The 45,184-nt window shown below is 40.9% G+C and carries 52 protein-coding genes; 26 read left to right on the top strand and 26 right to left on the bottom strand.

Annotated elements, in window-relative coordinates; all coding sequences use genetic code 11:
- Nucleotides 1-218 precede the first annotated feature (218 nt).
- Complete coding sequence (locus WBM98_RS14750; protein ID WP_424366790.1) at nt 219-656, bottom strand: hypothetical protein; 438 nt, start codon at nt 654-656, stop codon at nt 219-221.
- 111 nt (nt 657-767) lie between these two features.
- Between WBM98_RS14750 and greA the strand changes: the two genes are divergently transcribed.
- Nucleotides 768-1,244, top strand: a complete 477-nt coding sequence (gene greA / locus WBM98_RS14745) for a transcription elongation factor GreA (protein ID WP_424366789.1) — start codon at nt 768-770, stop codon at nt 1,242-1,244.
- An 85-nt stretch (nt 1,245-1,329) separates the two neighbouring features.
- A complete protein-coding gene (locus WBM98_RS14740; RefSeq protein WP_424366788.1) occupies nt 1,330-1,722 on the top strand; it encodes an HIT family protein in 393 nt (130 codons plus the stop codon).
- On the opposite strand, the gene WBM98_RS14735 is transcribed toward WBM98_RS14740, so the two are convergent.
- A complete protein-coding gene (locus WBM98_RS14735) occupies nt 1,709-2,065 on the bottom strand; it encodes a hypothetical protein (RefSeq protein WP_424366787.1) in 357 nt (118 codons plus the stop codon). The genes WBM98_RS14740 and WBM98_RS14735 overlap by 14 nt on opposite strands.
- 3 nt (nt 2,066-2,068) lie before the next feature.
- Nucleotides 2,069-3,217, bottom strand: a complete 1,149-nt coding sequence (locus WBM98_RS14730) for a sensor histidine kinase (RefSeq protein WP_424366786.1) — start codon at nt 3,215-3,217, stop codon at nt 2,069-2,071.
- A gap of 108 nt (nt 3,218-3,325) precedes the next feature.
- Between WBM98_RS14730 and WBM98_RS14725 the strand changes: the two genes are divergently transcribed.
- The 4 genes from WBM98_RS14725 to aat all read left to right on the top strand — a co-directional run bounded on the left by WBM98_RS14725 (nt 3,326) and on the right by aat (nt 6,208).
- On the top strand, nt 3,326-4,207 hold the full coding sequence (locus WBM98_RS14725; protein ID WP_424366785.1) for a flavin reductase family protein: 882 nt from the start codon (nt 3,326-3,328) through the stop codon (nt 4,205-4,207).
- Nucleotides 4,204-5,007 carry a hypothetical protein gene (locus tag WBM98_RS14720; RefSeq protein WP_424366784.1) on the top strand — a complete coding sequence of 268 codons (804 nt, stop codon included), beginning with the start codon at nt 4,204-4,206 and terminating at the stop codon, nt 5,005-5,007. Before WBM98_RS14725 ends, WBM98_RS14720 begins: the two co-directional genes overlap by 4 nt.
- A 47-nt stretch (nt 5,008-5,054) precedes the next feature.
- Entirely contained in the window at nt 5,055-5,432 is a 378-nt protein-coding gene (locus tag WBM98_RS14715) for a DUF3127 domain-containing protein (RefSeq protein WP_424366783.1), read from the top strand.
- Between the two features lie 110 nt (nt 5,433-5,542).
- On the top strand, nt 5,543-6,208 hold the full coding sequence (gene aat / locus WBM98_RS14710; protein WP_424366782.1) for a leucyl/phenylalanyl-tRNA--protein transferase: 666 nt from the start codon (nt 5,543-5,545) through the stop codon (nt 6,206-6,208).
- A gap of 1 nt (nt 6,209) precedes the next feature.
- On the opposite strand, the gene WBM98_RS14705 is transcribed toward aat, so the two are convergent.
- The 6 genes from WBM98_RS14705 to WBM98_RS14680 all read right to left on the bottom strand — a co-directional run bounded on the left by WBM98_RS14705 (nt 6,210) and on the right by WBM98_RS14680 (nt 9,334).
- Complete coding sequence (locus WBM98_RS14705; RefSeq protein ID WP_424366781.1) at nt 6,210-6,878, bottom strand: DNA alkylation repair protein; 669 nt, start codon at nt 6,876-6,878, stop codon at nt 6,210-6,212.
- Nucleotides 6,879-6,899: 21 nt separating this feature from the next.
- Nucleotides 6,900-7,481, bottom strand: a complete 582-nt coding sequence (locus tag WBM98_RS14700) for a hypothetical protein (RefSeq protein ID WP_424366780.1) — start codon at nt 7,479-7,481, stop codon at nt 6,900-6,902.
- 86 nt (nt 7,482-7,567) lie between these two features.
- Entirely contained in the window at nt 7,568-8,131 is a 564-nt protein-coding gene (locus WBM98_RS14695) for a DNA-3-methyladenine glycosylase I (protein WP_424366779.1), read from the bottom strand.
- Nucleotides 8,132-8,193: 62 nt separating this feature from the next.
- Nucleotides 8,194-8,511 carry a hypothetical protein gene (locus WBM98_RS14690; protein ID WP_424366778.1) on the bottom strand — a complete coding sequence of 106 codons (318 nt, stop codon included), beginning with the start codon at nt 8,509-8,511 and terminating at the stop codon, nt 8,194-8,196.
- Nucleotides 8,512-8,518: 7 nt separating this feature from the next.
- A complete protein-coding gene (locus WBM98_RS14685; RefSeq protein WP_424366777.1) occupies nt 8,519-8,836 on the bottom strand; it encodes a hypothetical protein in 318 nt (105 codons plus the stop codon).
- A 108-nt stretch (nt 8,837-8,944) separates the two neighbouring features.
- Nucleotides 8,945-9,334 carry a hypothetical protein gene (locus tag WBM98_RS14680; protein WP_424366776.1) on the bottom strand — a complete coding sequence of 130 codons (390 nt, stop codon included), beginning with the start codon at nt 9,332-9,334 and terminating at the stop codon, nt 8,945-8,947.
- 152 nt (nt 9,335-9,486) lie between these two features.
- Here WBM98_RS14680 and WBM98_RS14675 point away from each other — a divergent pair, with 152 nt between their 5' ends.
- From WBM98_RS14675 to WBM98_RS14655, 5 genes are read left to right on the top strand one after another with little or no spacing between them, the layout of a single operon-like run.
- The gene (locus WBM98_RS14675; protein ID WP_424366775.1) at nt 9,487-10,161 is read left to right on the top strand and encodes a TetR/AcrR family transcriptional regulator; all 675 of its coding nucleotides are present in this window, start codon (nt 9,487-9,489) and stop codon (nt 10,159-10,161) included.
- A 3-nt stretch (nt 10,162-10,164) separates the two neighbouring features.
- Nucleotides 10,165-11,838 carry a peptidase domain-containing ABC transporter gene (locus WBM98_RS14670; RefSeq protein ID WP_424366774.1) on the top strand — a complete coding sequence of 558 codons (1,674 nt, stop codon included), beginning with the start codon at nt 10,165-10,167 and terminating at the stop codon, nt 11,836-11,838.
- Nucleotide 11,839: 1 nt separating this feature from the next.
- On the top strand, nt 11,840-13,192 hold the full coding sequence (locus tag WBM98_RS14665; RefSeq protein ID WP_424366773.1) for an HlyD family secretion protein: 1,353 nt from the start codon (nt 11,840-11,842) through the stop codon (nt 13,190-13,192).
- A gap of 2 nt (nt 13,193-13,194) precedes the next feature.
- The gene (locus tag WBM98_RS14660; RefSeq protein WP_424366772.1) at nt 13,195-14,598 is read left to right on the top strand and encodes a TolC family protein; all 1,404 of its coding nucleotides are present in this window, start codon (nt 13,195-13,197) and stop codon (nt 14,596-14,598) included.
- Nucleotides 14,599-14,641: 43 nt separating this feature from the next.
- On the top strand, nt 14,642-15,346 hold the full coding sequence (locus tag WBM98_RS14655; RefSeq protein WP_424366771.1) for a thioredoxin family protein: 705 nt from the start codon (nt 14,642-14,644) through the stop codon (nt 15,344-15,346).
- Here WBM98_RS14655 and WBM98_RS14650 read toward each other — a convergent pair.
- The 5 genes from WBM98_RS14650 to WBM98_RS14630 form a co-directional block, all read right to left on the bottom strand.
- Nucleotides 15,329-16,057 (bottom strand): hypothetical protein, encoded by a 729-nt coding sequence (locus WBM98_RS14650; RefSeq protein ID WP_424366770.1) that lies wholly within the window; start codon nt 16,055-16,057, stop codon nt 15,329-15,331. The genes WBM98_RS14655 and WBM98_RS14650 overlap by 18 nt on opposite strands.
- Nucleotides 16,058-16,128: 71 nt before the next feature.
- Nucleotides 16,129-16,839, bottom strand: coding sequence for a tRNA pseudouridine(55) synthase TruB (gene truB / locus WBM98_RS14645; RefSeq protein ID WP_424366769.1), 711 nt, complete (start codon nt 16,837-16,839; stop codon nt 16,129-16,131).
- A gap of 40 nt (nt 16,840-16,879) precedes the next feature.
- Complete coding sequence (locus WBM98_RS14640) at nt 16,880-17,674, bottom strand: undecaprenyl-diphosphate phosphatase (RefSeq protein ID WP_424366768.1); 795 nt, start codon at nt 17,672-17,674, stop codon at nt 16,880-16,882.
- The gene (locus tag WBM98_RS14635) at nt 17,675-17,944 is read right to left on the bottom strand and encodes a DUF3098 domain-containing protein (protein WP_424366767.1); all 270 of its coding nucleotides are present in this window, start codon (nt 17,942-17,944) and stop codon (nt 17,675-17,677) included.
- A gap of 157 nt (nt 17,945-18,101) precedes the next feature.
- Nucleotides 18,102-18,980, bottom strand: a complete 879-nt coding sequence (locus WBM98_RS14630) for a cell division protein FtsX (RefSeq protein WP_424366766.1) — start codon at nt 18,978-18,980, stop codon at nt 18,102-18,104.
- Between the two features lie 118 nt (nt 18,981-19,098).
- Between WBM98_RS14630 and leuS the strand changes: the two genes are divergently transcribed.
- The 3 genes from leuS to WBM98_RS14615 all read left to right on the top strand — a co-directional run bounded on the left by leuS (nt 19,099) and on the right by WBM98_RS14615 (nt 24,124).
- Nucleotides 19,099-21,912, top strand: coding sequence for a leucine--tRNA ligase (leuS, locus tag WBM98_RS14625; protein WP_424366765.1), 2,814 nt, complete (start codon nt 19,099-19,101; stop codon nt 21,910-21,912).
- Nucleotides 21,913-22,181: 269 nt separating this feature from the next.
- Nucleotides 22,182-23,282 carry an alanine dehydrogenase gene (gene ald, locus WBM98_RS14620; RefSeq protein WP_424366764.1) on the top strand — a complete coding sequence of 367 codons (1,101 nt, stop codon included), beginning with the start codon at nt 22,182-22,184 and terminating at the stop codon, nt 23,280-23,282.
- Between the two features lie 146 nt (nt 23,283-23,428).
- Complete coding sequence (locus WBM98_RS14615) at nt 23,429-24,124, top strand: zinc metallopeptidase (RefSeq protein ID WP_424366763.1); 696 nt, start codon at nt 23,429-23,431, stop codon at nt 24,122-24,124.
- 158 nt (nt 24,125-24,282) lie between these two features.
- Here the strand turns inward: WBM98_RS14615 and WBM98_RS14610 are convergent, their stop codons facing one another.
- Together WBM98_RS14610 and WBM98_RS14605 are read right to left on the bottom strand one after the other, a co-directional pair.
- Nucleotides 24,283-24,753: an Lrp/AsnC ligand binding domain-containing protein gene (locus tag WBM98_RS14610; RefSeq protein ID WP_424366762.1), complete on the bottom strand. Its 471-nt coding sequence runs from the start codon at nt 24,751-24,753 to the stop codon at nt 24,283-24,285.
- A gap of 47 nt (nt 24,754-24,800) precedes the next feature.
- Nucleotides 24,801-26,174 carry a saccharopine dehydrogenase family protein gene (locus tag WBM98_RS14605; protein WP_424366761.1) on the bottom strand — a complete coding sequence of 458 codons (1,374 nt, stop codon included), beginning with the start codon at nt 26,172-26,174 and terminating at the stop codon, nt 24,801-24,803.
- 84 nt (nt 26,175-26,258) lie between these two features.
- Between WBM98_RS14605 and WBM98_RS14600 the strand changes: the two genes are divergently transcribed.
- On the top strand, nt 26,259-26,657 hold the full coding sequence (locus tag WBM98_RS14600; protein WP_424366760.1) for a DUF423 domain-containing protein: 399 nt from the start codon (nt 26,259-26,261) through the stop codon (nt 26,655-26,657).
- 49 nt (nt 26,658-26,706) lie between these two features.
- Here WBM98_RS14600 and WBM98_RS14595 read toward each other — a convergent pair whose 3' ends face one another.
- Genes WBM98_RS14595 through WBM98_RS14585 form a run of 3 tightly spaced genes read right to left on the bottom strand, consistent with a single transcriptional unit; the run spans nt 26,707 to nt 29,776 of the window.
- Entirely contained in the window at nt 26,707-27,453 is a 747-nt protein-coding gene (locus tag WBM98_RS14595) for a uroporphyrinogen-III synthase (protein ID WP_424366759.1), read from the bottom strand.
- Nucleotides 27,454-27,458: 5 nt separating this feature from the next.
- Nucleotides 27,459-28,115 carry a DUF4271 domain-containing protein gene (locus WBM98_RS14590; RefSeq protein ID WP_424366758.1) on the bottom strand — a complete coding sequence of 219 codons (657 nt, stop codon included), beginning with the start codon at nt 28,113-28,115 and terminating at the stop codon, nt 27,459-27,461.
- Entirely contained in the window at nt 28,115-29,776 is a 1,662-nt protein-coding gene (locus WBM98_RS14585; RefSeq protein WP_424366757.1) for an ArnT family glycosyltransferase, read from the bottom strand. The genes WBM98_RS14590 and WBM98_RS14585 overlap by 1 nt, the downstream gene beginning before the upstream one ends.
- Nucleotides 29,777-29,915: 139 nt before the next feature.
- On the opposite strand from WBM98_RS14585, the gene WBM98_RS14580 reads away from it, so the two are divergent.
- Genes WBM98_RS14580 through WBM98_RS14570 form a run of 3 tightly spaced genes read left to right on the top strand, consistent with a single transcriptional unit; the run spans nt 29,916 to nt 32,412 of the window.
- Nucleotides 29,916-30,644, top strand: coding sequence for a polyprenol monophosphomannose synthase (locus tag WBM98_RS14580; protein ID WP_424366756.1), 729 nt, complete (start codon nt 29,916-29,918; stop codon nt 30,642-30,644).
- A 2-nt stretch (nt 30,645-30,646) separates the two neighbouring features.
- The gene (locus WBM98_RS14575) at nt 30,647-31,981 is read left to right on the top strand and encodes a dihydroorotase (RefSeq protein WP_424366755.1); all 1,335 of its coding nucleotides are present in this window, start codon (nt 30,647-30,649) and stop codon (nt 31,979-31,981) included.
- 2 nt (nt 31,982-31,983) lie between these two features.
- On the top strand, nt 31,984-32,412 hold the full coding sequence (locus WBM98_RS14570; protein ID WP_424366754.1) for a DUF4296 domain-containing protein: 429 nt from the start codon (nt 31,984-31,986) through the stop codon (nt 32,410-32,412).
- Here the strand turns inward: WBM98_RS14570 and WBM98_RS14565 are convergent.
- Nucleotides 32,393-33,400, bottom strand: coding sequence for an NAD-dependent epimerase/dehydratase family protein (locus WBM98_RS14565; RefSeq protein ID WP_424366753.1), 1,008 nt, complete (start codon nt 33,398-33,400; stop codon nt 32,393-32,395). The genes WBM98_RS14570 and WBM98_RS14565 overlap by 20 nt on opposite strands.
- Before the next feature lie 102 nt (nt 33,401-33,502).
- Here WBM98_RS14565 and tyrS point away from each other — a divergent pair, with 102 nt between their 5' ends.
- A complete protein-coding gene (gene tyrS, locus WBM98_RS14560; RefSeq protein WP_424366752.1) occupies nt 33,503-34,798 on the top strand; it encodes a tyrosine--tRNA ligase in 1,296 nt (431 codons plus the stop codon).
- 35 nt (nt 34,799-34,833) lie between these two features.
- Here the strand turns inward: tyrS and WBM98_RS14555 are convergent, their stop codons facing one another.
- The 3 genes from WBM98_RS14555 to WBM98_RS14545 all read right to left on the bottom strand — a co-directional run bounded on the left by WBM98_RS14555 (nt 34,834) and on the right by WBM98_RS14545 (nt 36,678).
- Nucleotides 34,834-35,814 carry an acyl transferase gene (locus tag WBM98_RS14555; protein ID WP_424366791.1) on the bottom strand — a complete coding sequence of 327 codons (981 nt, stop codon included), beginning with the start codon at nt 35,812-35,814 and terminating at the stop codon, nt 34,834-34,836.
- A gap of 57 nt (nt 35,815-35,871) precedes the next feature.
- Nucleotides 35,872-36,195, bottom strand: a complete 324-nt coding sequence (locus WBM98_RS14550) for a T9SS type A sorting domain-containing protein (RefSeq protein ID WP_424366751.1) — start codon at nt 36,193-36,195, stop codon at nt 35,872-35,874.
- Nucleotides 36,196-36,369: 174 nt separating this feature from the next.
- Nucleotides 36,370-36,678 carry a T9SS type A sorting domain-containing protein gene (locus WBM98_RS14545; protein ID WP_424366750.1) on the bottom strand — a complete coding sequence of 103 codons (309 nt, stop codon included), beginning with the start codon at nt 36,676-36,678 and terminating at the stop codon, nt 36,370-36,372.
- 242 nt (nt 36,679-36,920) lie between these two features.
- Here WBM98_RS14545 and WBM98_RS14540 point away from each other — a divergent pair, with 242 nt between their 5' ends.
- The 7 genes from WBM98_RS14540 (at nt 36,921) to WBM98_RS14510 (ending at nt 41,922) form a co-directional block, all read left to right on the top strand.
- Nucleotides 36,921-37,607 (top strand): response regulator transcription factor, encoded by a 687-nt coding sequence (locus WBM98_RS14540; RefSeq protein ID WP_424366749.1) that lies wholly within the window; start codon nt 36,921-36,923, stop codon nt 37,605-37,607.
- Nucleotides 37,607-38,656 carry a sensor histidine kinase gene (locus WBM98_RS14535; protein ID WP_424366748.1) on the top strand — a complete coding sequence of 350 codons (1,050 nt, stop codon included), beginning with the start codon at nt 37,607-37,609 and terminating at the stop codon, nt 38,654-38,656. The genes WBM98_RS14540 and WBM98_RS14535 overlap by 1 nt, the downstream gene beginning before the upstream one ends.
- Before the next feature lie 65 nt (nt 38,657-38,721).
- Nucleotides 38,722-39,393, top strand: coding sequence for a tRNA (guanosine(46)-N7)-methyltransferase TrmB (trmB, locus tag WBM98_RS14530; protein WP_424366747.1), 672 nt, complete (start codon nt 38,722-38,724; stop codon nt 39,391-39,393).
- Between the two features lie 3 nt (nt 39,394-39,396).
- Nucleotides 39,397-40,026, top strand: a complete 630-nt coding sequence (locus tag WBM98_RS14525; protein WP_424366746.1) for a LysE family translocator — start codon at nt 39,397-39,399, stop codon at nt 40,024-40,026.
- Between the two features lie 61 nt (nt 40,027-40,087).
- Nucleotides 40,088-40,423 (top strand): MGMT family protein, encoded by a 336-nt coding sequence (locus WBM98_RS14520; protein ID WP_424366745.1) that lies wholly within the window; start codon nt 40,088-40,090, stop codon nt 40,421-40,423.
- A gap of 117 nt (nt 40,424-40,540) precedes the next feature.
- Nucleotides 40,541-41,677, top strand: a complete 1,137-nt coding sequence (locus WBM98_RS14515; RefSeq protein ID WP_424366744.1) for a P-loop NTPase — start codon at nt 40,541-40,543, stop codon at nt 41,675-41,677.
- Nucleotides 41,678-41,682: 5 nt separating this feature from the next.
- Nucleotides 41,683-41,922 carry a NifU family protein gene (locus tag WBM98_RS14510; RefSeq protein ID WP_424366743.1) on the top strand — a complete coding sequence of 80 codons (240 nt, stop codon included), beginning with the start codon at nt 41,683-41,685 and terminating at the stop codon, nt 41,920-41,922.
- A 29-nt stretch (nt 41,923-41,951) separates the two neighbouring features.
- Here WBM98_RS14510 and WBM98_RS14505 read toward each other — a convergent pair whose 3' ends face one another.
- The 3 genes from WBM98_RS14505 to WBM98_RS14495 all read right to left on the bottom strand — a co-directional run.
- Nucleotides 41,952-43,739, bottom strand: a complete 1,788-nt coding sequence (locus tag WBM98_RS14505; RefSeq protein WP_424366742.1) for a glycoside hydrolase family 9 protein — start codon at nt 43,737-43,739, stop codon at nt 41,952-41,954.
- 40 nt (nt 43,740-43,779) lie between these two features.
- Nucleotides 43,780-44,568 carry a polysaccharide deacetylase family protein gene (locus tag WBM98_RS14500; RefSeq protein WP_424366741.1) on the bottom strand — a complete coding sequence of 263 codons (789 nt, stop codon included), beginning with the start codon at nt 44,566-44,568 and terminating at the stop codon, nt 43,780-43,782.
- A gap of 34 nt (nt 44,569-44,602) precedes the next feature.
- A partial coding sequence (locus WBM98_RS14495) for an ABC transporter ATP-binding protein (RefSeq protein ID WP_424366740.1) occupies nt 44,603-45,184 on the bottom strand: 582 nt, incomplete at its 5' end.

The raw sequence follows: 45,184 nt of genomic DNA, 5'->3' as shown, positions 1-45,184 counted from the left end.
TTGTGAACGTTTTAAAGAAGATGCTCCAGCTAGATAAGCGTTATTGTCAAAATCGCTGGTACGTGTACGAAAGTAAATTAAAATACGGATTTATACCAGTGGATTTTAGAGGAAACACCACAAATTGTTGGATGCTTTTTACTGATGCATGAAGGACGATACGAGGATCAAATGGATGGCCTGCCGTTATCTTCGATACTCGTCCGATATCCAAGTCCCTAATTGTAGACACTCAATATATTACCACTAAAGGTGTTGCGGTAAATGAGCATATCATAATAGCGTTTTCCATCATCAGGCCTGTTCAACATTTGACCTGTATATAAACTGTATTCATAATCATCGCACATGCACGTGGCCGTCTGTCCATTGAGTACCATGGTAGAACAATCATTGGGTGCATGGTTGGGACAGCTAGCTTCGGAGGCAACAAATTCATTGAAACCTATATTGATAACAAATATCCCGGCGGTTCCCACGCCTTTTGTGCCGACATAAATTGCTGAGCCGGTATTGGTCAAAGGACTATATAAGGGTAGGTTGAGGTTCATGTCATACCTAAAACCAATTTCCTGCAAATACGGATTTCGATTGGTAGCGTCATTGCTACATGCAAACACCAGGAACACTAAAAATAGGGCACAGATACGGTTCATAATACAATTTGTAATACATTGGACAGGAGCAAAAGTGAATAAAAAATATGTATCTTTGCGTTAAATCCTCTTTAAAAAAGGGGATTTTCCTATTTATTAAACGATGAAGCTATGAGTAACGTATCTTATTACACGGCAGAAGGCTTAAAAAAATTAAAGGATGAGTTGAATCAACTTAGGGATATTGAACGCCCTAAGGCGTCGCAGGCGATAGCCGAGGCCCGAGACAAAGGGGATTTATCCGAAAATGCCGAATATGACGCTGCTAAGGAAGCACAAGGACTTTTGGAATTGAAGATAGCAAAGTTGGAAGGAACTTTGGCCAATGCCAGATTGATCGATGAGACCCAATTGGATACTTCAAAGGTATTGGTCCTGTCTACCGTAAAATTGAAGAACCAAACCAATGGTATGGAGATGAAATATAAATTGGTGGCCGAGAGTGAAGCCGATCTCAAATCCGGAAAGATTTCGGTAAGCTCCCCGATTGGGAAGGGGCTGTTGGGTAAAAAAGTGGGGGATACGGCTGAGATTTCCATACCCAATGGTAAAATCACTTTTGAGATTTTAGGGATTACCCGGGAATAGATTACGATAAATCTTTATATTTAATCCTATCATTATTGATAGGATTTTTTTTGCTTTAAAACGAGTCTAGTAAAACAAAACGACCATGGCCAGTATTTTCACCAAAATCATCAATGGGGAAATCCCGTGTTACAAAATAGCCGAAGACGACCATTTCTTTGCCTTTTTGGATATCAACCCCAATGCCAAAGGGCATACCTTATGTATTCCCAAAAAGGAGGTGGATAAGATTATGGATCTGGATGAGGAAACCTATATGGGACTTATGACTTTCTCAAGAAAGGTTGGCAAGGCCATTGAAGCCACTGTCGATTGTAAACGGGTGGGCATCACGGTAATCGGTCTTGAAGTGCCCCATGTGCACGTGCATTTAATTCCTCTGAATGTCATGAAGGAGGCTACTTTTCAACATAAAGTATCACTTTCGAAGGAAGAGTTTGAGTCTATTGCTGCAAAAATCCGTTCTAGAATAGAATAACCCCGGATTGCCATAGGTAGATACCGACCCCTATGACTACTAAAAGAGAGACCACCAGAATATAAAACAGGGATGTAAATCGAATCGAGGCCTTTTCAGGTTCGACCATTTTTTTATAATAATTGAAGATGCGTTCTATATCCTCGGTCCAATTCACCGGATAGATAATCGATTCACAGGTATTGCATTTGATGGTATGGGTCACCTCATTGGTGGTTCGATCATATAATTTCCCATATTTGTGTTTTTGTTTAAAGGTGATTTTCATATCCTGATTAAAACATTCAGGGCAATTATTGGTAATATTCGCCTCTTTGAGCACTACTAACTTCTCCTTCGACATGACTTATGTTTTTACTTTTAATGATATTTGCATGATGGTACCCTCCTTGCCTGAAGAAAGGACTTTTATCTTTCCTTTATGATATTCTTCCACGATCCTTTTAACGAGTGACAAGCCTAGGCCCCATCCTCTTTTTTTGGTCGTTACCCCAGGATTGAAAATGGTTTTGTGATTACTTTTTGGAATGCCACTTCCCGTATCGGCTATGAGGATATTTACGTATCTCCCTGCCGGGATAATATCGATGGCGATACTCCCTTTACCCTTCATGGCATCAATGCCATTCTTGACCAGGTTCTCGATGGTCCAATTATATAAGGCATGATTTAAAAGCACGGGCAATTTCTCTACTTTTGTATTGAACGAAAAATGAATCAGTTTAGAACTTCTAAGTTTTAAATAGTCATAGGCTTCCTTCGTTTCCTTTACAATGTCAACTTCTTTGAGCTCCGGTAAAGAGCCTATTTTCGAGAATCGCTCTGTAATGGTTTCCAACCGCGAAATATCCTTTTGGATTTCCTTGGTGATCTCTGGATTTATTTTTTCCGCTTTCAAAAGTTCGTTCCATCCCAAGAGGGAGGATAAGGGTGTGCCGATCTGATGGGCTGTCTCTTTTGCCATGCCCGCCCATAATTTGTTTTGTTCTGACGCTTTGTTGGTTTTGAAGAAAAAGAAAATGACGGCCCCGAAAAGAAAAATAATCAACAAGAGGGCTATGGGATAATATTTTAATTTGTTCAACATCTCTGAGTTCCCATAGTATAATGTCGCTAAATGCTCGCCTTGTTGGTCGATGGATATTGGCGTGTTTTCACTTTCAAATTTTCGAATGTTCCGCTGCACGTATAAGGAGTCCTCCACTTTTTCCTTCGGTATATTATTGGTCTTGATAGATCCATCCTTATTCATTAGAATCATTGGGGTAGAAGTATTGTTTTGAAGTACTTTAATGGTAAGATTACCCATATCCATGTCCTCGGAATATTGCAAAAGCTCAGATTGGGCCGTGGCCCAAATCTCCATTTTCAAACGTTCCTCCTCCTTGAACTTTTTAAAGAAACTGTTCGTGTTCCACAAAATCAAACTCACAATGGCAAAGGCAATTGCCAGTAAAACAAAGTTCGAAGTCTTCTTTTTGGGATTAAAATCCATCTGGCCGATTTGTTGCTTTAAAGATAACGTAAAATGAACATAAATGGTGTATGGTATACAAGACCATCTGTTTTTAATGGGAGCCAAATTGACTACATTTGTTAGACTATGGCCAATACTATCTCAATAGATCCAAAAGATATCTCCATACCAGAATTACATGGGTATCTTTTAGGGGCAATCGGACCAAGACCTATTGCCTTTGCCAGCACCATTGATGAAAAGGGCAGGCCCAATCTATCGCCCTATAGTTTTTTCAATGTGTTCAGTGCCAATCCGCCTATATTGATTTTTTCGCCGGCGCGTAGGGTTAGGGATAACACCACAAAGCATACCTTGGCGAACGTTGAAACAGTCAAGGAAGTTGTTATCAATGTCGTGAATTTTGACATAGTACAGCAAATGTCGCTTTCAAGTACCGAATATCCGGAAGGGGTAAACGAGTTTTTGAAAGCCGGACTTACCATGGTGAAATCAGATTTGGTACAACCATTTCGGGTAGCGGAATCGCCCGTTCAGTTTGAATGCAAAGTAACCAAGATCGAACCTCTCGGGAGTGGGGGTGGAGCTGGGAATTTGATTTTTTCAGAAGTGCTTAAAATACATATTAATCCCGCTATTCTAGATGAAAACGGAAGTATAGACCCCATTAAGATAGACCAGGTGGCCCGTATGGGAGGCAATTGGTATGCAAGGGCCAACAAAGGTTTGTTCGAAGTGCCCAAACCCTTAACAAGTATGGGAATTGGTGTCGATGCCATACCTGAAGAAATCAGGTTAAGCCGTGTCTTGACCGGGAATGATCTCGGAATGTTGGGTAATGTTGCGGCATTGCCAACGACCGCTGAAATAAACGAATTTATAAATTCGAACAAGGAGCTGAGAACTTTGGTCGGTTTAAATGATATCGATCTGTTGCATCGCAGTGCCCAGGAATATATTAACCGAAACGAAGTGTATTTGGCATGGAAACTACTTTTGGCAAAATGAAACGAATACAGTTATTCGAATTTGAGGATTTTGGGTGGTTTCCGACCTGGTTGCGTGTCTGTATGACCAATTTAATCGTAATCATTCAAAAGATGATCGGGGTACCCGAACTGTTGGCCACCATGATTGCGGACATTCTAAGGTCTAAAAAACTGGACACGATTGTTGATTTAGGCTCTGGTTCCGGAGGTGCTATGCCCGAGGTTTTGGCTTCGATCCATAAAATCAATGGTCTTGAACATGTCGCTTTGATCATGACCGATTTATTCCCCAGTCCAGAAATGTTGAAAAAATTCAATTTGAATACTTCGGACAGAATCAGTTATTGCGATACATCGGTTGATGCAACCAATATCTCAACGGCTCCCATGGGTTTAAAGACCATGATGAACAGTTTTCATCATATGCGGCCGGCGAAGGCAAAAGCAATCCTTGAATCTGCCCAAAGGACCCATCAACCCTTATTGATCTACGAGATGGGCGATAATAATATACCGCTGCTTCTTTGGTGGTTGCTATTACCCATATCATTGATTATATTAATTATTATGGTTCTTTTTATGACACCATTTGTAAAACCCTTAACTTGGCGGCAAATAGTTTTTACCTATTTCATTCCGATTATCCCAATATGTTATGCTTGGGACGGTCAGGCATCATTGCCACGAATGTATACGCTCAAGGATTTGGATCTTTTGTTAGATGGACTGGGTTCTGAGAATTATACGTGGAAAAAAGGACATGCCAAAAAGAATAACGGCAAAAAACAGGGAACCTACCTTTTGGGGCTCCCAAATTGAAAATGCATATATTAAACATTAAACGCAGATAGCATAATTATTGAAACATGGAATTACAAGGAAAAATCAAGATGATTGATGAAACCAAGACTTTTGGAAGCAATGGTTTTAGAAAGAGGGAAGTGGTAGTGACCACTGAGGAACAATACCCACAACATATACTTGTTGAGTTTGTACAGGATAAATGCGATTTACTGAATAGCTATCAAGTTGGCCAAGAGGTAAAGATCAGTATTAATCTAAGGGGCCGCGAATGGACCAACCCACAGGGAGAAGTAAAATACTTCAATGCCATACAAGGTTGGCGTATCGAGAATCTTCAGACCGCGGAAGGTTCTTCCAATATACCGCCAGTGCCACCTATGGAGGCCTTTGAACCTGCGGATAACATCAATGACGAAGATCACGATGACCTTCCGTTTTAAGGAGACCACAAAAACGAGTAAAAAAGACCCTTTTGGGTCTTTTTTTTATCCTTGATAGTGGCATGGCCATTATTTTTTTTGAATTGTCTAATTTTAGGAAAACTTGATCTATGAAAAAGGATAGTCCATATAGACCCTTGACCTTTCTTACCGATGCCATTTATTTTCCTCCGATAGAAGATGCAAATGCTGAGGGATTACTGGCCGTGGGGGGTGATCTTTCACCAGAACGGCTTATGCTTGCTTATAGAAGCGGTATTTTTCCATGGTTTAACGAAGGATCTTTAATGTTATGGTGGAGTCCAGATCCTAGAATGGTCCTATTCCCAGAACATATCAAGATTTCGAAAAGTATGTGCAAGGTTTTAAAAAGCGACCAATTTACACTTACCAAAAATACCTGCTTCGAACAGGTCATCGATCACTGTGCAAACGTAAAAAGAAAACATCAGGATGGTACTTGGATAACCCAGGAAATGAAGGAGGCCTATATGAAATTACACCGATTGGGGCATGCAAAATCGTATGAGGTTTGGGAAGACGGTGCGTTGGTCGGGGGGCTCTATGGTATCGATTTAGGCCATGTTTTCTGTGGGGAAAGCATGTTTAGTGCGGTAAACAATGCCTCAAAATTCGCTTTTATCAAATTGGCTGAGGAACTTCATCAAAAAAAATACAGATTGATCGATTGTCAATTGTATACCACGCATTTAGAAAGTCTAGGAGCAAGGGAAATCCCAAGATCTGAATTCATTGATATTCTAAAAAGGAACTAAGTCAATCCAGTAACCGAAGTGCTTCGCGCTGACTTAAGCTGGATAGATCATTGTGTTCGACAAAGTTTTTTACCCATTTGGGATTGGTTCCACTATACTCACGTAACACCCAGCCAATGGCCTTGTTGATAAAGAATTCCTTGGATCCCAAGAGTTTTTTTATAATGTATTCCAACCTTTGGGTATCTATTTTATCCTTTCGTTTCAATTGATAAAGCAAACAGCAACGCTGTAACCAAATGTTGTCAGAGGCCAACCACTTTTCGATATAGGTGTCTAATTGCCTAGGATAGCACTCAAAATACGGGCCAATTAATTTAACGGCAATATAATCTACGGTATCCCACCAAGACTTGTTCGTTACCATATATTCCAATAGGTCAATATCGTTTTGATCGAAGTGGCGGCTATATTTAAATACCAATTCCTGGGCAAAGAATTGGTATTCACGTTGGGGTCTTTGCCAAAGCGTTTTTACTATGTGTTCCAATTCGACCTTGGGAGGTAAATAAGTTTTTTCAAAAAAGGGTCGTTGGAGCGCCCTTCTTTTCGGGGTTTTGATGCCGTAAAATTCAAATTGGTTCCGCATATAAGCCTTTTGACCGGCTGCAGTTTCTGAATCTGCGTTCGTCTCAAATTCAAGTTCCAATGTTCGTAAGAAATCGGTCATTCTTTCTTTTGTTCGAGATGGTCAATATAAAATACGGTCGTGGTTCATTGGCAACGCTGGCCGTTTGCGAAGAAGACTTCCATCTGCGCTGAACCAAAGATCGAGCTCGCGATTCCTTTTGTTATTCTTCATAATCATAATGAGCTTATACACATTGCTAGGGAGGATAAGATTTTGAAATGTGTCGGTTAACTTTGGGGTATCGTTTTCGGTGTTGGTTGCGGGATACTCTTGAAAAATGCGCTTCACCCTGAACTTTTCAAAAGAATCGGATAGATATCCTTTTATTTCTTGGTAGGTTTCTTCGGGGATGTCGACCTCAGTAACCCGGAATCCTGAATTTACTAAGCTGCCAGCCTCGTCAAAGGATAAAAAATAGTGTAAGCGATCCTTTTTGAATTTTAAAAAATATGTGGTTCCGAGACTATCGACTTCTTTGTAATATCGTTTTTGTTTGATTTTTGGGCCAAGTACCATACTGTTCAGTTGCATTGTTGGAAATTGGGATTTCCTGATGCGATGCTCACGTTCCTTTATGTCCTGGCCTTGACATAAATAAGTGACAAGAAACAAAATCAAACCGAACCACAAACCATATCTCATACGTGACTTACTTTTTAATCCTCGGTAAATTAACGATTTATGCCAAGATACTTTTCAAGCGTCAAAATTGGAAGACTGCTGTCCCATTAAACCTCGTTATATCTGAAACAACCGACTTCATGGTCATTGACCATGCCTGTCGCTTGCATGTGTGCATACACCACAGTACTCCCAACAAATTTAAAACCTCTTTTTTTAAGGTCGTTGCTCAAGGCATCTGAAATTTTGGTATTCGCAGGGGCTTCCTTATAATGTATGACTTTGTTCTTGATAGGCTTTCCATCCACAAAACTCCAGATGTACTCGCTGAAACTTCCGAATTCTTCCTGGACTTTCATAAAGGCATGGGCATTGGTTACCGTGGCCCTAATTTTTAATTTGTTTCGTATGATGCCTTTGTCCTGAAGTAATGCTTCTATTTTCGCTGCATCGTACGCAGCGATTTTTTTATAATCAAATTGATCAAAGGCGCTCCTGAAATTTTCCCGTTTGCGAAGAATGGTAATCCAACTTAATCCTGCTTGAAAGGTTTCCAGAATAAGAAATTCAAATAAAGTAGCATCATCTTGGACCGGTACGCCCCATTCCTGGTCGTGATACGCTTCATAGAGGTCATCGCCAACGCACCATCCACATTTGTGTCTATCCATATAAGCGAACTTTGGATTAAAGATATAGATAAATTCAAACTTGGATCGAACGGCAAACCATTTTAGATCTTGGCTGTTTTCTCGCGAATGGCATCGCTTTGATCATCGTTCATATACACAATGGGTACAGCATAGAGACTGGGCATATTGTTTGGGTAATATTTTTGTAGTACTTGATCGATCGATTGGAAAAGTAGGGCTTTGGTTCTGCCTATTATCAATATATTGGATTTTGATTCCAATTTATGGGAGCTTTCGTTTTTGAAATAGGTGGTCTTTTCAGATAGTGAGGCATCCAACAATAGTTTTTTATCCAGTAGGATATCAATGCAATTCAAAGCTTGTTCTTTAGTATCGGTAAGGATATGGGTCAAAACCATAGATGGACTATTTAGAATCGTTCAGCTTTTTCAAGGAATGAATAAAATCGATAAGATCGGTGTTTGCGTAAATACCGTAGGCACTGCTCAAATACCCTTTGCGGCCATCGCCACACTGAATCAAGAACAGGATCGATGCATCCCCAGGGTCGGTCATGCCTTCATGCCTGCAATATTCCACCAAAAAACAAGATTCATGACCATAAGTGTCATTGGTACCCCTACAATTAATTTTTCCATTCCTGAAATAAAAATCGCTATTATAGCCTTCCTTACGAGCGGCATCGATGTCTTGCGTCAGTGTATTACTTTGCGATAATATCATTTCAATTGTATTAAGTATCAAAAAAACACCGGCCTCAGAGTTCCCATATTACTAGCGAAACAAACATAGGCGGACCGGTGTTGAGAGAACAAAATTAAAAACTAACCATTATTCATTGTCTGCAATCGAATCTTCCCTTTTTGTATTTGGCATTTTCAATTCGCCCTTCGCTAGCGCCATTTCGATATCGGAGGTTACTGTAGGCCAGAACCTGAAAAAGTTACGTCCGTCTTTTCGTTTAAGGGTTACTTTGGTTTTGCCATTTGCGGTTACGATTTCTTCAACAAATACTTTTCGGCCTTCCAGATTATTGAAATCGGCGATAGCCCCTCTTTTGATAATGATATTTTTTCTTGGAAAATCAATGTGCTGATAGCTTGATGCGGTAACATTTCCCAATGTTAAGACAGTCCCTTTTTCAATTACACTTGAGTTATCCTGTGCGTGCAGCATTCCAATAGAGAATAAGAATGCAATCATTATTGCTGATTTTCTCATAACTATATTATTTTATTATCGATTATTGGCAATTATTTTACGAATTTAATAATTATAAATAAAAAGTTAGTATTGCAATCGTTAAATAGTTGTTAAACTATTATATGTTGATAGTAATACTATTATATTTGTCTTCCAAAAACACAAAGAGCATGGAACGTTTATTACGATCTGTTAAAATAAACATCAACGAAAAGATTTATGTCAAGGATCCGGAATCATCGGATTTGGGAAAACGTATTGTTGAGGAAAGCATTTTACTGATCCATGAGATTGGCTTTGAGAGTTTTACATTCAAAAAACTGGGAATCAAGATCGGTTCCAATGAAAGTTCGATTTACCGCTATTTTGAAAATAAGCATAAACTGTTATTATACTTGACATCCTGGTATTGGGGGTGGTTGGAGTATCAATTGGTTTTCGAGACCAATAGTATGGGTGATCCCATAGAAAAGCTTAAAAAGGCCATTGAAATTGTTACTAAGGTGACTGAGGTCGATTCCGCATTTTCACATATCAATGAGGTGTTCTTGAACAAAATCGTTGTCAACGAATATTCAAAATCCTATTTGACCAAAGAGGTCGATGCTGAAAACAAAGAGGGTTATTTTATAATCTATAAAAGATTGGTTATGAGGATAAGTGATATGATAAAGACGATTCATCCCGATTACCCTTTCCCTTCTAGCCTGGCCAGTACTATATTAGAAGGATCGCTTCACCAATATTTTTTGCGGGACCATTTCCCTTCGTTGACGGACTGTCACGAGAAAAACGACCCTACGGTTTACTTTCAAAACCTTGTGTTCTGCATCCTTAAATCATAGAGAATGACGAAAATAATGATGACCTCATGGCAGCGGCTAATAGGTTTGTTGCGTTTGGACAAAAGGGATATTACCCAAGTGTTTTATTACGCCATATTCGCTGGCGTTGTAAATTTGTCCCTCCCCCTAGGTATTCAGGCTATAATCAACCTATTGCAAGGGGCGCGTATCAGCACCTCTTGGATTGTACTGGTTGTCCTCGTGACACTGGGCGTGGCATTTGTGGGCGTACTACAGTTAATGCAGATCAGAATCATAGAAAATGTACAACAGAAAATCTTCACACGCTCCTCTTTTGAATTTGCGTACAGGTTCCCCAAAATTAAAATGAGTGAATTAAGCAATTACTATCCGCCGGAGTTGGCAAATCGGTTTTTCGATACCCTCACCATTCAAAAGGGACTTTCAAAGATTTTGATTGATTTTCCTGCCGCTTTATTGCAGATAATTCTTGGGCTTTTATTGCTTTCTTTCTACCATCCGTTTTTCATTGTTTATGGCATTTTATTGCTCTTGCTTGTTTATGTGGTTTTTAAGTTTACGGCCCAAAAAGGACTTGACACGAGTCTTAATGAATCCAAAAGCAAATACAAAGTGGCGCATTGGTTACAGGAGATAGCCCGGTCGATTGTAAGCTTCAAGCTTTCAGGAAAGACCTCGCTTGCCCTGGATAAAAATGATGAACTGGTCACTGAGTATCTTAATGCGCGAGAGGGTCATTTTAAGGTATTGGTATTACAGTTTGTCCAAATGATAGGGTTTAAGGTTCTCGTAACGGCAGGGCTTTTGCTCATTGGGGGTTTACTGGTACTGAACCAGGAAATGAACATCGGACAGTTTGTGGCTGCCGAGATCATTATTCTTTTGGTCATAAGTTCTGTAGAGAAATTGATTCTGGGATTAGAGACCTTTTATGATCTATTGACATCCTTGGAAAAATTGGGCCAAGTTGTCGATAAGGAGTTGGAAACACAAGAAGGTGAGATTTCCTTAGAGGGAAATGCCCCTCTTTTTGTCGAGTTGGAAGGTGTCTCGTATAGCGTACCCGGCAGTAATAAGAAAATAATTGATAATGTCAGCTTAAAGATTACCCCCAATAGTCGCATTCTCATGAAGGGGGGAAGTGGTTCAGGAAAGACCACCTTGTTGCGCATTATTTCGGGTATTTTGGAACCCGATTCGGGAGGTGTATATGTCAATGAACATTCCCTAAACGGTATAAGTCTTAACCACTATCGTTCCCAATTAGGTCAATGCTTACCTGAGGAAACCCCTTTTGAAGGGTCCATTTTGAACAACATAACTTTTGGTGATAAAACTATTTCACAGGAACAAGTGAATTGGGCTCTTAAAAACGTAGGCCTGACCGAGTTCGTAAAAGAGCAGCCTCGAGGTTTACAAACGATTCTCTATCCTGAAGGAAAGCAGATTCCCTATACAGTAGCCAAAAAAATAGTTTTGGCGCGAAGTATCGTTAGAAAGCCCAAGTTACTACTTCTTAAAAATCCCTTGGATCAATTTGAAAAGTCGGAAGCAACTAAACTTATAAATTTCCTGAGTGACCCGGGTAACGGGTGGGCCTTATTGGTAGTGGGTGAAAACAAGCGATGGATTGAACATTGTACACGTGTTATCACCATGGAAAAAGGAAGAATAATCGATGAAAAAGTAACGTAGTATGTTGAATATTTCGCATAACAAATTGAACCAAAAGGTTTCGCTAGAACGATTTACTTCTGCCCAAAAGGTATTCCATCAAAGACATTATAAGCATTTTAATCGCTTTTTATTGGCCTTTGCACTCGTGGCGTTTCTTATCCTTTTTCTACCGTGGACACAGAACATCAATAGCAAGGGATATTTAACGACCTTAAAGCCCGATCAACGTCCCCAGACGATTCAATCGCCCATTCCTGGTCGAATCGAAAAGTGGTATGTTCAAGAAGGGGATTATGTAAAAAAAGGCGATACCATTCTGTTTATCTCTGAAATCAAAAACGAATATCAGGATCCGAGATTGGTCGAAAGAACGGGGCAGCAAATTAAGGCCAAGGAATCCTCGGTCACCTCCTATGAGGGCAAAGTAAAGGCTTTGAACAGTCAAATAGCCGCACTTACTAGTGAGCGGGGTTTAAAGTTGGAGCAAGCCAAGAATAAATTGTTACAGTCAAAATTAAAGGTAAAGAGCGATAGTATTGATTTAGAGGCGGCGAAGACAAATATTAGCATAGCCCAACGACAATATGATCGCATTGTACAACTACAGTCAGAGGGTCTAAAAGCCTTGACCGATGTAGAAGAAAAACGCCTAAAATTTCAAGAGACCCAGGCCAAATTGATTTCACAGGAAAACAAGGTATTGGCTTCCAGAAATGAAATTTTGAACGCCCAGATGGAAATCAGTCGTGTTATGGCCGAATACACAGATAAAATAGCAAAGACAAGGGGTGATATGTTCACGGCACAGTCGAATCAATTCGACTCTGAAGCACAAGTCACAAAATTAGAGAGCGCGTTTACGAACTACCAGATGCGTAATGACCTCTATTACATACGTGCGCCCCAGAATGGCTATATCAACAAGGCCATAAAAGGAGGTATAGGAGAAACCTTCAAGGAAGGTGACCGTTTGGTGGGTATTATGCCTTCAGATGTAGATTTGGCCGTTGAAACCTATGTTGAACCTTTGGATCTACCGCTGTTACATCTTGGCGAAAAGGTACGCATTCAATTTGATGGATGGCCGGCTATAGTGTTCAGTGGCTGGCCTAATGTTTCATACGGTACGTATGGCAGTGAAATCGTGGCCATAGAAAACTTCATCAGTGAAAATGGAATGTATAGGGTTTTGCTGGCCCCTGACCCCAATGATCATCCATGGCCATCAGCGATTCGTGTAGGTTCAGGTGCCAATACCATCGCACTATTGGAAGATGTACCTATTTGGTATGAGTTATGGCGGCAATTGAATGGTTTCCCACCAAATTATTACCAACCCAATAATGTCAAAACCGACGCTAAAAAGAAGTAGTGATGCGCACCTATAGTTTCTTCCTATTCTTCATCTTGTGCTTGGCACTTCAGGGTCAGGTACAAGATACCGTGGTCTTGCGGTTCAATGAATATCTGGGGTATGTAAAAAAATACCATCCGATTGCAAAACAAGCTGAATTGCAAATAGGTGTGGGCCAGGCAAATTTAATGAAAGCCAGGGGCGGATTTGACCCGAAGATCGAGGTTGATTATGACCAAAAGAAATTCAAGGGGACTGAATATTACGATCGTTTGAATACCACCTTCAAGATACCTACGTGGTACGGTATTGAGCTCAAAGGCAATTTTGAACAGAATAGTGGGGAATATCTAAACCCTGCAGAGACGCTTCCCCCCGATGGTTTGTACAGTGCAGGAATGTCAATGTCGCTCGGACAAGGCTTATGGATCAACGATCGCATGGCAACCCTTAAAAAGGCAAAATATTTCAGGAATCAGTCCAAGGTGGATCGTGACTTGTTGGTGAACCAAATTCTTTATGAGGCTTCCCTTGCTTATTTTGATTGGTTGAAAGCATATAACGAGGCCTTGATTTATCAGCATTTTTTGGATAACGCCAAAATGAGGTTTGAGGGCATAAAACGCAATGCGAGCACTGGTGATATTGCGGCAATCGATACCGTAGAGGCGAAAATTGCCATGCAATCCAGGGCATTGGGCCTAGAACAGGTAAAAGTGGGATTAATGAAACAAGCGTTGGTCCTTTCGAATTTTTTATGGATAAATGAGGGCATCCCCATGGAATTGCAACCCAATGTAATCCCTGAAACAGCGATTGAAGCGGAGATTGACATTACCCTTGAAATTTTGGGAAAACCATTGGATAGTTTTTCCATTGAAAATCATCCAAAATTAAAATCTTTGGGTTATAAAATTGATGGATTACGGGTTGAAAAACAATTAAAGACAAATCGCCTATTGCCTAAGATAGACGTACAGTATAATTTTTTGACCGAAACACCTGAGTACATAAATTCCTTTGAAACAGGGCAGTACAAAGGAGGTATTAGTTTTCAATTACCGCTTTTTCTGCGAAAGGAAAGGGGGGATCTGCGATTGGCGAAATACAAAGTGCAAGAGGCACAATATGAGCTTGATAATGCCCAAATACAGATTAAGAACAAGATTTTGTCGGTATATCGGGAATTGGAATCCTTTGAATCCCAAAACCTAATGATCAATGAAATAGTAGATAATTACACGTTACTTTTAAATGCGGAGGAACGCAAATTCAGTTTTGGGGAAAGTTCCTTGTTTTTGATTAATTCCCGGGAAAGCAAACTCATTGATGCAGAATTAAAAAAGATCGAAGTGCGTAACAAATACTATATGGCCAAGGCAAAACTATTCGAAAGCCTTTCGGTGAACCCCCAGAATTTATGATAAAAATAAGAATAGTGTAAGGTTTGGCGTAAAATAGCCACCTATGTCACCTAAGTTACCAATGGAATTGATTTTCGATGGTAACTTTGTCGTTTTAATCGCAATATTTATGGACGCAATCGTTTTGGAAAATGTAGAGGTTACCACGGAAGCACTGGTACAAAAAGGAATGGATAAAGGAATGTCATATGAAGACTATAGGTTTTTGATGGATACGCTAGCCCAAGAAGGAAGGGCCACTGGGCAAGAAACATCCGAAGCTGAGGTCAATTATACGCTCTTGAACCAACGACGTATGAAACGTTTGGACAAAACCTTGAAAATCAATGAAGAATTCACTGAAAGAATTCTGGGTTTTGATCAAGTCAAAGTAACCTGGCTGGTGTTGACCGAAAGTTGGTGTGGGGATGCGGCGCAGGTCTTGCCCATGATCAATAAAGTGGCAGCACTCAACGACAATATAACCTTAAAAATAATCCTACGGGATGAAAACCTCGACATCATGAATCGGTTTTTGACCCAAGGTGCCATGAGTATCCCAAAATTGATCATGGTGAATAATGCGTCAGGCGAAATACTGGGCGAGTGGGGTTCCCGACCAAAAATCGCAGAACAGTTGGTTAGTGACTTTAAAAATCAATATGGTGCATTGACACCCGAATTCAAGGAAGAACTACAGGTTTGGTATAATGCCGACAAAGGGCAAAGCATACTTACCGATCTCTTAGACTTACTTTCCTTGGAATAAGTAGGTGATGGTCCCTTTTTGAAATGCTTTTGAAGAGGCATCGAACTTGGCCTGGAGGGCATAGGTGATAGCGTTGTCGACCAGGCAACCATTCGAGGTGCCAGAGCTTTTTGAATTAAAGCTTGCATCGATAACATTTCCCAATGCATCGACTTCAATATTTATAACCACTTTTCCACCTTCAATACAGGTATAGATTGGGGGCGGTAATTTGTAATTGTTTCTATCGATCAGGGAGTAGGAGACCGATGTTCTTCTCGCGGCCAGATTATTCGTGCGCTCTTCTTTTTGGGCTTCCCTTTCACCCAGCAATTGTTTTTTCTCCTCCCTTTGCTTTGCCAATTCCTTTACCTTGGCTACATAGTCTGTGTCTTCAGTATCATAATCAGAATTGTCATCGGAAGTGGCAGTGGCTTTCTCCTCTAAAAGCTCTTCTAGGGTCTTAAGCGGTTCGGGATTCCCAAAACTGGGTTTGGCCGTTTCATTGTACGCCATATGGCTTTTTATGGGATCCTGTTGCTGCAATTCTTCCAACATCTTTTCCTCTTCCTGAATCAACTCCTCGAGATCTTCCTGGTCCAGAACCAACTCAACTACATACTCATCTTCCTCTTGGTTTCCACCAAGATGAATACTATACAACCCCAAGACCACTATGGCCATAGCGAAGATGGTAATGAGCAAAGCCAATTGTTGACGATTTAGTTGCATAAGTCTATAACCCGTATTTTGTCGAAATATTTTAATTTTTCGTTGAAATGGGATCCATGGCGTTTTCCACCCTAAATACTCCCGGTTTCTAGCAATATATCTGCAAAAACGTTGGGATCCATGGCTATATTTACGTTGTAATCACCTATTTTGGTTCTTCGCAATGCCGATAAATGGCTTCCTGAATGTAATGCTTTCCCAAAATCATGGGCCAATGAACGAATGTAGGTGCCCTTGCTACAGACAATCCTGAAATCAACGTTAGGCAAATCTATATTGGTGATTTCAAATTCAGAAATTGTTACACGTCGTTTTTTTATAGCAACTTCCTTGCCTTCCCGGGCATATTCATACAATCGTTTCCCATCTTTTTTAAGCGCTGAAAATACAGGCGGTGTCTGTTCAATATTCCCGATAAATCCTGTTGTGGTTTTTTGAATCAATGCATCCGAGATATGCGCTATGGAAAAGGTTTCATCCACAGCGGTTTCAAGATCATAGGAGGGTGTGGTTGCTCCCAAGGTGATAGTTCCTGTATACTCTTTTGCCTGCCCCTGAAGGTCATTTATTTTTTTGGTGAACTTGCCTGTGCAAATCAGTAAAAGGCCAGTTGCCAATGGATCAAGGGTACCTGCATGGCCAATCTTTATTTTTTTTAGGTGGAATTTCTTACGAATGGCCCATTTGAGTTTGTTCACGGCTTGAAACGATGACCAGCGCAAGGGCTTATCGATCAAAAGCAACTGTCCTTCCAAAAAATCCTCTTTTGATAATGATTCCATTAAAGGGTCTTTTTTTAGTCTTTTTAGGGGTGTATGGAAATTAGCTCCAAAAGCTATATCCAATCGCAATGAGCCCTACGATCAAACAGTACACCGCAAAGTAGGTGAGTTTGCTTTTTTTTACCAGTTGGATCATCCATGTACATGCAGCCAATCCTGCAATGAATGCTGCAATGAAACCGGCACCCATGGCAAAAGTGTTTTCGCTGTGGAAGCTGAGTTCCCCACTCATGATATCCTTGCCTATTTTACCGAAAATCAAAGGAACCACCATTAAAAATGAAAAACGGGCGGCCTTGGTCTTGTCAACACCCATTATAACCGAGGTAGATATGGTTGCTCCTGACCTTGAGATACCGGGGAGCATGGCAATGGCTTGGGAAACACCTACAATAAAGGCATTTTTGTACGAGACTTTCTTATCAGTATCCTTGGCCTTATCGGCAAAATAGAGCAAAACGGCCGTTACCAATAACATAAAGCCAACAAAGCGGACATCCCCGCCAAAAAAGGCTTCCAATTGTTTTTCAAAAAACAGGCCTACAAAGACCGCTGGAAGCATGGAAATGATGATTTTTAATGTAAATCGGGTTTCCTCGTTCCATGTGAATTGAAAAAGGCCTCGAAGTATTTCCCAAACATCCTTTCTGAATACCACTAGCGTGCTCAATGCCGTGGCAAAATGAAGTACTACGGTAAACAAAAGACTTTCCTCAGGGACGGTGCTATCCCCCAATATGGCTTTGCCCAATTCTAAATGTCCACTGGATGAAACGGGAAGAAATTCGGTAAGACCCTGTACGATTCCAAGGATTATGGCATCAATGGTTTCCAATTAATTGCGCTTCTTATGGGGATTCAACAAAATAGCATAGATTTCTATTCCAAGACCGATCAGTACTAAGGTCGGCGCCAATCGAATTCTACGAAAATTAAAAATATCAGGATTAAAAACGTTGGGATCATCACTGCCTCCCCCGGTCATAAGAATGAACCCTAAGGTAATAAAGGCAATGCCCAAGAACATGAACATATAATTCTTTTTATGAAATATGAATTCAGGCTTTACAGGTTGCCCATTCGAATTGTGCTGCTTTTTAGACATGGCGCAAATGTAATGAAGTCCGTCGTATTTATTTTTATATAAACGCGATTTTATGTTTTTATTACATATTGCGTACTTTTTGAACTATTGGGTAAAACCAAGGGTACCCATTTTATAATTTGAAGAAATGCGTGCCTGATAGAAACCAAAGACTGAACTAATAATACAACTCGTCTGTCCTTAGGTTTAAAAAGCGTTGGGTTGCGAAGTAGGTACTTATCAATGAGATCAAAACGCCTAACACAAAAACCCCTACGAATAGAATAATCAATTGCGTACTGTCTTGTAAGATATCGAATTCGGTAAAATTATTGTGCAAATAGATCAACACCCCTCCCAAGGCCAATAGGGCAATGACAGCGCCCAGCATGCCCAGTTTAATGTTTGTCCAAAGAAAAGGCTTTCGAATGAATATTTTTGTGGCCCCTACCATTTGCATGGTCTTTATGATAAAGCGTTTGGAGTAGATAGACAATCGTATGGAACTGTTGATAAGCAAAACCGCGATGAACGTAAAAATAGCACTGGCCACAAGGATCCAGAAACTGATTTTTTTTACATTGTCACTGAGAAGTCCGACCAATGGCTTGTCATAACTTACTTCATCGACATAATTCTTTTTGGAGATCCCTGTCGCAATTTCCTCAATCTGTTCGGGGGAAACAAAGTCTGCGTTCAATTGTACATCAATGGAATTCTTCAACGGATTGTACCCTAGGAAATCAATAAAATTCTCCCCGATTTCCTGACTGTGTTGTTCCGCTGCCTCTTCTTTGGATACATAGGTGGCAGATTTGGTATATTCTGCCATGGCCAGGCTTTTTTGCAGTTGATCCACTTCGACCTCCTTGGCATTTTCCTTTAGAAAGACCGAAATCGTAATCTGCTCTTTAAAATGATCGGCCATTTTTTTGGTGTTCAGTACCAATAAACCGAGGATGCCCAAAAGAAAAAGCACCAGCCCAATACTTAAGACCACTGAGAAATACGAAGAAATCAACTTTCGTTTTTGGTAACTTTCAAAAGATTTGCTCATGTGTCGTGTACTTCAATATGTAAAAATAGGAAAGTAAATCGAATAAACTTATTTTTGTGAATCCAGACCTGTCAGGTTTTTTCATACTTGACAGGTCTGTTGATAAAGTTAAGTTGACATGAACTACGATTTTAGGCGTATAGAGGATAAATGGCAGGCCTATTGGGCCGAAAACCAAACATTTAAGGCGGAGAATAATTCCAATGCGGAAAAATTCTATGTGTTGGATATGTTTCCCTACCCCTCTGGGGCTGGGCTTCATGTTGGGCATCCGTTAGGGTATATCGCCAGTGATATTTATGCGCGATATAAGCGACATAAAGGTTTTAATGTGCTGCACCCCATGGGCTATGACTCCTTTGGTCTTCCTGCAGAGCAATATGCCATTCAAACAGGACAACATCCGGCAATTACGACCGAGACCAATATTAATAGGTATCGGGAACAATTGGATAAAATAGGTTTCTCTTTTGATTGGAGCCGTGAGGTTCGTACGTCGAACCCCAAATATTACAAATGGACCCAATGGATCTTTATTCAATTGTTCAATTCTTGGTACAACAAGGATACCGACAAGGCCGAGGGTATTGAAACTTTAATCACGCAATTCGAGAAAGAGGGGAACAGTAAGGTACATGCGGTATGCGATGAGAACATGGCGTTATTCTCCGCAACGGAATGGAAGGCATTTTCAAGTACGGACAAACAGAAAATACTATTGCAATACCGACTAACCTACCTCGCGGAAACAGAGGTCAATTGGTGTCCGGCTTTGGGAACGGTTTTAGCCAATGATGAAATAGTCAATGGGGTTTCTGAGCGTGGGGGCCACCCTGTGGTTCGTAAAAAAATGACCCAGTGGAGCATGCGGATCACTGCATATGCCCAACGACTATTGGATGGTCTTGACAAAATAGATTGGCCCCAGCCCTTGAAAGACTCCCAAACGAATTGGATTGGGCGCTCTCAAGGTGCTGAAGTCGAATTCAGGATCCAGCATTCAGCATTCAGGATTCCTGTTTTCACTACTAGGCCCGACACCATTTTCGGGGTTAGTTTTATGACCTTGGCCCCAGAGCATGAATTGGTTTCCAAAATCACAACCCCGAAACAACAAGCCGAGGTCGATGCGTATGTGGAAGCTACGGCCAAACGTTCGGAACGTGACCGAATGGCCGATGTTAAGACCATTACCGGGGCGTTTACCGGGGCGTTTGCAGAACACCCCTTTACCAAGGAGCCCATACCGATTTGGATCGGCGATTATGTGTTGGCAGGTTATGGTACGGGAGCGGTGATGTCAGTTCCTTGCGGTGACCAGCGTGATTATGACTTTGCGAAGCATTTCAATATCCCTATTCCGAATATATTTGAAGGGGTCGATATTTCCCAGGAAGCATTTTCGGATAAGGAAACAACGGTTATTGCGAATTCTGACTTTTTAAACGGGTTGTCTTATAAGAAGGCCGTAAAGCGGATTGTCTTTGAATTGGAGAAAATAGGCCAGGGGGAAGGAAAGATAAATTATCGGCTACGCGATGCTGTTTTTAGCCGTCAACGCTATTGGGGTGAACCTTTCCCGGTGTATTATGTAAATGGTTTGCCGCAAATGATAGCCGCAGAACACTTACCCATTCACTTACCGGAAGTTGAAAAATACCTACCTACCGAAACCGGGGAACCCCCTTTAGGGAATGCAATGGTCTGGGCTTGGGATACAAAAAACAATAAAGTGGTCGAAAATGAAGCGATCGACCATGCAACTATATTTCCGCTTGAATTGAATACCATGCCGGGTTGGGCAGGGAGTTCCCAATATTTTAACCGCTATATGGATCCCCGTAACGACGATGAGATTTTCTCTAAGGAAGCTATTGATTATTGGCAGGATGTGGACTTGTACATTGGAGGTAGCGAACATGCCACCGGGCATTTATTGTATTCGCGATTTTGGCAAAAATTCATGTTCGATAAGGGATTCGTGCCCAAAGATGAATTTGCCAAAAAATTGATTAACCAAGGGATGATCACAGGGACAAGCGCTTTCGTTTATCGGGAAGAGGAAACAGGGAACGTAATCTCTAAAGGGAAAATAGGGAATAGAAAGGTTACTCCGATTCATGCTGATGTTTCGCTTGTGAATGCGTCTGACGAGTTGGATGTGGCCGCTTTTAAAAATTGGAAACCAGAATTCAAGGATGCAGAGTTTATCTTGGAGAATGACAAATATATCGTTGGTCGTGAAGTCGAAAAAATGTCCAAGTCGAAATACAATGTGGTAAGTCCGGATAGTATTTGTGAGGACTATGGGGCCGATTCCTTGCGTTTGTATGAAATGTTCCTCGGGCCTTTGGAACAGTCCAAACCTTGGAATACCGCAGGGATCACGGGTACCCATTCGTTCCTTAAGAAATTATGGCGTTTGTTTTTTGATACGGATGGGGCCAAGTTCGATACCAGCGAACCTACGAAGGAAAACTTAAAGACCCTTCATAAAACCATTAAAAAGGTCGAGGAAGATATTGAGCACTTTAGTTTCAATACCTCGGTCTCCACTTTTATGATCTGTGTCAATGAACTCTCGGCCCAAAGATGTACCAGTCGCGCAATTTTGGAGCCCTTGGCGATATTGGTTTCCCCATATGCACCGCATATAGCCGAGGAACTTTGGGAACAATTGGGTCATGCAGGATCCATTTCCACAGCACCTTTCCCCATATTCGATGCATCCTATTTGGTTGAAAACAGTAAGGAATACCCTATATCCTTCAATGGTAAAATGCGTTTTACGCTAGAATTGTCCTTGGATTTGGACAAGGAGGGTATTGAAGCGGCGGTAATGGCCCATGAGAAAACCCAGCAACAGTTACAGGGAAGAACCCCTAAAAAGGTTATCGTTGTGCCAGGTAAGATTGTGAATATTGTTGGGTGAACACTTAAGTCTATCCAACAAAAGCCGATTTCTTTTTCAATGAAATCGGCTTTTGTTATTTAATAATGACATTTATTTATTCACCTCCCCTAAAAAAATCACTAAAAAGAATAAATAACAATAAAATATAACTTCACCCCTATTAAATATAGGGGTATATAGCTATTAATGTGGTATTATAGCGAAATTACCCCTATTTTATATGCAATAATTTTTTTATTTCGAACTATTGTCACAATTTTACTTCCATATTCTAAAATCATAACAAAATGACAATAGGCGTCCCAAAAGAAATAAAGAATAATGAGAGTCGAGTCGGTATGACACCGGCAGGTGTTTTTGAATTGGTTCATAAAAAGCATACCGTTTATGTGCAATCTGGTGCTGGGGATGGTAGTGGTTTTTGCGACGAGGACTACAAACAGGTAGGGGCCATTATATTGGATGCCATTGGCCAGGTATATAGTATGAGTGACATGATCGTGAAGGTGAAAGAACCCATTGAAGAGGAATATGGTCTCATTCAAAAAGGACAAATAGTATTCACCTATTTTCATTTTGCTTCTAGTGAACCTTTGACGAAAGCGATGATCGAGAGTGGGGCCATATGCATTGCCTATGAGACGGTAGAGGACAAAGAAGGGACCTTACCTTTGCTGACTCCTATGTCTGAGGTTGCCGGTAGAATGGCCATTCAACAGGGGGCTAAATATTTAGAGAAACCCAAAAAAGGCCGAGGGGTATTACTAGGCGGTGTTCCCGGTGTCCCTCCCGGAAGGGTATTGATATTGGGAGCAGGGGTTGTAGGCATACAAGCTGCTAAAATGGCAGCAGGACTTGGCGCCCATGTGACAATTCTCGATATAAACATGAAAAGGCTTCGTTATGTAAATGATGTGATGCCAAGTCATGTAGTCACGGAATTTTCAAATGAATATAATATTCGAAAACATGTAAAGACCCATGATTTGATCGTAGGCGGGGTATTGGTCAAAGGTGCCAAAGCCCCTAATTTAATTACCAGGGATATGCTTAAGACCATGCATCCTGGTGCAGTGATTGTTGATGTTGCCGTGGATCAAGGGGGGTGTGTTGAAACAACCAAGCCGACAACACATGAAGACCCCATTTATATCATTGATGATGTAGTTCATTACTCTGTGGCCAATATGCCTGGAGCCGTACCTTATACTTCCACAGTGGCGTTGACCAATGTAACCTTGCCTTATGTATTGGCATTGGCTAATAAAGGATGGCAAAAGGCATGCTCCGATGATGAATCGTTGAATAAAGGGCTGAATATTGCCCTTGGAGAAGTAATTTACAAAGAAATCATAGATACGTTTGGTTGGGATACCGCAATGGCATAAAAAGTACATTTTGTCAGTGTAAAGTGCCTTGCTAACTCCAGATGGCTTATTAATGGAGATTGGCGGGGTTTTTGCTTTTAATTTAATCTGGTTCTTAACGAAATGGGAATCTTTAGTATTTTTATAAAAATTAAACTGGAAAAATTATGATGGGATATTATATATTAATCGGTGCCATTGCCTTGGTAAGTTGGCTGGTAAGTAGTAAACTGAAAAGCAAGTTCAAGTATTATTCCAAGGTGCATTTGCAAAATGGAATGAGCGGTGCGGAGATTGCCGAGAAAATGTTGGCCGACCATGGAATTCGCGATGTAAAGGTCGTCTCTACCCCGGGAATGTTGTCGGATCACTACAATCCAAAGAACAAGACCGTTAACCTGAGTGAAGGGGTTTATAGTCAACGCAACGCTTCTGCGGCTGCGGTTGCTGCCCATGAATGTGGCCATGCCGTACAGCATGCCCAAGCTTATGAATGGTTGACTTTGAGGTCTAAATTGGTCCCCGTGGTTAGTGTTACTTCCGGCATGTCTATGTGGGTTGTTTTTGGAGGACTGATGCTAGGTGCAGCAGCAGGTGTGGGATTTGGATATTGGGTGGCCATTGCAGGATTGGTGATGATGGGAATGGCAACCTTGTTCAGTTTTATCACCTTGCCGGTTGAATATGACGCAAGCAATAGGGCTTTAGCTTGGTTGAAGGCCAAGAATATGGTAACACCGCAAGAATATAAAGGTTCTGAAGATGCCTTGAAGTGGGCGGCCCGTACCTATTTGGTAGCGGCCATTGGCTCCTTGGCTACCCTTTTCTATTGGGGATTACAAGTCTTGGGAGGAAGGGATTAATTGGCTTTTCAAATACAAAAGAAAGAGGCTGTCAAAAAAGTTTAAAATTAAACTTTCTGTCCCATCGAGCGGAGTCGAGATGTATTGAATATCAGTAGTTACTTTTCTCGACTACGCTCGAAATGACAGCAGAACCGACTTTTTACACAACCACTTTTTTATATCGTTATCTGCCGATCGATCTGTTGGTTTAACGAGATAAAGGTTTCTGTGCGTGAAACCCCCTCAATCTGTTGGATCTCTTTGTTCAGCACATGCATTAAATGTTCATTGTCCCTGCATAGTACTTTGATAAGGATCGACCAATTACCTGTTGTATAATGACATTCCAATACCTCCGGGATTTTCTCCAATTGTTTTACGGCCATAGGATTGCTCATGGCCTTATCCAAATAGATGCCAATGTAGGCCATTGTGGTATACCCCAAGACTTTTGGGTTGATGATGAACTTTGAACCAGATAAAAGTCCTGATGCTTCCAACTTCCGCAAACGTTGGTGAATGGCCGCACCCGAAATACCAATACTTCGTGCTATTTCAAGTACCGGTTTACGCGCATCGTTCATTAAAAACCTTAGGATTTTCTTATCAATCCCATCAATCTTAACATTTTTATCGTCAGATTTCATTTTTGCGTTTCAATATGAAAGTAAAAATACAAAATCCCGATTAAATTCTAATTGCCTACACTATGCGGATTATAACCCAAATAAGGCACTTCATATTCTTTGAAAGTGATGCCATAGTTCCTCAGTTCAGCTAAAATAGGATCATATACTTCTTTTGATATGGGAATTTGCACCCCTGGGGTTTTTATTTTTTCGTTGAGGATCAGCAGTGTGGCAATGGCAACCGGTAATCCTACGGTCTTAGCCATGGCCGTATGAGTCCGGTTTTCACCGATTACAACCATATTGGCGTCAATTTGTAATTTTTTACCATGCAGTTCATAGCCGAACTTATGGTACATTACGATCATGTCCTTATCATCTTCATCAAGCGTCCAACTATCTTCCAGGATCAATTGCAATATTTGGGCAGGAGTGGCATGGTTGAGGGGAATGGTCTTTTTGGCATCGAAAAGATGTAGTTCGGAAAGCATTTCCCATTTACTGTCATCTTGGTCGATTTTCAAATAATGCCTCAACTTCAATTCGACCGAGTCTGTTGGGGAATAGGGGAGAAACAAATTGGTGAACTCGCGATAAGACATCCCCTTGGAGTTCTCCACGGCATAGCTGTCATCGGTCATTCCCAACTGAACGAACATATTCCATGCTTTTGAAAAACCGACCCTGCGCATGGTGCCCCTATACAGGGTAAGTGCTTCCTGTAAGCCGTAGGCTTCACGATACTTTAAGGAATCCCGGTTGGCATATCCTTCGAATTTGCCATATCCCTCGATTTCAAAAAATTCGGTACGCCTAAAAAGCTTGTGGTAGGGAATGTATTTATACGTGCCTTCCTGTATGAATTTTGCAGCACCACCTTGACCGGCCAGAACAACATTCCTAGGGTTCCAGGTAAATTTATAGTTCCATAGATTGGTATCACTTTCTGGGGCGACCAAACCTCCGGTAAACGATTCAAAAAGTACCATTTTACCTCCTTGGTTTCTAATGCGGTCAATGATCTGCATGGCACTCATATGGTCGATACCCGGGTCAAGACCAATTTCGTTCATAAAGATCAGCCCTTTCTTTTTTAAGGCTTTATCAAGGGCCTCAATTTCGTCGCTGATGTACGAAGCGGTAACGAGATGTTTTTTAAAAGCCACGCAATCCTCGGCGACTTTTATATGAAAACGGGCTGGGAGCATCGAAACGACTATATCACTATTTTTGATCTCCTTCCTTCGGGCCTCGTCGTTTAAAATATCCATGGGCACAACCCGGCAATTGTGATGGTCCTTAATTGAAGTCGGAATCGTTTTTGGGTCTATATCCCCAATGGTCAAGAGAAGTTTTTCTGTATCGGACTTTTCCAGAAAGTAGTCCAATAGGTAAGACGTTGATTTTCCGGCACCTAAAACAAGTATTTTTCGCAACATTACGTTTAATTACTTTTATGTGATAATAACGGAACACTAAGGTATCAAATTGTTATTTTTATAAAATTAGAGACGTATTAAGTTATGAACAAAACAATTTTCAGTACGGGGATATTCTTTGGGGTCCTTGCGGTTTTATTGGGTGCTTTTGGGGCACATGGTTTGGAAAAGCTTATTGATTCGGATGCGATATTGACCTATGAGACGGGTATTAGGTATCAGATGTACCATGCCTTGTTCTTGTTGATATTGGCGAATACAAGATTCTTGCCCGAGCAACATAAAAAGCTGGTTTTTTATCTGATCGTCCTGGGAATGGTGCTGTTTTCGTTTTCGATCTATTTTTTGGCCACCAACGCCTTGACCGACTTCGATTTTAAGAAAATCGCCTTGCTGACACCATTGGGTGGTACCTTGTTGATTTTTGGATGGTTGGTTTTAGGGTATAAGGTGTTCAAAAGTAAACCAAGCCTGCCTTTGTAGGGTTTTTGTATCTTCAAAAAGAAAAGGGCCCCTTAATGAGGCCCAATCCTTATTTTTTGTTTACCGTGGTAATGTATTTTTGCAATGCCATCGTCATAGAAGGCGTTTCTGGCGTAGGCGCTTTGATATCTATGCGCAAACCGGCTCCGGTGGCTGCGTCTATGGTTGAATTGCCGAATACCGCTATCCGCGTATCCTTCTGTTCAAAATCAGGGAAATTCTTTAGCAATGACTCTATCCCTGAAGGGCTAAAGAAGACCAGAACATCATAATACACATCCCTTAGGTCTGATAGATCGCTGATCACGGTTTTATAGAAAATGCCTCGGGTCCAATTAACACCCAATTCATCCAGAGTTTCAGGCACCTGTGGTTTTAAGACATCAGAGGATGGCAAAAGAAATTTTTCGTCCTTGTATTTTTTAAATAAGGGAATTAGGTCATTGAAATTCATCTTACCTACATAAATCTTGCGCTTACGATACACCACATATTTTTGCAAATAGTAGGCAACAGCTTCAGACTGGCAAAAGTATTTCATGGTATCAGGCACCTTGAAGCGCATTTCCTCTGCAATCCTGAAAAAATGATCTACGGCATTTCTACTGGTCAAAATAAGGGCAGAATAATTGTGTAAATCTATCTTTTGTTGTCTCACACCTTTCGCATCAACTCCTTCCACATGAATAAATGGCCTGAAGTCAACTTTTACTTTTTCCTTGTCAATGAGTCTGGAATATGGGGAATTTTCCATTTTAGGCTCAGGCTGCGATACCAAAATCGTCTTTACTTTCATAAATCCTAGTCTTTTAGATAGCTCCCGATGAGGACTAACGGTGCAATTTCAAGTGCGCAAAGGTACAAAATAAAATAGAAAAAATAGTTGGTGATCAATTTTTGATGATTCCTTAGGATTGTGATCCAGCCAATTACATTTACTAAGAGAATTAGCAAAATTGCCACATAAAAGACAGCTTTGGAACCAATAAAAATGTAGGTCAAAATGATATTGGCCAAAAACATGATGATACCGCTGTAATTGAAATAGGATAATTTCTTGAAAATGACCTCAGTGATTATTTTTTGGATGCCAAAGATGTACCCATTGCCCAATTGCATCCCCAATTTAATGAATAGGAACAAAATTAAGCCCGCCATCATCCAGGGGTAGGCCAAATTATCCGAAGTAAGCTCCGATACTTGAAAAACATCCAAGGCGAGATAAACGAAAAGTGAAAAGTTGATGATTAGGAACAATCCCCAAAAAAGATTAAACCAATTCATTACTTTTTCCTTTTTGTTGTACATGAAAATATACTTGTTGTTAAAAGGTAGAATAATGAAATTAAGGAATCTGGAATAGAATACACTTTTGGCCAAAACCAAGAAAAGTAGGCTTAGGATAATCAATATGGTTATCCAATCGGTCGCTACCGTATTTTTTAAGAGGGGTTCCATTAGTTCAATTTAATCGTCTCACTGTTCAATCCGTATCGCAATCCGTTTTCTGAAATCACGATTTTAAAGTACTTGGGGGACGTCGTCTTTTTAGCCTTTGGTAACTTAAACGTAAAAAGTGTCGTATCATTTGATGCAAGGGAAACTAATTCCTTATGGACGGGATTCACTTGAATAGGGACAAGTTCCTTGAATTGTTTGGCATTGTCCAAATATGCAATGGCAAATTGTAATTTTTTGACGGAAATGTCGGTCGCGTACGGATTATATACTTTTACGGTATATTCCTGATCATCCATTTTGAATTTTTCATCTTTTACGATACACCTTAATTTTCTAAAAGATTCAAAGTCATCTATATAATGGGCATAGTAAACACTACCGTTGGCTTTCGGAAAAGTAAAGTCCCTTTTGTTCAAGTATTTTGAAACATAAAGAACTTTCTTGTGCTGAACCGCTTCTTCCGAATTATCAATGGAGTATTGGTTTTGCCTATAATTGATATTGTTCAGGGAATATGAAGTTTCGCCCGTATAAAAAGCATACATGGGCGCATTGCGGTATGAGTTCTCATAGACCACTGGATTGGTACCCGCCGTGGCCTGTATGTTCGACATCCATGCCTTATTCCCATGGGTTTCATAGTAAATGGGGAATAACGGCTCATAGACAAGACCTATCCGAAGAAATAAGATTATGGCAATGTTGACCAAGCCAAGCCTGAATACCCATTTACGAACGCCGGCATGCTCCATTATATAGTTAAAGACAAGAATTGCCATGGGGATTGAAACTACGATGATCCATTGGGTCTGCACCCTTCGGTTAAAACTGGATATAAAGAAAAATATCAGAACACCATAGGTTAAATAGAGTAGGGCCTTGGTAAACAGATCTTTGGAACGGCTTTTAAACAAGGCATAATACATAAATGGAAATGTAAGTCCGAAAATCGCTATCAGATTTACCAAAAAACCCAGTGTATATTTGTTGAAATCATATGGGGCATTCGGCCGTTCAAACAAATGGTATTTAATAGAAATAAAGTCATGTTCATAAAGCCACAAAAAATGGGGCATATAACATACCAAGGCTGTGATAACGGCTATCCACGCATATTTATCGAAGACCAACTTAAGGTTTGAGAGCAACACGAAGAATATCACCAGTACAGCGTGGTATTTACTGTACATAAGCGCGGCCATTATAATGCCTAGGACAAGGGCGATGGCAATCGACGGTTTTCGTATAAAATGTTTATACACCAACAGGAATAAGGCGGTAAAGAAAAGCAAGGGTGTGTCGGGCAATGTAAAAAAGCCATATGCATTGAGCAAGGTCATTGAAAACACCAACACGAAAAAATGGGGAACGTATTTCTTCTTTTCAGGATGATCAATAGCCATCCATAAAAAAACAAATGTCCCCACGGAGAAGAGACAGCTGACGAAACGAACACCCAATTCACCATCAAACAAAAAACTGCTTATTTTGATCATCAAAGCGACCATAGGAGGGTGGTCAAAATACCCCCAAGCCATGTTTTTGGCATAGTGCCAATAATAAGCCTCATCATAAATAAGCTCCGTAAAATGGGCCTGAATTAGATTCAAGATCAAGATAGAACCTAACAGGTATAAGAAAAGCTTAGGTAATTTCAATGGTATTGTTGATTGTTGATTCGGTCGTAAAATTACAAATTCTACATGGTAACCAAAGGTTTAAAAAAATGATAAATAGTCGGTTCATATTCTTCGACAGCTTTTAAAATACTATTTTTGTGGAAATTCAAAGAAGATTATGGCAGGTAGTTTGGTCATCATCCCCACCTATAACGAGATTGAGAATATCGATGCCATAATAAGGGCTGTGTTTATGTTAAAGAAGGATTTTAATGTGCTCATTGTAGACGATAACTCACCTGATGGCACGGCTGATCATGTGGTGGGCATGCAAAAGGAGTTCCCAGATCGATTGTTTGTGGAGGTTCGTCATGAAAAATCGGGATTGGGTACCGCCTATATCCACGGTTTTAAATGGGCGATTGCCAGAGGGTATGACTATATCTTTGAAATGGATGCCGATTTCTCGCACAACCCAACAGATCTTCTACGTTTGCGCAAGGCTTGTGAAAATGGAGCCGATGTAGCCGTGGGATCACGCTATAAAAAAGGGGTTAATGTGGTGAACTGGCCCATGTACCGAGTCCTGCTTTCTTATGGAGCGTCTTTTTATGTAAAGATGGTCACCGGGATGCGTGTGCACGACCCAACGGCTGGTTTCGTATGTTATAAACGGCATGTGCTCGAGAATATCGATTTGGATTCGGTGAAATTCGTGGGCTATGCTTTTCAAATAGAGATGAAATTCAGGGCCTTTTTGAAAAAGTACGTCATCGAGGAAGTTTCCATTATTTTTAGGGATAGGGAAAAAGGAAAATCCAAAATGAGTTCTTCGATTATTAGTGAAGCCGTCTTCGGGGTAATGAAAATGAAACTAAAAAGTATATTCCAAAAAAACAAGTTCTGATTATGGGTCGGGTGCTGCTTAAGAATGTCACGATAGTTAACGAGAATCAGATCTTTGAGTCTGATGTCTTGCTTGACGGGGAGTTTATTGATAAGATCGATGTATCGATCAGCGATTCGGAAGCCAAGGTGATTGATGCTGGCGGTAAGTACCTGTTTCCCGGTCTCATCGATGATCAGGTGCATTTCAGGGAACCCGGACTGACCCATAAGGGCGATATTGCCTCTGAAAGTAGGGCCGCTGTGGCAGGGGGGATAACCTCTTATATGGAACAGCCAAATACCGTTCCGCAAACCACGACCATTGATAAGTTGGAAGAAAAGTTTGGGAGGGCCGCGGAAACTTCATTTGCCAATTATTCGTTTTTGTTCGGTGGCACCAATGATAACCTGGAAGAAATTAAGCGTTTAGACCGGAAGGCATGTTCTGGGATTAAACTTTTTTTGGGTTCTTCTACCGGGAATATGCTTGTTGATGATGAGGAAGTCATAGAAAAAATATTCAGGAATACAGAAATGGTGATTTCAGCCCATTGTGAGGATGAAACCACCATAAAACGAAATTTAAATCATTACAAGGAAAAATTCGGGGATGATATTCCCGTGAAGTACCATCCTCTTATCCGTAGCGCGGAGGCTTGTTACATTTCTTCCTCAAAAGCAATTGCTTTGGCTAAGAAAACCGGGGCAAGATTTCACGTTTTTCACCTATCTACGGGTATTGAGACTGATCTCTTTCACAATGACATTCCGTTGGAGCAAAAGAAAATCACCGCTGAGGTATGTATACATCACCTTTGGTTTTCCGATGCGGATTATGCTACCAAAGGCACTTTGATCAAATGGAATCCGGCAGTGAAGACAGCAGGGGACCGCGAGAAGCTTTGGGAGGCCTTATTGGATGATCGCATTGATGTGATCGCCACGGACCATGCCCCGCACACGTTGCAAGAAAAGGACAATGTATATACCCAGGCTCCTTCGGGCGGACCCTTGGTGCAGCATGCATTGCCGGCTATGCTCCAAAAATATGATGAGGGATTGCTTTCTTTGGAAAAGTTGGTCGAAAAAATGTGCCATAACCCAGCGACGTTATTTCAGATTGAAAAAAGAGGTTTTATTAGGGAAGGGTATTATGCCGATTTAGTCTTGGTAGATCTTAACGATCCTTGGAAGGTCACCAAAGAAAATATTGCCTATAAATGCGGTTGGTCGCCATTCGAGGAGACTATCTTTAAGTCAAAAGTCACCCATACTTTCGTCAATGGCCATTTGGCCTACGAAAATGGTAAATTTTCAGCCCAAAGAAATGCAAAACGCCTAACGTTCAATAGATAGTGATGAAATACCTAGCTGCAATCGTATTTATTTTACTCCTGTATTCCTGCAGCGAGAAGTTACTTCAAAGACCAGAGGACTTAATACCAAAGGATAAAATGATAAACATCCTTAGTGATTTTGCTGTTTTGAATGCTGCAAAAAATTCGAATTCGAATATATTGAGGGACAATAATATTGAGCCGACGCGTTTCATCTTTGAAAAATACGGGGTCGATAGTCTACAATTTGTGACCAGCGATACCTATTATGCCTCCCAGCCCAAGGAATATGAAGCTATTTATGTAGCCATTGAAGCAATGCTTGAAAAGGAGAAAGGGCGGATTACCGAGGAGAAAAGAATCTATGATAGCATACTTATGGATACTAAATTTAAGAATAGTCCCTTAAAAAAGGGAAGAGTAAAAAGCGCTAAGGATTCTCTTCTTTGAATTTTTCACAACAAAAGACTAAGGTTGCTTCCAAAGGTTCGAATTCAAAGTCTAGGGCAGCAACGATTTTCTGATTGTCATAGGTTTCAGGATGCAAAAAGGAGTCAATGGCTTTTTTGGTGAGCTTTCTTTTACTTCCGATCAAATGGCTTTTTAGATAATCAAAAAGGCGACCTAGCCTCAATTGCCATAGTCGCAACTTTTTTGAAGGCGCCTTTTTTCCCAATGGTATGGCCATGCGGGTCAAGATTTCTTTGTAACTAAGATTCTCAGCAACAGCAATGAATCGTTGGTTCACAATATTCGAAGCCATTAGTTCGACCATCATTCTAACCACATCATTGACCGTGATAAAACCGGTTCCTCCCGGTGGATAATAGTTCTTCGCCTCGTGGGCTATGGTAAAAAGCGTTCCACTGCCAGTTTCCCAGAATCCCGGACCAAGGATTATCCCAGGATTTACGATAACGACGTCCAAACCCTCTTGTGAACCCCGCCAAACTTCCATCTCTGCCCGATACTTGGTAAGACCATACACATTTGCTTCCTGGCTCGACCATTCGTTTTCCTCAGTGGCTATTTGGCCCTCGGCACTTTTTCCAATAGCTCCGATGGTACTTACATAACAAAGCTTTTTAATGGCGTTCGAAAGGCAGAGATTTACAATGTTCGCCGTTCCCAAGGCATTTGTTTTCTTCAGTCTGTGATAATCTTTTGGGTCAAATGAAATTAATGCCGCAGCGTGGTATACATAGTCCACATCCTCAAAAGCAATCTCCAATGCTGGGATATCGTTGATATCTGCCGGTACCCATTCTATTTGGTCAAAGAGTTGGGAGGACTTTTCGGTATAATATGAAAATACGGTTTCTACCTGTCTTAGGTTGCTTCCTTCCCTATAAATAGCACGAACTGAAGCATTGTCTTGAAGTAAACGCAGCAAAAGATGCGCCCCGACCAATCCCGTACCACCTGTAACCAATATCATGGTCCAAATTTAAGTAAATGAAGCCTAATAAATCCAAATTCAAATTGGGAAAGCCAATGTAATTCCTTTTATATTTGCAGCTACCAACAAATAATTCTTGAAATGCGTACAAATTTTGTCGAAGAGCTAAGATGGAGAGGAATGTTACACGATGTTATGCCCGGTACCGAAGAGCATTTAATGACGGGCTTGCAATCTGCTTATGTCGGTATCGATCCCACTGCCGATTCATTGCATATAGGCCATTTGGTAAGTGTAATGATGTTGCGCCACTTTCAATTGGCAGGACACAAACCCTTCGCTTTATTGGGAGGGGCAACCGGTATGATCGGTGACCCATCGGGCAAATCCGAAGAACGCAATTTGTTGGATGAGGACACATTACGTGCAAATCAAGAGGCATTAAAAGTCCAATTAAGCAGGTTCTTGGATTTTGATGGGAAGGCTGATAATGCCGCTATCCTGGTCAATAATTATGATTGGATGAAGAACTTTTCGTTTTTGGACTTCATTAGGGACGTAGGAAAACATATTACGGTCAATTACATGATGGCCAAGGACTCTGTTAAAAAACGGTTATCGGCCGAATCCAAGGACGGCATGTCCTTTACTGAATTCACCTATCAATTGGTGCAAGGCTACGATTTCCTTCATCTCTACCAACATCATAATTGTACGCTACAAATGGGTGGGAGTGACCAATGGGGCAATATCACCACAGGCACTGAACTTATTCGGAGAATTGGCGGCGGAAAGGGATATGCGTTAACCTGTCCTTTAATCACCAAGGCAGATGGCACCAAGTTTGGAAAAACCGAAGGCGGCAATGTCTGGTTGGATTCGAATAGAACCTCACCCTATAAATTTTACCAGTATTGGTTGAATACCTCCGATGAGGACGCAACGAAATATATTAAGATTTTCACCTTCCTTGGTAGGGATGAGATCGATAGCTTGATTGCCGAGCACCTAGAGGCACCTCATCTTAGAGTAGTTCAAAAGCGATTGGCCGATGAGATTACCGTAATGGTGCATTCACAGGACGATTTGGAAAATGCCAAAAAGGCCAGTAATATCCTTTTCGGGAAATCCACTTCTGAAGATTTGAAAGGTCTTGATGAAAAGACCTTTTTGGATGTTTTTGAAGGGGTGCCCCAGGCCAATATCGTGAGATCTGAATTGGATGGTGGCCTTGATATGATTGGGGCATTGGCTGCCAAGACAGGGTTTTTAAGTTCCAATGGGGAGGCCAGACGGGAATTGAAACAAAATTCAATTTCGGTAAATAAGGAAAAAGTCAAGGAAGACTACTTGATTACAGCCAACGATTTGATAAACGATACGTTCGTCTTGTTACAGCGCGGCAAGAAGAATTATTTTGTTCTGGTGGTTGACTAGGAAAAATGTCTTAATTCTGGAATGATATACTGGTTTTAAAGTACCAAAAGGTTACATCCGCGAACATCAGCATTGTCAAAACGACCCAAGATTTCAAAACTATCGTCTTCATTCATTTTCCCCAAATCTTGTGTCGCAATGAACGAGCACGAATTGATGTTGGCCAAATCAATCACATTGATACCCCCGGTTTTGCCACAGGGCATAAAGCTTAAGGGATCTTCCGTATCCCGAATCATAAATTTCATCCAAGGGGGTGTTTCGAAAATACCGTTACCTTTGGAATAGGCCTGTGAAAGCAACTCGGTCATCCCGTATTCAGAGTGAATCACCTCAACTCCAAATCCCTTTTTAAGAAGGTCGTGCAATTCTGTGCGTATCAATTCCTTTCGTCGTCCTTTCATTCCACCTGTCTCCATGACAATACTGTTCTTTAATCGCAACCGATGTTTTTCAACGATATCAAGAAGGGCAAAGGAAACACCAATAAGCAATACCTTTTTTCCTTTCGTATCCAACGTGGTCAAGGTATCGACAAGCCTGTCGATTTCATTTAGATAAAAACCGCTTTCAGGATGGTTGCTTTTTTCAATGAGGTCGTTGACCATGTAGATCAAAGAAGATCCACTACGTTCCAAATAGGAGGGTAATACCGCTAAAATGCAATATTGTGAAACATCACCATAGAAGTATTCAAAACCCTTGGTATAGCTTTGTTCATATAACCTGATATCGGTTACATAATGTGAGCTGGTCGCTTGCCCGGTAGTACCGCTACTTGAAAATACAGCCTGGGGATCTGAAGTGGTCGAAACCACTTTTTTTGTTTTGAAAAAGTGAATGGGTAAAAAAGGAATTTCCTTGAGTTCCTTGACGTTTGAAGAAGAACGTTCCAAATAATGACAAAATTCAGCATATATGGAGTTGTTCTTTAATTGATATCTGAAGATATCCAAGGCCATGGACTCAAATTCATCCTCAGAACGGACCTCTATTATTTTGGCGGTGTTGATCATCGACATTGTACCTACAAAGGTAATGATACAGCGAATTGATCGATTCTAAAACCGGACTTATTTTACAACCAGTTTTCGTGTAATGGTGTTATTTTCCTCCGAAACCTGTAAAACATAAACCCCGGGTATGAGTCTTGAAATATTCAACGATGTATTCAATATCCTGTCGGTTAATACCACCTCACCAAAGACATCATAGACAATAATATCTTTCAAGGCATTTTTTTCGGTAGAGATGTAGACCACATCGTTGATCGCTGGGTTAGGATAGAGCTTAAACCCTTGAATATCGTCAATCTTAGCATTTTTAAAATGCTCAGATTCTTGTGCGAAAAGCACAAAAGAAGACACCATAAGTAGGATAAAGTAGATTTTCTTCATTGGTATTGATTTGGGATCAACACTATAAAGATACTGAAAGGGGAAACTCACAAGTTGAAAATGTTGTGAAATTCGATAAAATGTAGGTAAAGAAGCAAGGCCTTGCATTTCATCGATAATTTAGGCTTTTTATCGAAGGTCAGGTACAGGTTTAAAGATGTAAAATAGGAATAACTAGTTAATAATCAGTTTCCTGGTGGCAATTTTATCTTTTTCGTAAACCCGAAGAACATATACCCCAGCATCCAATTCAGAAACATTCAATTCTTCCCTAAATAGAGTGGTTTCCATAACTTGGGTTCCCAAGACATCGAAAATAAAGATTTTTTTTGGGGCCTTTTCAGCGGTAACAATGTAGACCTTGCCATTGGTGACCGGGTTTGGATATAACTTAAAACCAATGATATCCCCATTTGGCTTTCCGTCTTGCGCAAAGCCGAGCGAAATAAAAAGGAAAAAGAAAGCAAAGTAAAGTTTCTTCATAAAAAAATTAACGCAAGAGATGTGCCACAAATATACTAATATTTGTATTCGATGATATGGGACATTAATGGTTTCCTACAAAAGATCGATGAAATGCACGGTCTAATGAATTGCGAGAATGTAATTTTTGTTTTTTTTTAAATCGGAGTGTTATGTTAACGTTACGAATTGGACCGCTTCATAAGTGTTTCATTGTAATAGTATTATCTTTACTTTTAGTTCACATTGAATTTAGAATAGACATGAAAAAGAAAGACCTTAGAATACTGCTAGTCGATGATGAACCTGATATTTTGGAAATTGTGGGTTATAATCTTACTACGGAAGGATATCAAGTCTTTACGGCCAAAAATGGTATTGAAGGTGTTGCCATGGCCAAAAAAAAATTGCCCCATTTGATTATTTTGGACGTCATGATGCCCGAGATGGATGGCATTGAGGCTTGCGGGATTATACGAAAAAATCCAAGCTTGGAAAATACGATTGTGGCCTTTCTGACGGCACGCGGAGAGGATTATTCCCAAATGGCCGGTTTTGATGCGGGCGCTGACGATTATATTACCAAACCTATTAAGCCCAAAGTCCTTGTGCGTAAAGTCAAGGCATTACTTAGAAGGTTTAAGGAAGACGCTACCGTTGATGAAGAGATTTTCAAGGTGGGAAAGATTGTGATCAACCGCGAGGAATATAAAATCATCAATGACGGAAAGGAAATAGTGCTACCTAGAAAAGAATTTGAATTATTGTCTTTGTTGACCTCAAAACCCAACAAAGTCTTTAAACGTGAAGTGATCCTAGATAGGGTTTGGGGCAATGAAGTCGTTGTTGGCGGACGTACCATTGACGTTCATATTAGAAAACTACGGGAAAAAATAGGGGATGATCATTTTAAGACTGTTAAGGGTGTGGGCTATAAGTTTGTACTATAATGGCTATTGATTTGAAAAAATCCTATAGGTTTGCCTTTAGGTCTGCCTTTTTTATCACCCTGTTTTCCACATTGCTGTTATGGGGTCTTTTGTGGTATTTCAGTTCATTAAATGTAGTGTTCCTTGGCGTATTTGCCGTATTGTCTTTCGCAAGTTCCTTTATTGTCCTACAGCTTAGGATTGAAAAATTCATCTATCGAAGGATAAAAAAAATATACGATGATGTGGCTTTGTTGGAATCGAGCAGTCTTTCTTCCGGGCCCATTACCACCGACATGAAGACACTAACGGCCGAAATCGAAAAATTCGCCAAAGACAAAAAAATCGAAATCGATACCCTGAATATTAGGGAGGCTTATAGAAAGGATTTTCTTGGTAACATCTCCCACGAATTAAAAACCCCCCTTTTTACCGTACAAGGTTATATTTTGACGTTGCTAGATGGGGCAATGGAGGATAAAAATGTCCGTAAGAAATATTTGCAAAGGGCGAATAAGGGGGTTGAGCGTCTCATCTATATTGTCAAAGACCTTGACATGATCACCAAACTGGAAGTTGGGGACTTGAATCTGGATCTTGTGGATTTCGACATTATTGAGCTCATTGAGAATGTTTTTGAATTGCTCGAGATGAAAGCAGCCAAAAATAATATTGTCCTGACCTTCGATATGGAGTATGCGCATCCTATACTAGTGCATGCAGATCGCGATAAAATACAGCAAGTTTTAACCAATTTATTGGTCAATTCCATTAAATATGGTCAAGAAAATGGGACCACTGAAGTAAGTGTTGAAAACTTGATCAAAAACAAAGTAATTGTGAGGGTGACCGACAATGGTGAGGGAATTGCCCAAAATCATATCCCAAGATTGTTCGAACGCTTTTACAGGGTTGACAAGAGTGGTAGTCGTAGTGAAGGAGGTTCCGGTCTTGGTCTTTCGATAGTTAAACATATTATCGAGGCCCATAATGAAAAAATTTATGTGGAAAGTGCCGAGGGGGTTGGGTCTGAATTTTCCTTTACCCTAGAAAAGGCCCACCCAAAATAATGACCAAGTTGATTCTGCCTAGTAGTATTTCATTAGATTTGTCACAGGATTTTATATAAAATGCTGTGGGAAGCAAAAACAAGCTCAAAAGGTTTAAGGAAAACGCTACGTTCAAGAATGTGGTGCAACCCAAAAGGGAAGAAATCGAGGGAGGATCTTTCCCTTTGAAAGGCCGATGGAACAGCCATTTTGGCAACGACAATCCCATAGTGCTTGAGCTGGGTTGCGGCAAAGGTGAATATACGATCGGTTTGGCCCAAATGCATCCTCAAATGAATTTCATTGGTGTGGATATCAAGGGTGCCCGTTTATGGAGAGGAGCAAAAACCGCCTTGGAAAACAATATGGGCAATGTGGCTTTCCTAAGAACGCAAATAGAACTAATAGATCAACTGTTCGAGGAAAATGAGGTAACCGAAATTTGGATTACGTTTCCAGATCCCCAAATAAAATACAAGCGAACAAAACATAGGATGACCAATGAGGTCTTTCTTAAAAAATATGAACATATCTTGATCGATCAAGGTGTCGTTCATTTAAAGACCGATAGTGAGTTTATGCATGGGTATACGTTAGGTCTTTTACAAGGTATACAGCGCGAGGTGATCTACGCGAATCATGATGTTTATAAGAATGAAGGTAGCCCTATGGAAGTATTGGCTATCCAAACTTTCTACGAAAAGCAGTATCTTGAAAGAGGAAAACCGATCACCTATATCAAGTTTAGGGTCAACTAACATATGGAACACCTGCTCATTCTCTTTTTCGCTACATTTTCAGCCGCCTTTATGGCTACGGTACCTCCAGGGCTTTTGAACATGAATGCGGCAAAGGTCAGTGTCGAAAAGGGGAAGTTGAACGGGATCATATTCAGTCTTGGCGTATCGACCATGATCATGCTGCAAGCTGTGATTGCCGTTTATATATCTAAATATTTACATAGAAATCCTGAAGTAGTTGAGGCCTTACTTAAAATCGCAGTGCTGGTTTTTGCTTTTTTTGCCATCTACTTTTTTATGGTAGCGAGAAGAAATTTAAAAAAGAAGAGGAAGGAAGTCGCCATTAGTAAGCGCAACAGTTTTTTTAAAGGGATGCTGTTGGCGGCCCTTAATCTATTGACCATTCCTTATTATAGCGGACTCAATATCATGTGGAATGCCACAGGGTGGATAAAATTCGAAGTTTGGGATATCGTCATATTTGTATTGGCGGCAGGGTGTGGCACTTTCTCGGTCTTGTACATGTATACGATTTATTTCAATAAATTGGAAAACAAGACGGATCGTTTCTCAAAGAATTCCAACTATATTTTGAGCGCATTAATGGTGGTGCTCTTGTTGATTACAATTTATCGGATTCTGGACCGATGAAACCGGCCTAGCCAAATTTTAAAAATCATTTTGCAACAAGCCAACATAAAGGGTTAAAGGCATGAAGGATGAGAACATTAATTTTTTCGAGAAGGTCTATGAAGTTGCCAAGCGTATTCCTTACGGTAGGGTAACCTCTTATGGTGCCATAGCCAAATATCTTGGTGCTGCCCGTAGTGCCAGGATGGTAGGGTGGGCCATGAACGGATCCCATAACATGCCCGACATACCAGCACACCGGGTAGTGAATAAAATAGGGCTATTGACTGGCAAGCATCATTTTGACGGAACAAACCTGATGCAACAATTGCTCGAAAATGAAGGAGTCAAAATAATCGATAATCAAATCATTGATTTTGAAAAGCATTTTTGGGACCCTTTTAAAGAGTTGGGTTGATCCAATAGAAAACCTCTATACTGAAAGATTACTTTTCAATCCAATAGCTTTAGCTTCTCGGCACTAAGGCGTATCTTTGTTGTTTAGAATGAATTTATATTAAGTACGATAATCACTATGAAATTGAACAAACAAGATATCTTAAAGGCATTAGAGCTCATCACGGTTCCGGGAGAAGGTCAGAACATGGTAGAGAGTGGTGCCGTTAATAATATCCAGATATTCGGGGACGAGGTTGAAATTGATATTACCATAACCAATCCAAGTCTTCAGGCCCGAAAAAAGACGGAAGTTGAGATTCTAAAGATCATTCATAAAGAAGTCTATGAGAAGGCCAAGATAAAGATAAACCTTAAGGTTGAGGCGCCTGCCAATCCCAAGGTCAATGAAATCAAGGGAAAGCCATTGCCCGGCATCCAAAATATCATAGCCGTCGCTTCGGGTAAAGGAGGGGTCGGTAAATCCACCGTTACTGCAAATTTGGCCGTAACCTTGGCTAAAATGGGCTTTAAGGTAGGATTGTTGGATGCGGATATTTATGGGCCTTCCATGCCAATAATGTTCGATGTCGTACAGGAAAGACCTTTAGCCGTTACCATCGATGGCAAATCAAAAATGAAGCCCGTTGAGAATTATGGGGTTCAATTATTGTCTATTGGGTTCTTTACCGAAGCGAACCAAGCCGTGATTTGGAGAGGACCCATGGCTGCAAAGGCGCTGAATCAAATGATCTTTGATGCCCATTGGGGCAATCTCGATTTCTTATTGATCGATTTGCCTCCAGGAACCGGGGATATCCACCTAAGCATTATGCAAGCCATGCCCGTTACCGGTGCTGTGGTCGTAAGTACACCCCAGGAGGTGGCATTGGCAGATGCGCGAAAGGGAGTAGCCATGTTCCAACAGGAATCCATCAATGTTCCGGTATTGGGCATTATTGAAAATATGGCCTATTTTACACCTGAGGAATTGCCAGATAATAAATATTATATCTTTGGCAAGGAAGGGGCCAAGAATCTGGCCAAGGACCTGAATGTGCCATTTTTAGGGGAAGTACCCTTGGTACAAAGTATTCGTGAGGCAGGTGATGTAGGCCGTCCCGTAGCACTTCAGGAATCGACACCCATTGCTAAAGCCTTTGAGGATATTACCAAGAACGTTGTTCAGGAAATGGTAAATAGAAATGAAAATTTGCCTCCTACGGAGGCCATAAAGATTACAACCATGGCAGGTTGTTCGTCAGTTAATAAATAATGCATATGACAACGGATGACATAAGGACCAATGTAGAAAAAGCACTTGATGAGATTCGCCCATTCCTGCAAAGTGATGGGGGTGATATTGAGCTTATTTCAATTGATAATGATACTTCCGTAAAGGTCAGACTACAAGGAGCCTGTGTTGGCTGCACTGTAAATCAAATGACCTTAAAGAGCGGGGTTGAAATGACTATTAAGAAATACGCCCCTCAAATAGAGGAAGTCATAAATATGGATTGATTCTTTTGAGCTCCTACATTTTTGATTTATCAGTATTGATCGGCCCAATAGGCCATCATTAGTATTGATCCGGCCGTGCCGTCCATGGTAGGCTCATTTGTTGAATAGTCGCCAAGGTCATCATGATAGACCACATAGGTATTCTGAAAATCCTTGAATTCATCTGGTTCCACCAAGTGCAACCCTTTTAGGGAATTGAAGATGGTACCATAGACCGGTCCATCGACCAACCCACCAACAACCTGTTTTTTGCCTAAGGCCCATGTACTTGTGTGAACATCGAAAGGATATTCTCCCTGTTCTGGCATCATGGTGAACATGCTGGTCCCCCAGGGATTTCTTCCAAAAAGCCAATCACGTTGCTCGACCATAAATTTTACATACGTTTTGTCCCCGGTCATTTTTTCGTAAAGAATACCTTGGGTGATCAAACTTGTCAATAAGTTGTTGGAACACCAAATAAAGGGCACACCAATCGTATAGGGATTTGTATTTCCCCGCTTTACATTGTCACCAATGCCGCTTTTGTAATAGGCCGCCAAGGTCTTTTTGAAATCGGCATCCACATGTTCGTACAATGAAAAATGACCCATATTTACAAAGGGATAGTATTCGTAATGGGGAACCGAGTCAAAGGGCATCCAGGAAATGGTATTGGCCTTTAATGCATATTTTTTGGCGTCTTGAAGATATTGCTTGTTTCCAGTTGCTTTATAAAGCTCGGCAGCACCCCATTCCATATCATCTGCCCATGTTTTTTCTGAATAGCGATATGGCGCGCCATAGGAATTTCCCTGTTGAAAACCTTCTTTATCCACGCCCAAGTTGTAAAGGGATTTGGCCGCCTTCAAACAAATGGCCGCAAAAATGGAATCCTGTAATTCTTCCTTCCAGATACGGGAAGCCATGGCCATGGCCGCCGCTGAACGACCTGCCAAATTCGAAACCCCGGTCGCCTCACTTTTGTACTTATTTAGGCCTTGTGGTTTGCCTGTCGCATAATAGGCGGCCCTATGATTATTGGGGCCCCAACCGTAATCAGCATTGTCCTGGTCGGGCATTTTCCAACCACGATGGTCCCGGTCGTCGGCTATTTGGTGGATCAATTGGTCTGGTTGCGCATGGAGTTTTAAAATCCAATCCAATCCCCATTTTGCCTCGTCAAGGACATCGGCAATGCCATTGGATCCCGGTTGTCCTAAATGGTTGACACTATCAAGGAACGTTTTCGGGAATAACTCATAGGCCTTCAACATATGGGCTGTGGCATAACTCCCTGTAATCAAATATTTCAGTTGATCACCTGCGTCGTGCCAACCTCCGGTGGCATCGACAAAGGTAGAATCTGGCATAGGGCCATAAAAAGAACGGCCATCACCCTGATGGCAAACAACATCAAAAAATGGATTGTACCCACATCGCTGTTGTCGCATGAAAGCCAATAGTTTTTCTGATTGGTATTGATAGGCATTTTCTGATATCCTAATGGTTTGGGAGGTAAATGCCTTGTCTTTTGTTCGTAATATATACTTCCCTGCTTCGGTAATGTCACTAAAATCAACTTCGTAATAATATTCGAATGTACCCCAGCCTTTGGTTTTAGATTTTTTAGGTTTAAAGGAGGCAACGATACGAGTTTCATCCATAGTGACCAGTACCATTTTTTTGTTTATTGGCCTATGCGAAAAAACAAGTGCAATTTTGGGTTCATTGGGAAGATAACCCATTTGATTGATTCGAATATGGATGGCCTTGGGCTGTGTTGAGGCCATTGCAAGCTGTGAAATAAAATAAAGAAGAAATAAAAGTCGGGACATTTTACGGATTTCAAGGATACCTATAAATATACTTGTAATCTCAATCCTTTGCAAGGATCTCCTCCAACCCGACAAAGTTGTATTTTCTGGATTTTAATTCGAGGATAAGTGCTTCAAGCCGTATATGGAATTTGTCTTCACGACTAGCGTCCGTTCCAACATGCATCAATAGGAGAAACCCGTTTAAACCGGATGCATTCTTGTTTTCAAAATCCAAAATGCTTTTATAAATAACTTCACTACTGCGGTAATTCAACATGGCTGGGGTGGTATAGTCTGCGTGTGACAAGGTGCCATGGGTCATATTGATCAATTGAAGGCCCTGGTCCGCGGTCCATTCCGCAATACGCCCATTGTACCATTCATAAGGAGGCAAGAAGTAGGGGCCCTGCTTTTTGGTTATCCCATAACGCTCCATTTCCTTATAATTAGACTTTAAATCGTTTAAAAATTCCTGATGGGTGACCAAAAGGCTATCCCGATTATCCCAATCGCAATATAAAAGATGGTCATTGGAGTGTGCGCCTAAATAATGTCCATCTTCAATCAGATTTTCGATATTCCCTATAAAAGTGGGATTTCTATAAAATGCGCCTGTAAAAAAGAAGGCTGCTTTGATTTTCTGTTTTTTAAGGATTTTACGAATATGTTCTGCACCATCGGCGAATTCATGCCCAGTAAACACCAATGTTATTTGTTGTCGGGTGCTATCGCCGCGTACAATGGCTCCGTGAGCCATAGTAAATGAAGTGGTAGCGGTGGCTTTACAGTTGCATAGCAACATAATTAACGCCATTATACCAATTATCTTGGTAAGTCTTGCCATCATGGGATTATCGTTTACCACCTATCCATTGGTTACATTAGATTCTTGCTTGGTAGGTAAATAAATTATAGTATCTACCTTCTTTGGCGATAAGTTCATCGTGGGTTCCCTCTTCGGCAATACTTCCGTTTTCTATGACCAATATTTGATCGGCCTTTCGAATGGTACTCAATCTGTGGGCAATGACAAAAGTCGTACGCCCTTCGGTAAGTTTGGCTAGACTTTTTTGGATCAAGGCTTCACTTTCGGTATCCAGGTTCGATGTGGCTTCATCCAAGATCAATATTTTGGGATTCGCAAGAACCGCTCGGGCGATGGCAATCCGTTGACGTTGCCCTCCTGAAAGCTTAATGCCACGTTCCCCGATCAAGGTATCCAAACCTTCATCAAAGCGGTCCGTAAATTCATCAACATAAGCTGCTTTAACGGCTTGTTGCAATTCTTCTTCGCTGGCATTGGGTCGTGGAAAAAGTATGTTCTCCCTGATCGTGCCTTCGAACAAAAAATCATCCTGTAAAACAACCCCCAAATGCTGTCTAAAACTGTTGAGGTTTACTTTGGACATATCTTCGCCGTCAATGGTGATTTTGCCCGATTGCGGATTCAAAAAGCTGGCAGC

Source organism: Maribacter sp., assembly GCF_049667165.1.
GTDB lineage: Bacteria > Bacteroidota > Bacteroidia > Flavobacteriales > Flavobacteriaceae > Maribacter_A.
This window is presented reverse-complemented; position numbering and strand designations above follow the sequence as displayed.

Excerpts from the sequence above, each read along its gene's own strand:
- WBM98_RS14750 (WP_424366790.1), bottom strand. The coding sequence starts at position 656 with ATGAACCGTATCTGTGCCCTATTTTTAGTGTTCCTGGTGTTTGCATGT.
- greA (WP_424366789.1), top strand. The coding sequence starts at position 768 with ATGAGTAACGTATCTTATTACACGGCAGAAGGCTTAAAAAAATTAAAG.
- WBM98_RS14740 (WP_424366788.1), top strand. The coding sequence starts at position 1,330 with ATGGCCAGTATTTTCACCAAAATCATCAATGGGGAAATCCCGTGTTAC.
- WBM98_RS14735 (WP_424366787.1), bottom strand. The coding sequence starts at position 2,065 with ATGTCGAAGGAGAAGTTAGTAGTGCTCAAAGAGGCGAATATTACCAAT.
- WBM98_RS14730 (WP_424366786.1), bottom strand. The coding sequence starts at position 3,217 with ATGGATTTTAATCCCAAAAAGAAGACTTCGAACTTTGTTTTACTGGCA.
- WBM98_RS14725 (WP_424366785.1), top strand. The coding sequence starts at position 3,326 with ATGGCCAATACTATCTCAATAGATCCAAAAGATATCTCCATACCAGAA.
- WBM98_RS14720 (WP_424366784.1), top strand. The coding sequence starts at position 4,204 with ATGAAACGAATACAGTTATTCGAATTTGAGGATTTTGGGTGGTTTCCG.
- WBM98_RS14715 (WP_424366783.1), top strand. The coding sequence starts at position 5,055 with ATGGAATTACAAGGAAAAATCAAGATGATTGATGAAACCAAGACTTTT.
- aat (WP_424366782.1), top strand. The coding sequence starts at position 5,543 with ATGAAAAAGGATAGTCCATATAGACCCTTGACCTTTCTTACCGATGCC.
- WBM98_RS14705 (WP_424366781.1), bottom strand. The coding sequence starts at position 6,878 with ATGACCGATTTCTTACGAACATTGGAACTTGAATTTGAGACGAACGCA.
- WBM98_RS14700 (WP_424366780.1), bottom strand. The coding sequence starts at position 7,481 with ATGAGATATGGTTTGTGGTTCGGTTTGATTTTGTTTCTTGTCACTTAT.
- WBM98_RS14695 (WP_424366779.1), bottom strand. The coding sequence starts at position 8,131 with ATGGATAGACACAAATGTGGATGGTGCGTTGGCGATGACCTCTATGAA.
- WBM98_RS14690 (WP_424366778.1), bottom strand. The coding sequence starts at position 8,511 with ATGGTTTTGACCCATATCCTTACCGATACTAAAGAACAAGCTTTGAAT.
- WBM98_RS14685 (WP_424366777.1), bottom strand. The coding sequence starts at position 8,836 with ATGATATTATCGCAAAGTAATACACTGACGCAAGACATCGATGCCGCT.
- WBM98_RS14680 (WP_424366776.1), bottom strand. The coding sequence starts at position 9,334 with ATGAGAAAATCAGCAATAATGATTGCATTCTTATTCTCTATTGGAATG.
- WBM98_RS14675 (WP_424366775.1), top strand. The coding sequence starts at position 9,487 with ATGGAACGTTTATTACGATCTGTTAAAATAAACATCAACGAAAAGATT.
- WBM98_RS14670 (WP_424366774.1), top strand. The coding sequence starts at position 10,165 with ATGACGAAAATAATGATGACCTCATGGCAGCGGCTAATAGGTTTGTTG.
- WBM98_RS14665 (WP_424366773.1), top strand. The coding sequence starts at position 11,840 with ATGTTGAATATTTCGCATAACAAATTGAACCAAAAGGTTTCGCTAGAA.
- WBM98_RS14660 (WP_424366772.1), top strand. The coding sequence starts at position 13,195 with ATGCGCACCTATAGTTTCTTCCTATTCTTCATCTTGTGCTTGGCACTT.
- WBM98_RS14655 (WP_424366771.1), top strand. The coding sequence starts at position 14,642 with ATGTCACCTAAGTTACCAATGGAATTGATTTTCGATGGTAACTTTGTC.
- WBM98_RS14650 (WP_424366770.1), bottom strand. The coding sequence starts at position 16,057 with ATGCAACTAAATCGTCAACAATTGGCTTTGCTCATTACCATCTTCGCT.
- truB (WP_424366769.1), bottom strand. The coding sequence starts at position 16,839 with ATGGAATCATTATCAAAAGAGGATTTTTTGGAAGGACAGTTGCTTTTG.
- WBM98_RS14635 (WP_424366767.1), bottom strand. The coding sequence starts at position 17,944 with ATGTCTAAAAAGCAGCACAATTCGAATGGGCAACCTGTAAAGCCTGAA.
- WBM98_RS14630 (WP_424366766.1), bottom strand. The coding sequence starts at position 18,980 with ATGAGCAAATCTTTTGAAAGTTACCAAAAACGAAAGTTGATTTCTTCG.
- leuS (WP_424366765.1), top strand. The coding sequence starts at position 19,099 with ATGAACTACGATTTTAGGCGTATAGAGGATAAATGGCAGGCCTATTGG.
- ald (WP_424366764.1), top strand. The coding sequence starts at position 22,182 with ATGACAATAGGCGTCCCAAAAGAAATAAAGAATAATGAGAGTCGAGTC.
- WBM98_RS14615 (WP_424366763.1), top strand. The coding sequence starts at position 23,429 with ATGATGGGATATTATATATTAATCGGTGCCATTGCCTTGGTAAGTTGG.
- WBM98_RS14610 (WP_424366762.1), bottom strand. The coding sequence starts at position 24,753 with ATGAAATCTGACGATAAAAATGTTAAGATTGATGGGATTGATAAGAAA.
- WBM98_RS14605 (WP_424366761.1), bottom strand. The coding sequence starts at position 26,174 with ATGTTGCGAAAAATACTTGTTTTAGGTGCCGGAAAATCAACGTCTTAC.
- WBM98_RS14600 (WP_424366760.1), top strand. The coding sequence starts at position 26,259 with ATGAACAAAACAATTTTCAGTACGGGGATATTCTTTGGGGTCCTTGCG.
- WBM98_RS14595 (WP_424366759.1), bottom strand. The coding sequence starts at position 27,453 with ATGAAAGTAAAGACGATTTTGGTATCGCAGCCTGAGCCTAAAATGGAA.
- WBM98_RS14590 (WP_424366758.1), bottom strand. The coding sequence starts at position 28,115 with ATGGAACCCCTCTTAAAAAATACGGTAGCGACCGATTGGATAACCATA.
- WBM98_RS14580 (WP_424366756.1), top strand. The coding sequence starts at position 29,916 with ATGGCAGGTAGTTTGGTCATCATCCCCACCTATAACGAGATTGAGAAT.
- WBM98_RS14575 (WP_424366755.1), top strand. The coding sequence starts at position 30,647 with ATGGGTCGGGTGCTGCTTAAGAATGTCACGATAGTTAACGAGAATCAG.
- WBM98_RS14570 (WP_424366754.1), top strand. The coding sequence starts at position 31,984 with ATGAAATACCTAGCTGCAATCGTATTTATTTTACTCCTGTATTCCTGC.
- WBM98_RS14565 (WP_424366753.1), bottom strand. The coding sequence starts at position 33,400 with ATGATATTGGTTACAGGTGGTACGGGATTGGTCGGGGCGCATCTTTTG.
- tyrS (WP_424366752.1), top strand. The coding sequence starts at position 33,503 with ATGCGTACAAATTTTGTCGAAGAGCTAAGATGGAGAGGAATGTTACAC.
- WBM98_RS14555 (WP_424366791.1), bottom strand. The coding sequence starts at position 35,814 with ATGATCAACACCGCCAAAATAATAGAGGTCCGTTCTGAGGATGAATTT.
- WBM98_RS14550 (WP_424366751.1), bottom strand. The coding sequence starts at position 36,195 with ATGAAGAAAATCTACTTTATCCTACTTATGGTGTCTTCTTTTGTGCTT.
- WBM98_RS14545 (WP_424366750.1), bottom strand. The coding sequence starts at position 36,678 with ATGAAGAAACTTTACTTTGCTTTCTTTTTCCTTTTTATTTCGCTCGGC.
- WBM98_RS14540 (WP_424366749.1), top strand. The coding sequence starts at position 36,921 with ATGAAAAAGAAAGACCTTAGAATACTGCTAGTCGATGATGAACCTGAT.
- WBM98_RS14535 (WP_424366748.1), top strand. The coding sequence starts at position 37,607 with ATGGCTATTGATTTGAAAAAATCCTATAGGTTTGCCTTTAGGTCTGCC.
- WBM98_RS14525 (WP_424366746.1), top strand. The coding sequence starts at position 39,397 with ATGGAACACCTGCTCATTCTCTTTTTCGCTACATTTTCAGCCGCCTTT.
- WBM98_RS14520 (WP_424366745.1), top strand. The coding sequence starts at position 40,088 with ATGAAGGATGAGAACATTAATTTTTTCGAGAAGGTCTATGAAGTTGCC.
- WBM98_RS14515 (WP_424366744.1), top strand. The coding sequence starts at position 40,541 with ATGAAATTGAACAAACAAGATATCTTAAAGGCATTAGAGCTCATCACG.
- WBM98_RS14510 (WP_424366743.1), top strand. The coding sequence starts at position 41,683 with ATGACAACGGATGACATAAGGACCAATGTAGAAAAAGCACTTGATGAG.
- WBM98_RS14505 (WP_424366742.1), bottom strand. The coding sequence starts at position 43,739 with ATGTCCCGACTTTTATTTCTTCTTTATTTTATTTCACAGCTTGCAATG.
- WBM98_RS14500 (WP_424366741.1), bottom strand. The coding sequence starts at position 44,568 with ATGATGGCAAGACTTACCAAGATAATTGGTATAATGGCGTTAATTATG.